This window comes from Corynebacterium sp. LK26 (assembly GCF_014335085.1).
Classification (GTDB): domain Bacteria; phylum Actinomycetota; class Actinomycetes; order Mycobacteriales; family Mycobacteriaceae; genus Corynebacterium; species Corynebacterium jeikeium_D.
Genome location: NZ_PDHB01000018.1, coordinates 230,685 through 288,355 on the forward strand (window position 1 = coordinate 230,685; position 57,671 = coordinate 288,355).

At 59.2% G+C, this 57,671-nt stretch carries 47 protein-coding genes and 1 tRNA gene (2 of these 48 cut by a window edge); 30 read left to right on the forward strand and 18 right to left on the reverse strand.

What is annotated here, in order from left to right; translation table 11 throughout:
* Together lgt and pyk are read left to right on the forward strand one after the other, a co-directional pair.
* Positions 1–110, forward strand: partial view of a prolipoprotein diacylglyceryl transferase gene (lgt, locus tag CRD13_RS10615; protein ID WP_049170326.1) — the final stretch only. The gene continues 814 nt to the left of window position 1, outside the view; 110 of the gene's 924 nt are visible here — the last part of the coding sequence; its start codon lies beyond the left edge, outside the window; the stop codon is at positions 108–110.
* 33 nt (positions 111–143) lie between these two features.
* Positions 144–1,559 (forward strand): pyruvate kinase, encoded by a 1,416-nt coding sequence (gene pyk, locus CRD13_RS10620; RefSeq protein WP_016422938.1) that lies wholly within the window; start codon positions 144–146, stop codon positions 1,557–1,559.
* 139 nt (positions 1,560–1,698) lie between these two features.
* Here pyk and CRD13_RS10625 read toward each other — a convergent pair whose 3' ends face one another.
* Positions 1,699–2,976, reverse strand: a complete 1,278-nt coding sequence (locus CRD13_RS10625) for an amidohydrolase (protein WP_049193967.1) — start codon at positions 2,974–2,976, stop codon at positions 1,699–1,701.
* A 43-nt stretch (positions 2,977–3,019) separates the two neighbouring features.
* Positions 3,020–4,369, reverse strand: coding sequence for a DUF4921 family protein (locus tag CRD13_RS10630; protein WP_187401584.1), 1,350 nt, complete (start codon positions 4,367–4,369; stop codon positions 3,020–3,022).
* 110 nt (positions 4,370–4,479) lie between these two features.
* Between CRD13_RS10630 and CRD13_RS10635 the strand changes: the two genes are divergently transcribed.
* From CRD13_RS10635 to CRD13_RS10645, 3 genes are all read left to right on the forward strand, one after another.
* On the forward strand, positions 4,480–4,863 hold the full coding sequence (locus CRD13_RS10635) for a hypothetical protein (RefSeq protein ID WP_042388759.1): 384 nt from the start codon (positions 4,480–4,482) through the stop codon (positions 4,861–4,863).
* Positions 4,864–5,118: 255 nt separating this feature from the next.
* On the forward strand, positions 5,119–6,462 hold the full coding sequence (gene gdhA, locus CRD13_RS10640) for an NADP-specific glutamate dehydrogenase (protein WP_016422934.1): 1,344 nt from the start codon (positions 5,119–5,121) through the stop codon (positions 6,460–6,462).
* An 85-nt stretch (positions 6,463–6,547) separates the two neighbouring features.
* Entirely contained in the window at positions 6,548–7,309 is a 762-nt protein-coding gene (locus tag CRD13_RS10645) for a sulfite exporter TauE/SafE family protein (RefSeq protein ID WP_042388756.1), read from the forward strand.
* Between the two features lie 8 nt (positions 7,310–7,317).
* On the opposite strand, the gene ehuA is transcribed toward CRD13_RS10645, so the two are convergent.
* The 4 genes from ehuA to CRD13_RS10665 form a co-directional block, all read right to left on the reverse strand.
* Positions 7,318–8,091, reverse strand: a complete 774-nt coding sequence (ehuA, locus tag CRD13_RS10650) for an ectoine/hydroxyectoine ABC transporter ATP-binding protein EhuA (RefSeq protein WP_016422932.1) — start codon at positions 8,089–8,091, stop codon at positions 7,318–7,320.
* Positions 8,092–9,009: an amino acid ABC transporter permease gene (locus CRD13_RS10655; RefSeq protein WP_369707174.1), complete on the reverse strand. Its 918-nt coding sequence runs from the start codon at positions 9,007–9,009 to the stop codon at positions 8,092–8,094.
* A gap of 63 nt (positions 9,010–9,072) precedes the next feature.
* On the reverse strand, positions 9,073–9,966 hold the full coding sequence (locus CRD13_RS10660) for an ABC transporter substrate-binding protein (RefSeq protein ID WP_016422930.1): 894 nt from the start codon (positions 9,964–9,966) through the stop codon (positions 9,073–9,075).
* 126 nt (positions 9,967–10,092) lie between these two features.
* Complete coding sequence (locus tag CRD13_RS10665; protein ID WP_187401585.1) at positions 10,093–11,412, reverse strand: NADP-dependent malic enzyme; 1,320 nt, start codon at positions 11,410–11,412, stop codon at positions 10,093–10,095.
* Positions 11,413–12,171: 759 nt separating this feature from the next.
* Between CRD13_RS10665 and CRD13_RS10670 the strand changes: the two genes are divergently transcribed.
* Complete coding sequence (locus tag CRD13_RS10670) at positions 12,172–12,930, forward strand: Ltp family lipoprotein (RefSeq protein WP_187401586.1); 759 nt, start codon at positions 12,172–12,174, stop codon at positions 12,928–12,930.
* Between the two features lie 148 nt (positions 12,931–13,078).
* Entirely contained in the window at positions 13,079–13,288 is a 210-nt protein-coding gene (locus CRD13_RS10675) for a hypothetical protein (RefSeq protein ID WP_049190013.1), read from the forward strand.
* 367 nt (positions 13,289–13,655) lie between these two features.
* On the opposite strand, the gene CRD13_RS10680 is transcribed toward CRD13_RS10675, so the two are convergent.
* From CRD13_RS10680 to CRD13_RS10690, 3 genes are all read right to left on the reverse strand, one after another.
* Positions 13,656–13,729: transfer RNA gene (locus tag CRD13_RS10680), tRNA-Leu, on the reverse strand.
* A 50-nt stretch (positions 13,730–13,779) separates the two neighbouring features.
* Positions 13,780–14,757, reverse strand: a complete 978-nt coding sequence (locus CRD13_RS10685) for a DUF368 domain-containing protein (RefSeq protein ID WP_187401587.1) — start codon at positions 14,755–14,757, stop codon at positions 13,780–13,782.
* Between the two features lie 209 nt (positions 14,758–14,966).
* A complete protein-coding gene (locus tag CRD13_RS10690; RefSeq protein ID WP_016422925.1) occupies positions 14,967–15,557 on the reverse strand; it encodes a TetR/AcrR family transcriptional regulator in 591 nt (196 codons plus the stop codon).
* 444 nt (positions 15,558–16,001) lie between these two features.
* Between CRD13_RS10690 and polA the strand changes: the two genes are divergently transcribed.
* The 4 genes from polA to coaE all read left to right on the forward strand — a co-directional run bounded on the left by polA (position 16,002) and on the right by coaE (position 22,538).
* Positions 16,002–18,647 carry a DNA polymerase I gene (polA, locus tag CRD13_RS10695; protein WP_147719393.1) on the forward strand — a complete coding sequence of 882 codons (2,646 nt, stop codon included), beginning with the start codon at positions 16,002–16,004 and terminating at the stop codon, positions 18,645–18,647.
* 282 nt (positions 18,648–18,929) lie between these two features.
* A complete protein-coding gene (gene rpsA, locus CRD13_RS10700; RefSeq protein ID WP_005510285.1) occupies positions 18,930–20,393 on the forward strand; it encodes a 30S ribosomal protein S1 in 1,464 nt (487 codons plus the stop codon).
* Positions 20,394–20,771: 378 nt separating this feature from the next.
* Entirely contained in the window at positions 20,772–21,863 is a 1,092-nt protein-coding gene (locus CRD13_RS10705; RefSeq protein ID WP_255467853.1) for a glutathione S-transferase family protein, read from the forward strand.
* A 33-nt stretch (positions 21,864–21,896) separates the two neighbouring features.
* Entirely contained in the window at positions 21,897–22,538 is a 642-nt protein-coding gene (gene coaE / locus CRD13_RS10710; protein ID WP_069359775.1) for a dephospho-CoA kinase, read from the forward strand.
* On the opposite strand, the gene CRD13_RS10715 is transcribed toward coaE, so the two are convergent.
* From CRD13_RS10715 to CRD13_RS10725, 3 genes are all read right to left on the reverse strand, one after another.
* Positions 22,471–23,685, reverse strand: coding sequence for an aminotransferase class I/II-fold pyridoxal phosphate-dependent enzyme (locus CRD13_RS10715; RefSeq protein ID WP_069359776.1), 1,215 nt, complete (start codon positions 23,683–23,685; stop codon positions 22,471–22,473). The genes coaE and CRD13_RS10715 overlap by 68 nt on opposite strands.
* A 104-nt stretch (positions 23,686–23,789) precedes the next feature.
* Positions 23,790–24,479, reverse strand: a complete 690-nt coding sequence (locus CRD13_RS11085; RefSeq protein ID WP_255467855.1) for a hypothetical protein — start codon at positions 24,477–24,479, stop codon at positions 23,790–23,792.
* 94 nt (positions 24,480–24,573) lie between these two features.
* Positions 24,574–25,458, reverse strand: a complete 885-nt coding sequence (locus tag CRD13_RS10725) for a type IV toxin-antitoxin system AbiEi family antitoxin domain-containing protein (RefSeq protein ID WP_187401589.1) — start codon at positions 25,456–25,458, stop codon at positions 24,574–24,576.
* Positions 25,459–25,855: 397 nt separating this feature from the next.
* On the opposite strand from CRD13_RS10725, the gene uvrB reads away from it, so the two are divergent.
* Positions 25,856–27,988 carry an excinuclease ABC subunit UvrB gene (uvrB, locus tag CRD13_RS10730; RefSeq protein ID WP_187401590.1) on the forward strand — a complete coding sequence of 711 codons (2,133 nt, stop codon included), beginning with the start codon at positions 25,856–25,858 and terminating at the stop codon, positions 27,986–27,988.
* Positions 27,989–28,122: 134 nt separating this feature from the next.
* Entirely contained in the window at positions 28,123–28,563 is a 441-nt protein-coding gene (locus CRD13_RS10735) for a universal stress protein (RefSeq protein ID WP_187401591.1), read from the forward strand.
* A gap of 418 nt (positions 28,564–28,981) precedes the next feature.
* Here CRD13_RS10735 and CRD13_RS10740 read toward each other — a convergent pair whose 3' ends face one another.
* The 4 genes from CRD13_RS10740 to CRD13_RS10755 form a co-directional block, all read right to left on the reverse strand.
* Positions 28,982–30,190, reverse strand: coding sequence for a hypothetical protein (locus tag CRD13_RS10740; protein ID WP_187401592.1), 1,209 nt, complete (start codon positions 30,188–30,190; stop codon positions 28,982–28,984).
* A gap of 910 nt (positions 30,191–31,100) precedes the next feature.
* Positions 31,101–33,599: an AAA family ATPase gene (locus CRD13_RS10745; RefSeq protein ID WP_187401593.1), complete on the reverse strand. Its 2,499-nt coding sequence runs from the start codon at positions 33,597–33,599 to the stop codon at positions 31,101–31,103.
* Between the two features lie 133 nt (positions 33,600–33,732).
* Positions 33,733–34,602 (reverse strand): DoxX family protein, encoded by an 870-nt coding sequence (locus CRD13_RS10750; RefSeq protein WP_187401594.1) that lies wholly within the window; start codon positions 34,600–34,602, stop codon positions 33,733–33,735.
* Positions 34,603–34,791: 189 nt separating this feature from the next.
* Positions 34,792–35,499: an MBL fold metallo-hydrolase gene (locus CRD13_RS10755; protein ID WP_187401595.1), complete on the reverse strand. Its 708-nt coding sequence runs from the start codon at positions 35,497–35,499 to the stop codon at positions 34,792–34,794.
* Positions 35,500–35,638: 139 nt separating this feature from the next.
* Between CRD13_RS10755 and uvrA the strand changes: the two genes are divergently transcribed.
* A complete protein-coding gene (gene uvrA / locus CRD13_RS10760) occupies positions 35,639–38,491 on the forward strand; it encodes an excinuclease ABC subunit UvrA (protein WP_187401596.1) in 2,853 nt (950 codons plus the stop codon).
* Position 38,492: 1 nt separating this feature from the next.
* Here the strand turns inward: uvrA and CRD13_RS10765 are convergent, their stop codons facing one another.
* Both CRD13_RS10765 and CRD13_RS10770 read right to left on the reverse strand, forming a co-directional pair.
* Positions 38,493–40,508, reverse strand: a complete 2,016-nt coding sequence (locus CRD13_RS10765) for a DUF2339 domain-containing protein (protein WP_222866719.1) — start codon at positions 40,506–40,508, stop codon at positions 38,493–38,495.
* Between the two features lie 80 nt (positions 40,509–40,588).
* Positions 40,589–40,921 (reverse strand): hypothetical protein, encoded by a 333-nt coding sequence (locus tag CRD13_RS10770; protein ID WP_187401607.1) that lies wholly within the window; start codon positions 40,919–40,921, stop codon positions 40,589–40,591.
* A gap of 413 nt (positions 40,922–41,334) precedes the next feature.
* Here CRD13_RS10770 and infC point away from each other — a divergent pair, with 413 nt between their 5' ends.
* The 16 genes from infC to CRD13_RS10850 form a co-directional block, all read left to right on the forward strand.
* Positions 41,335–41,886: a translation initiation factor IF-3 gene (gene infC, locus CRD13_RS10775; protein ID WP_172954614.1), complete on the forward strand. Its 552-nt coding sequence runs from the start codon at positions 41,335–41,337 to the stop codon at positions 41,884–41,886.
* 76 nt (positions 41,887–41,962) lie between these two features.
* A complete protein-coding gene (rpmI, locus tag CRD13_RS10780; protein WP_005511726.1) occupies positions 41,963–42,157 on the forward strand; it encodes a 50S ribosomal protein L35 in 195 nt (64 codons plus the stop codon).
* Between the two features lie 78 nt (positions 42,158–42,235).
* Positions 42,236–42,619, forward strand: a complete 384-nt coding sequence (rplT, locus tag CRD13_RS10785; protein ID WP_016422904.1) for a 50S ribosomal protein L20 — start codon at positions 42,236–42,238, stop codon at positions 42,617–42,619.
* 184 nt (positions 42,620–42,803) lie between these two features.
* Complete coding sequence (locus CRD13_RS10790; protein WP_187401597.1) at positions 42,804–43,634, forward strand: RNA methyltransferase; 831 nt, start codon at positions 42,804–42,806, stop codon at positions 43,632–43,634.
* A 98-nt stretch (positions 43,635–43,732) separates the two neighbouring features.
* Positions 43,733–44,782 carry a phenylalanine--tRNA ligase subunit alpha gene (gene pheS, locus CRD13_RS10795; protein ID WP_070429629.1) on the forward strand — a complete coding sequence of 350 codons (1,050 nt, stop codon included), beginning with the start codon at positions 43,733–43,735 and terminating at the stop codon, positions 44,780–44,782.
* 32 nt (positions 44,783–44,814) lie between these two features.
* Entirely contained in the window at positions 44,815–47,307 is a 2,493-nt protein-coding gene (pheT, locus tag CRD13_RS10800; protein ID WP_187401598.1) for a phenylalanine--tRNA ligase subunit beta, read from the forward strand.
* 27 nt (positions 47,308–47,334) lie between these two features.
* The gene (locus tag CRD13_RS10805) at positions 47,335–48,174 is read left to right on the forward strand and encodes a trypsin-like serine protease (RefSeq protein WP_187401599.1); all 840 of its coding nucleotides are present in this window, start codon (positions 47,335–47,337) and stop codon (positions 48,172–48,174) included.
* 149 nt (positions 48,175–48,323) lie between these two features.
* The gene (gene argC / locus CRD13_RS10810) at positions 48,324–49,364 is read left to right on the forward strand and encodes an N-acetyl-gamma-glutamyl-phosphate reductase (protein ID WP_172620236.1); all 1,041 of its coding nucleotides are present in this window, start codon (positions 48,324–48,326) and stop codon (positions 49,362–49,364) included.
* Complete coding sequence (gene argJ / locus CRD13_RS10815; RefSeq protein WP_016422898.1) at positions 49,361–50,569, forward strand: bifunctional glutamate N-acetyltransferase/amino-acid acetyltransferase ArgJ; 1,209 nt, start codon at positions 49,361–49,363, stop codon at positions 50,567–50,569. Before argC ends, argJ begins: the two co-directional genes overlap by 4 nt.
* A gap of 21 nt (positions 50,570–50,590) precedes the next feature.
* Entirely contained in the window at positions 50,591–51,484 is an 894-nt protein-coding gene (argB, locus tag CRD13_RS10820; protein ID WP_049193940.1) for an acetylglutamate kinase, read from the forward strand.
* 56 nt (positions 51,485–51,540) lie between these two features.
* Positions 51,541–52,746, forward strand: coding sequence for an acetylornithine transaminase (locus tag CRD13_RS10825; protein ID WP_070603181.1), 1,206 nt, complete (start codon positions 51,541–51,543; stop codon positions 52,744–52,746).
* Positions 52,747–52,752: 6 nt separating this feature from the next.
* Positions 52,753–53,694 carry an ornithine carbamoyltransferase gene (gene argF, locus CRD13_RS10830; protein WP_187401600.1) on the forward strand — a complete coding sequence of 314 codons (942 nt, stop codon included), beginning with the start codon at positions 52,753–52,755 and terminating at the stop codon, positions 53,692–53,694.
* 4 nt (positions 53,695–53,698) lie between these two features.
* A complete protein-coding gene (locus tag CRD13_RS10835) occupies positions 53,699–54,181 on the forward strand; it encodes an arginine repressor (RefSeq protein ID WP_070437612.1) in 483 nt (160 codons plus the stop codon).
* Between the two features lie 49 nt (positions 54,182–54,230).
* Positions 54,231–55,430 carry an argininosuccinate synthase gene (locus tag CRD13_RS10840; protein ID WP_016422894.1) on the forward strand — a complete coding sequence of 400 codons (1,200 nt, stop codon included), beginning with the start codon at positions 54,231–54,233 and terminating at the stop codon, positions 55,428–55,430.
* Between the two features lie 45 nt (positions 55,431–55,475).
* Positions 55,476–56,915, forward strand: coding sequence for an argininosuccinate lyase (argH, locus tag CRD13_RS10845; protein WP_016422893.1), 1,440 nt, complete (start codon positions 55,476–55,478; stop codon positions 56,913–56,915).
* 524 nt (positions 56,916–57,439) lie between these two features.
* Positions 57,440–57,671: the start of a hypothetical protein gene (locus CRD13_RS10850; RefSeq protein ID WP_147719399.1), read on the forward strand. 920 nt of this gene lie beyond the right edge of the window; 232 of the gene's 1,152 nt are visible here — the first part of the coding sequence; it begins with the start codon at positions 57,440–57,442; its stop codon lies off the right edge, out of view.

Here is a 57,671-nt window from a genome sequence, read left to right on the forward strand (position 1 = left end):
TTTTCTGCGCTGTCATTGCTTTGTGGATTCTGCGGGCCAAGAGCCGCGAAACCGCAGCTGAAGTCAGGGGAGAGCGCGAGGCTGCTGAAGCTCACAGTGCTTCCAACTGACGCATAGCCCGTTAAGGGACTAGGCTGGAGGCCGTGCTTAGACGAACGAAGATTGTATGTACCCTCGGTCCAGCAGTTGCTTCGCTGGAGGGGATTACCGGGCTGGTCAACGCCGGCATGGATGTTGCCCGCCTGAATTTCTCTCACGGTGAGCATGAGGACCACGCTCAGAACTACCACTGGGTGCGTGAAGCATCCGACGCTACGGGACATGCCGTCGGTATTCTCGCCGACTTGCAGGGACCAAAGATTCGCCTCGGTCGTTTTAAGGAAGGCTCGACGTATTGGGCTGACGGCGAGATTGTCCGCATCACCGTCGACGATGTCGAAGGCACGCACGACCGCGTCTCCACCACGTACAAGAATCTCGCTGACGATGCCCGTCCGGGCGATCGCCTGCTTGTCGACGATGGCAAGGTGGGCCTGGAGTGCATCGAGGTAGATGGCAACGATGTGGTGTGCCGTGTCATCGAGGGCGGTCCGGTCTCGAACAACAAGGGTGTTTCCCTGCCGGGGATGAACATCTCGGTGCCGGCTCTGTCAGAGAAGGATATCGCCGACCTGCGCTTCGCTCTGAAGCTGGGAGTCGACTTCATCGCGCTGTCCTTCGTCCGTTCGCCTTCCGACGTCGAACTGGTCCATGCGGTCATGGATGAGGTTGGCCGTCGTGTCCCGATTATCGCCAAGCTGGAGAAGCCAGAGGCAGTCGAGTCTCTCGAGGCCATCATCCTGGCTTTCGATGCCGTGATGGTCGCCCGTGGTGACCTTGGTGTTGAGGTGCCGTTGGAAGATGTTCCGCTGGTTCAGAAGCGCGCTATTCAGATTGCCCGCGAGAACGCCAAGCCGGTCATCGTCGCCACCCAGATGCTCGACTCCATGATTTCGAACTCGCGCCCGACTCGTGCGGAGGCCTCCGACGTGGCCAACGCTGTGCTCGATGGCGCAGATGCCGTGATGCTCTCGGGTGAGACCTCGGTTGGTAAGTACCCGCAGTCCACGGTTAAGACCATGGCTCGCATCGTCACCGCCGCTGAGCGCGAGGGGGAAGTTCCTGCGCTGACCCACATGCCTCGCACGAAGCGTGGTGTGATTTCCTACGCAGCTCGCGATATCGGTGAGCGCTTGAATGCCCGCGCTATGGTTGCTTTCACCACCTCGGGTGATACCGCTCGCCGTGTGGCACGCTTGCACTCTCGCCTGCCGCTGCTGGTATTCACTCCGAATCAGCAGGTTCGTTCGCAGCTTGCGCTGACGTGGGGTGCGGAGACCTTCTTGGTGCGCGAGGTTAACAGCACGGATGAGATCATGCAGGTCATCGATGAGCAGCTCTTGACCATGGAAAACTACAACGCTGGCGACACGCTGGTCGTTGTTGCTGGTACCCCTCCAGGAAATGAGGGCAATACCAACATGATTCACGTCCACGTTATTGGCGAGGACGCACGCTAGCTCTCTGGCGCGTTTGAAAAAGCCGGTAAGTCCTTTTGGGGCTTACCGGCTTTTTGTAAGAGCCTTTCGACCTGGGCTGTCGGGCTGTTTGGTGGGATCTTTGCGCTGTGCGCGGTGGCAAGCGGCCGGCACGCAGCTCTTACTTTGCCAAGTAGGACAGTACGGCGGCAGCGGCGGCAGAAGTCGCGGAGGTAGCCGTCGGCTCGAAGTCCGGCAGGAATGTCGGCATGTGATTCGACGGTACGTCTTCGACCACGCGGTCGGCAGCAACGGCGGCTTCCCACGTATCCCGAGGTGTGGCGCCAACGGTCCAGTAGACATATGGGCAGTTCAGTCCACGCGGCAGGTCTGAGAAGTCCTCCGATGCGGTCCACGGCACAGCATCGGTGGAATCGTCGCCGAGCACAGCGTCCATGACCGGGCGAATCGTGGCAAACGCCTCCGGATCATTGTCAGTGACTTCGCCGTGATCGGAGTACTCAATCACAGGCTCAACCTCAGTGCCGGAAGCCAGGCATTCGCCACGAACAACGCGCTCAATGCCCGCAATGAGCTTCGCGCGCACATCGTTGGAGTAGTAGCGAATATTCAGCACAATCTTGGCCTGACCGGGGATTGTGTTATTCGAATTGCCGGACTGCAGCGTGCCGACGGACAAAACACCAAACTCGTGGGGAGGAATCTCGCGCCCCACAATTCCTTGCAAGCGCAGAACGATTGCGGCAGCCAAGTACGTCGGGTCAATGGCGTTGTGCGGCATAGATCCATGTGCGGAGCGACCTGTCAGCGTGATGCTAATGGTGTCACAGCCAGCAAGTGCCGGGCCGGGCATGGTCATTACCTGACCTGCGGGGCCGGGAACAATGTGCTGGCCGAAGCACACATCTGGGGTGGGGATGAGGTCTGCCAGGCCGTCGTCAATCATAGCCTGTGCACCACAGGCCAGTTCCTCGGCGGGCTGGAACAGGGCAATGAAAGTACCCGACCACTCAGACTTAGTTGCTGCCATCAGGCTAGCCAGACCAAGACCGGCCGTCATGTGCATGTCATGGCCACAGGCGTGCATGACGGCGGTGGCAGAACCATCGCGGGCGGTACCGGTGGCAGAGGAAGCGAAGTCCACACCGGTTTCCTCGAACACCGGAAGCGCATCGATATCAGCGCGGAACAGCACGGTAGGGCCGGGGCCATTTTCCATGACACCAACGAGGCCGTGACCACCGATTCCCTCATACACCGTGTAAGTGCCCATGTCGCGAAGAGCACCGGCCAGATACGCGGCAGTTTTCTCCTCCGCCTGAGATAGCTCCGGGTGCTGGTGCAGGTAACGGTAGATTTCCCACTGCCTGTCCAATGGCACTCGATGAGTGGCGATGAGGTCGCGAATGCGGCTCAGTCGTGCTTCATTGTTGCTCACCTGGATTAAGACTCCTAACTTCTCTCTACTCTGTGCCAGAGAACTACAGTCGCGACCCGTCTTCGACGAGCGGGTTGTACTTCAGCGAGTTTGGCTGGCACTGGCACTCGGTCGCAATGTGAATGCTGTCCGAAATCTTTCCGGTCTCCCGTAAACGGTACATCTCCGGGACAACGCGGTCGCGCAGATCCCATGGGGAGATGGTGTTCAGATAAATCTTGGTGCCACCTTCAAAACCGGCCAAATTTGAGGTGCGCCACTTAATCATTACGCGCCACGGCATGCGGGCATCCAAATCGACAGGGCGGTGGTGCCATTCCTCGTTACACGGAATGGTGGGCCCGGCAGCGGCATGACATGCGTGAATCAGGTCCGACATTGCGTCGATCTCAGCCCGGGTTTGCAGCCACGGTTCGCAGACATCTGACTTCGAGAAAATCTCCAGCGTCGGGTAGCGGTGTCCGAATCCTGCGAAAGCCACCGCGTGCTCGTTTTCCGCGATAACCAGGTTGTGGCGGGCCGCATAGTCCACTGCGTATTCGTTGTAGATATTCGGGTTCTTGCGCACCGCCTGCACTTCGCGCTTGAGCTGCTCGCCGTGCTCATCGATGGCCACAAGCTGCTTGTGCAAGTGATCGAAGCTTGCGCCTGCCGGTTTTAGCCAGTTTTGGAAAGCGGCCACATAACGCACGTAGCGGTTACGTCGGTACAGGTCAGCAATCGACTCGACGGTAAACGCAATGAGTGCGCGGTGCTCGGCAACACTCAATGTGCCAGAAGAAGCCAGCTGATTATCGTGAGTAGCGCCGTCGACAAAGTGGCGACGGGCAACAATCACATCGTGGCCGCCGGCGAAATAGCTTGGGGCGCGGCGCAGCAATTCCTCGTCGGAAAGCGCGTTGATTTCCTCTTCACTGCGTCCAGCGGCGCGGTATCGCGTGCGAATGATGTTGAGCACGTGCTCGCGGCCCTTCGGGTCATCGAGGTAGGCCTCCATACGTTGCTGAGTTTCGCGGTCGGGCTCGAAGCCATAGTTTTCCGACCAATAGTCATAGGAGACGATCTCGAACAGGTTGGGCACGCGACGGAACTCCGCAGTGGTGTCGAAGAGCTGGTCGGGCAGTACTCCGGTCACCGTGCTGTAGCCGCCGAATACCGATTCGTCGAGGACAACACGGGCCTTCTCAGGCGGGGTTTGCAGCAGGTTGTTCCAGCCAAAGGAGTCGCGGGATCCAAAATCCTCCTCGCTCAATGGCTGCGGATCCGTGTGCTTAATTCCCAACGGCCGATTGCCACGACCTGGGACTGTCCACACCTGGGTACCGGAAAAAGGATTGACTTGCTTCACCGTGCCGTCGGCAAGCGTGATGAGGGGATTGCTGAAAGCCTGCATAAGTCCAACACTACGTCTTTGCTGCCGGTCGGCGCGCCAACGTAGGGGGACAGGGCTTGACGACGGTTAGCTATTGTCTGGCCGTCTCGCGTGGCTTAGCCTGTGAAGTTATGTCGAAGATTGTTTTTCACTGCCTGGTGAAGCCGACCGAATCGGAGGCGCTGGCCGAGGCATTTCGTACCAAGTTGAGTGAGTTTGACCGCGCCGGGCGAATTAGTGACGTGGATGTTTCGGTGGCGTCGGCGGACACGGACGCGCAGTTGGTGGAGCAGTGGGAGCGTGAGAACCCGAAGGAGCCGTTGGGGGATAGGAAGGTATTCCGTTATCTCTTGAGCTTCGATCAGCACGGCGGTTCTCTCAATGAACTCGCTATGGACCTCTCTGAGCTACTGACTCCGCGTGCAGAATTGCCCCCGGACCCAGTGCTGCGTGAGTTCGACGAAATGCTCGAATCTGTTGCGACGTATCCCTGGAATGTTGCCGTATTTAGGTAATATCCTACCTAATTCGTGAAAAGTGTAAGCCTCCACAGAGTCAGTGATTGGCTTGGCCAACGGGTGTAGCGCGAATCGCTACGAGTTTTCCCAGCAATATGCCGTTGTATAATTATGTCCGCTTCAATATCTACAGTTGCCCAGTCCTTGTGCACACAACCTGTGCCACCGAGTTACGGCAACCGGAAAGTGGTTTACAACCGCTGACGGTTTGTTCTTCGTGGGCGCCATAATGGTTTCGCAGAGAGGTTTATTTTGAATATCGAGCAGAAGGTTTCGGGACTCTATGACCAGATTCTCACCCGAAACGCCGGTGAGCCGGAGTTCCACCAGGCAGTGGCAGAAGTTCTGGAGTCGCTGAAGGTCGTCCTGGAAAAGGACCCACACTACGGTGACTACGGCTTGGTTCAGCGTCTGTGTGAGCCGGAGCGTCAGATCATTTTCCGCGTGCCGTGGGTCGATGACCAGGGGAAGGTCCAGGTCAACCGTGGCTTCCGTGTTCAATTCAACTCTGTGCTGGGCCCGTACAAGGGTGGTCTGCGCTTCCACCCGAGCGTGAACCTCGGCATCATTAAGTTCCTGGGCTTCGAGCAGATCTTCAAGAACTCCCTGACCGGCCTGCCGATCGGTGGCGGCAAGGGTGGCTCCGACTTTGATCCGAAGGGCAAGTCCGAGCTAGAAATCATGCGCTTCTGCCAGTCGTTCATGACTGAGCTGCACCGCCACATCGGTGAGTACCGTGACGTCCCGGCCGGTGACATCGGCGTCGGCGGCCGCGAGATTGGCTACCTGTTCGGTCAGTACCGCCGTATGGCCAACCAGCACGAGTCCGGCGTTCTCACCGGTAAGGGCCTGACCTGGGGCGGTTCCCTGGTTCGTACCGAGGCCACCGGTTACGGCTGTGTCTACTTCACTGAAGAGATGATGAAGGCCAACGGTGCTGACATCAACGGTGCCAAGGTCATCGTTTCCGGTTCCGGTAACGTCGCCATCTACGCCATTAAGAAGGCTCAGGAGCTCGGCGCTACCGTCGTCGGTTTCTCTGACTCTTCCGGTTACGTCTCCACCCCGAACGGTGTCGACGTCGAGCTGCTGAAGGAAATCAAGGAAGTTCGTCGTGCTCGCGTCTCCGAGTACGTCGCTGAGGCTGAGGGCGCTGAGTTCCACGAGGGTGGCAACATCTGGGAGCTCAAGGCTGATGTCGCACTGCCGTGTGCAACTCAGAATGAGCTCAATGGCGAGTCCGCCAAGCTGCTGGTCGACAACGGCTGCCGCTTCGTTGCTGAGGGCGCAAACATGCCGTCCACTCCGGAGGCTATCGAGGTCTTCAAGGCCAACGGTGTCCACTTTGCGCCGGGCAAGGCTGCCAATGCCGGTGGTGTTGCTACCTCCGCTCTGGAGATGCAGCAGAACGCTACCCGCGATTCCTGGTCCTTCTCCTACACCGATGAGCGCCTGAAGCGCATCATGACCAACATCTTCAAGAACTGCGAAACCACCGCCGCTGAGTACGATCACGAGGGTAACTACGTGCTCGGTGCCAACATCGCAGGCTTCAAGAAGGTCGCTAACGCAATGCTGGCTCAGGGCGTCATCTAGTCTGCTAACGTTTCCGCTTTACGACGGATCCTCGGCGACCCCGCCCGTCGAAAAGCCAAAAAGCCCACGCTGTAAACTCCCTCCTATGGAGTTATCAGTGTGGGCTTTTGTCTTTATCGTGGCAACGATTTTCATCGGGGCTCTGATGCAGCGAATAGCCGGTATGGGACTCGGACTGTTGGGAGGTCCGGTCCTCTCACTGGTTGCAGGTCCCGTAGCAGGAATTTTGATTATTAACGTGCTCGCATCGGTCAATGCGATCATGCAGACCATCTCGGTGCGAGAGAACGTCGATTGGAAGAAGTTCTGGCTGATTGGCCCGGTGATGGCCTTAGGTGCGCTGCCAGGCGCCTGGGTGGTTCACAACACGCCCAGCGGGCCACTCCAGGTTCTGGTCGGCGGGCTCGTGCTACTCGCGCTGCTAGTGACATCCTTTATGCCTCAGCGCATGCGTGTCGACGGCCCACAATACGCCGTTGCCTCAGGCGTGGCCGGCGGTTTTATGAATACCCTGGCCGGCATTGCGGGCCCAGCCATTACCGTTTACGCACAGGCTTCCCGTTGGCCAGCGCAGACATTTGCAGCCACCCTGCAACCGCTCTTCTTTGTTTCCGGCGCGTTGTCCTTGCTGTTCAAGGAAATCAGCGGTGACGTATCTGTCTTCGCCACCACACCGGTTATCCTCTGGCCGCTGTGTTTGGTTGCCATGATTGTGGGTATATTTTTGGGCACTCGCGTTTCCCGACGAGTGCCCATTGTGCAAGCCCGAAAGCTCGCGGTCATTCTGGCGACTACCGGCGCGGCAGTCACTATGTTTCGCGGAATCTCCGCAACTTTTGGCGCTTAGGCTTGCTGTTACTTCAACAGCGAAGACAGGAAGTTGCGGGTGCGCTCGTGCTGCGGATTACCCAGCACCTCATCCGGGGTGCCTTTCTCCACGACCACGCCGTCAGCCATAAACACGACCTGGTCGGCGACTTCGCGGGCAAAGCCCATCTCGTGCGTCACGACGACCATGGTCATGCCCTTATCGGCCAGACCACGCATGACGTTGAGAACCTCACCGACGAGCTCGGGGTCAAGAGCGGAAGTCGGCTCATCGAAGAGCATTAGCTTCGGCTCCATGGCCAGGGCTCGAGCAATGGCAACACGCTGCTGCTGACCGCCCGAGAGCTGAACAGGGTAGGCATCGGCCTTGTGAGCCAGACCAACAGTCTCCAGCAGCTCCATGGCACGCTTTTCAGCCTGCTCCTGAGAGACGCCCTTTACCAGCACTGGTGCCTCGGTGATATTTCCCAGCACCGTGCGGTGCGGGAACAGGTTGAAGTTCTGGAACACCATGCCGATATCGCGACGCTGACGGGCAGCTTCTGCGGCGGAAATTTCGTAGAGGCTGCCGTTCTTTTCGCGGTAGCCAATCAGGGAACCGTCGACGTAGAGACGGCCGGCATTGACCTTCTCCAGGTGGTTGATGCAGCGCAGCAGTGTGGACTTACCGGAGCCCGAAGGCCCAATGAGGCAGGTAACCGTACCGCGTGGAACTTCCAGGTCGATGCCCTTGAGGACCTCGAGACGGCCGAAGTTCTTCCGAACCTTTTGCGCCTCAACCATCAAATCTTTGGTAGTCATTTACTGCGGATCCTCTCGGTAGAAGTGCTCTTCGTCCTTATCGACAACGCGAGCATTTGCAAGCGGCACACCTTCGGCGTCGGCAAGCGCGGCCAGCTGGCGGGCGGTGAGCTGACGGGTAGCGCCGCGGGCGAAGTAGCGCTCAAGGTAGAACTGTCCGACCATCAGAATTGATGTGATGACCAAGTACCAGGTGGCGGCGACAAGCAGCATCGGCACCGGCAGGAACAGCGCATTGGCGATGTCCGTGGAGCGGCCGTAGAGTTCCAGCGAGAACGGCACTGCGATGACCAGCGAAGTGGTCTTCAGCAGGGAGATGAACTCGTTGCCCGTCGGCGGGATGATGATGCGCATAGCCTGTGGCAAGATGGTGCGGCGGACAGTCTGCCACCAGCTCATACCCAGTGCCTTCGATGCTTCGGTCTGGCCCTCCGGGACAGCCTGGATGCCGGCACGGACAATTTCAGCCATGTATGCGGACTCATTCAAGCCGAGACCGACGAACGCTAACACAAAGGTATTGGACAGGACAGTGCTGAGATCAACCTCGGCAACGCCCAGGTCAATCGTCGAGTAGATAGTGCCGAGGAGGCCCCAAAAGACCAGCTGCACGTAGACCGGAGTTCCTCGGAAAACCCACAGGTAGAACCAAGCAACAGTGGACAGCACGGGGTTGTCCGACATTCGGAGTACGGCGACGATGGCACCGCCGACGATACCGATGAGCATGGCCAGGACCGTTAGTGCAATGGTCCAGCCAGCGGCAGCGGCGATTCGTGTGTCGAACAGGTACTGGAAGTAAACATCCCAGTGGTAGGCCTCGTTGCGGGCGGCACCGATGATGAACCACAGGAAGAGCACAAGCAGCACTGCTGCGGTGATCCAGCGACCCGGGTGCGGCAGCGGTTTGGCCTTAATTTCTTCGTTGAGTTCCGCCTGTGTGGCCTCGTAGCGGGCGCCAGACGCAGATGAGTCGCTCACTTAAAGTTCCTCTCCGTTAATAGTGGCGCGTTCCAAAGCACCGTCTTCCAAACCCCATGTGGTCAGGATTTGCTTGTACTGGCCGTTGTCGATGAGGTACTGCAGCGCCTGCTGGAGTACTGGGCCGAGTTCTGAATCCTTCGGAATAGCGAAGCCGAACGGGGCACCATCGTAGATATCTCCGGCAAGTTCGAGTTTGCCCTCAGAACGATTGACCGCGTAGGCACTGACTGGTGAGTCAGCTGCCAGCGCGTCAGCACGCCCCAGCACCACGGTGGTAGCTGCGGTACCAGCATCCTGGTAGGCCAATTTGTTAATTGGTGGCAAACCGCGATCCAGACAATCCTGATTCTTTACCGGCAGGTCCTCCATGTCAGCGACGGTATTGCGCTGAACAGCGACAGTTTTGCCACAGTAGTTGTCGGAGCTGGCGTCGCTGCCCGGGCGACGTGCCCACTGCAGGCCGGTATCCAGGTAGTCGACGAAGTCGTAGGTCTTGCGGCGCTCCTCATTTGAGGTGAAGCCGGAAGCGCCAACATCAACTGCGCCGGCCGACAGGGCCGGCAGAATCAGTGCGAAATCCTGTTCTTGGATTTCCAGCCGCAAATCCAGGACGCTGGCCATGGCCCGCATAAGGTCAATGTCGAAGCCGATGATGGAACCGGCGGAATCCTTAAACTCTGCTGGGGCGAATGTTGGGTTGGTGCCGATGCGCAATACTTCGCGCTTACGAAGATCTGCTGGGACCTGTTTCGCCAGTTCGGGGACCGCTGCCGGTTTGATCTCTGACCAGCCCTCGGGGTTACCGCTTTCGTCATTGGTGACGCAGCCTGTAAGCCCTAAGAACAAGGTCGCAGTCAGCGTGGCAGCCGCCAATGCGATGGGTCTTTTCATATCTGAATATGTTACCTAGGCACAGGAATACCTTAAATTCGGTACCCCTATTCAGCTGCGCTTCAGGCGGGTGCAGGAAAACCGCACACTTTTCAGACTTCCCGGGGAATAGTCAGCGCCGGTTTTCTAGTTCGCTTCAGCTGCAGCAAAGCCATTGCCAGTGACGTCGAGCGGGCCGACCGCGCCGGAGGCCGGGTCGCTCAGCGCAGCATCGCGGACAGCCTTCGCCACGGCCGGCATGACGCGCGAATCCAGCGCCGACGGGATAATGCGGTCGGCACTCAGGTCTTCTACGCCAACATTTGCAATGGCCTGAGTAGCAGCCAGCTTCATGGCCTCGGTGATCCGTTTGGCACCCGCCTCCAGTGCGCCACGGAACAGACCCGGGAAGGCCAGCACATTATTAATCTGGTTCGGATGATCCGAGCGGCCAGTGGCCACGACGGCTCCGTACTTGCGGGCGACTTCCATCGGAATCTCCGGAATCGGGTTGGCCAGCGAGAACAGAATCGGGTCAGCGGCCATTTGGCTAATCGCATCCTCGCCGATACGGCCGGCAGAGACGCCGATGAACACGTTAGCGTCGACAAGCGCATCGTTGATCGCGCCGGTGATACCGCGCGGGTTAGTCATGCCGGCGACCCACTGCTTGATGTCGCTCAGTGGCTCGCGGTCTGGGTGGATGATGCCGCGCGAATCGACGACGACGATGTCGGACATGCCAGCGGACAGCAGCATCTTCGTCGCAGCGACACCAGCGGCACCAGCGCCGGAGATGACCACGCGGAGATCCTGGAAGCTGCGACCTGTCAGCTTGCAGGCGTTGATCAGGCCGGCGGCGATGACGATGGCGGTGCCGTGCTGGTCGTCGTGGAAGATGGGGATGTCGAGCTCTTGGTCGAGACGCTGCTCGATCTCGAAGCAGCGAGGCGCGGAGATGTCTTCGAGGTTCACTCCGCCAAACGACGGCGCCAGCGCCTTGACCGTCTGGATGATTTCCTCTGTATTGAGGGTATCCAGGACGATTGGCACAGCGGAGATGCCGGCGAACTGCTCGAAGAGCTGGGCTTTTCCTTCCATCACCGGTAGCGCGGCCTTGGGCCCGATGTCGCCAAGGCCAAGCACGGCGGTGCCGTCGGAAACCACTGCGACGTTCTGGCCGGTCCAGGTGTAGGTGCGGGCCAGAGCCGGATCTTCGTGGATGGCCTCACAGACGCGAGCGACACCTGGGGTGTAGCCGATGGAGAGGTCGCGAATTGTCTCGAGCTTCATGGTGGAGTGGGAGCGGAGCTTGCCGCCTCGGTGTGCCTCAAAGATTTCCGCATCGGTGATGGTCGACGGATCTGTGGGGGCGGTGTCCTCCGGTACTGCGTGAAGTGGCGTCTTAGCGGAGTTCGCGTTCGCAGTGTGGGCGGAGGAGCTAGAGGGGGAATTCGCAGCAGGCATGATGACAGTCCAAAACGTGTTGAGTACTGAGTACTTTGTACTTTGAGAAAACTCGACCGCGGCGTGAGCTGCTGGTGGGCAGTGCGTAAAGCCGGGAGCAAAGCTTGGCAGGTGATACGTAGTGGTGTGCGTAAAAACTAAACCAGTCTTGCTATGCGGGATTGGTATCTCATTATATGGACAGTGGGGTGGAAAATAAAATCTTTGCGGTTGGGGGAGCGGGGATTTGGGAAGTGTCGTGGGGCTGGCGGCCGCGGGCGTGATGCCGGAACCCCGGCTTTTGCCGAGTTCGACGAGTCCTGCCATGGCGTCATCTATGTCAAGAGCTACGCTGCTGTGTTGTTTGCGATGAAGGTGTGCACCGGGGCTTGCTCGGAAGCATCTTTGTTAGGAAGTGCCTTCGGTGGGGCGTCTATGTGCTGTCGGGTTCCATATGGGCGGCTGTCGTTGGAGGGGGCTCCACGCCTTGGCCGCTTTTGGCCTTCTATTGGTTTGGAAAATGTTGGCGATATTATTTGCCGATATTGAGTAAGCGCTGGCCGGGGTTGAAGGTTAGTTTTTAAAGAGATTAACCAGTTCCAAGCCCTGTTCTATGGGGTAGAGGCCTGGTTTTTTCTTACCTTCAGTGGTGCCTTATGGTTCGCGAATCGAAAATATTTGTGTAGTGCGGAAAGTTGAATCCGGAGTTCCTGGGATAGTTCCAACTGACGACAGAGAGCTGTTCGTTTATTGCAACTTCTACGCAGGAGGCTTCTTACGATGTCCGATTCCACTTTCCCCCAGAACCCGCAGAGCCCACAGAACCCGTATGGCTCCCAGAATCCGTATGTATCCCAGGATCCGCAGGATCCGCTGGGGCAGCAGTACTACCAGCACAACCCGCAGGATCCGCTCGGCCAGCAGCCCTACCCGCAGGGGCCGTCGGCAGCGGGGCAGATGCCTCCGGCTCCGAAAGAAAAGAAGAAGGGTGGATGCTTCAAATGGGGTGGTATTGCCGCGGGCGCTGTCGTGGTCCTAGCTGTGGCGGCCAGCTTGACTGGTGGCGGTGACACTGACTCGGGTGCCGATTCTGAAGCTGCGTCTCTCTTTGGCTCGGAGACTGCCGTTGCGGCTGATTCTGGGACTGTTGAGAATGCCGATTTCGCTGAGTCTTCCGAGGCAGGTGTAGATGAGCAGCAAGGTCAGACGGGGGCGCAGCAAAAGCAGGATGAGAAGGTCCCGACCGAATACAAGAATGCTCTCCGCAAGGCAGAGATTTACGCGAATCGCATGCACATGTCGAAGGCCGGTATTTTTGATCAGCTGACCTCGGAGTATGGCGAGAAATTCTCACCGGAGGCAGCCCAGTATGCGATGGACAATCTCGAAGCGGACTGGAATAAGAACGCACTGGAAAAGGCGAGAATCTACCAGGATTCGATGGCAATGTCCCCGGATGCGGTTTACGAGCAGCTGACGTCGGAATACGGCGAGCAGTTTACTCCGGAGGAAGCTCAGTACGCGGTGGATAACCTGTAGCAGCGGGCTTCGTTTGTTGATGACGCCAATTGGCCAGAGTCCAGTTGGATGCCTGCTGCAAAAGGACGGCTTCCGCTTCACCAGAATGCATTTGCTGCACACTGAACGGCTGCTGGTGAAGCGGAAACCGTCTCGGCAGTTTTAATGCGTGACCGGGCAGTTGAGCGAGTGTCTGCAGCACAACTTCGGCGCGGTACAATTCGTGCCGTTTATCAACCGCGCCCGCATCGGCGACCGCGGCGGCAAATCAGAAGTAACCGCGACACTGCGCCGCTACGCAGTCGCAGCACCTATCTTGCAGAAGACATCGCTGAGTTTCGAGTCTCCATCACAGAAGAGCAGCGGCAAGCTTTGTTGAGCGGGATTTCCGAGTACTCCGATGGCGATGAAGAAGTTTTCAGAGCGTATGCTCGCCTGTTGAAATCATCGGACTCAAAAGCCATGGAGTAGCCACATTCGCGGGGTGCGAGTCCCCGCCATGGCACTGCCCCGTTCACTCAATCGGTAGTGGCGGGGTTTTCTTATGCCCAAAAACAGATTCACCCAGGAGTTAACGCAGGATTCAGCAGGCAATACGTGGCTCTTTTTTGGCTCATTTTTGGCGCAAAATACCCGTGAAAGTACGTGAAAGTGCGTGAAAAAGAGTGAAAGATAGTGAATACTAACCCAACCAAAAACCCGCCCCCACCAGGCTAAAAGTCAGGTGAAGGCGGGTTTTAAAATCGTGCCCCCGGTGAGACTCGAACTCACACTGGACGGGTTTTGAATCCGTTGCCTCTGCCAATTGGGCTACAGGGGCGCAAAGCCGTCGATAAGCGAAAATGCTCTATCGAAGCGACTTTGACTAGTTTAGTCCATCGACCCCGAATTAGAAAAACGGCGCTGCGCATAAGCGACGACGCTGACGATTGCGGCGCCGAGAATGAACAGTCCGAGGGCGAGTCCCCAGTCGGAGCCGATGCCCTGGAGCTCGTTGTTTTCGGTCTGCCACGGCCAGAGAGCGCGCAGCGAACCGAGCATGAGGCCGGACATGGCGACCAACGTGAGCGCCTGGTGCGTACTCAGCAGCCATTCGAGGAAGCGGATGAACAGGACGATGCCAATCAGCGCGCCGACGAAGAACGTGCCGATGTAGGCGAAGTCACGGTCGTGAATTGCGCCCATGGTCGGTGCGTAGAGTCCGATGACCAGCAGGAAGAAAGAGCCCGAAACGCCCGGCAGAACCAGTGCGCACACGGCAATCGAAGCGGCGATGAGCACGAGCCAGAGAGGCGGCTGCGTCGGTGCGGCCTGGGGGAGGGAGGTCAGCGCGAACAGGGCGATGCTGAAGAACAGGAAGACGACGATGGCCTTGCCGCGCATGCCCGGCTGACGCAGAGCGCCTGGCGGTAGCTCGTTCAGCGGCATGGTGATTGAGGCGGCGATCATGCCCATGAACAGTGCTCGAGAAGCGACTGGTTGGTTGGTGACGAAGTTCTCCATGACGCCTGCCATGGAGAAGACCACGGCAACCATGCCGATAGCCACCGGAATCAGCAGCCACCAGTCGATTCTGCGAAGGTCCTCCTTGAAGGTGCCCTTCGAAGTTGCCCGCGGCAGGTCGGTGATGCGCTTTGCCGATTCAATCAGGCGTCCGTAGATGCCCGTGATCAGCGCAAGGGTGCCGCCGGAGACCCCCGGAATCGTCTCGGCGAGACCAATGAGGCCACCGCGAACTGCGTTGGCGATGACACCCAGCGGGGTCGGCTTCGGGATTTCAGAGTAGGGGCTCGTGGTCGGCAGCGTGGTCGACTCTGCGCCAGGAGCGCTCGTATTTTCAGTAGACATCGCAGGCCATTGTATGTCTTCCACCTGAGAAGAAGCGTATTTCCGTGTGTGTATTAGTAGCTTCGGGGTGCGATTAAGGACACAAAATAAAAAAGCAGCGCCTGGGGCGGCGCTGCTGATTCAGTGAGTTACGCAGGAGTAGTCGGGGGCAGTGGGTGGTGGCAGTGGGCAGTGGGCAGTGGAGCTGGTTCCTTAGCCGTGCTCGGTTCTTAGCCGTGCTCGATAATCTGCTGCAGGCAGTTACCCAGGGCCTCAACCGAAATCCTCGGCGCGTTGGCCTCATCGATCAGACCAGTATCAGAAAGAACTAGGTATCCGACGCAGAGGGAAATAGCCATCTGGCTGCGGTGCACAGCAGCATCGTGGCTAACGTCTTCCGGTCCGTCCTCTTCGACGCGGCGAATCAAGTCATCTGCAACAGCTTCATTGAACCGCTCGGCGATGACTTTTGCAGTTTCCTCGGAGTCGAGGGATCCGACAATCAGCGGAATCATGGACTGTCCGGCCATTCCTTGACCAGTCAAAATAGCGCTGGCCATCCGCTGGCCAAGTTCATTGAAGGGAGCTCGGCTGAGCGTGCCTTTGAACTGGCTGAAGTCAATCAGTTCGGCCATGAGACCTTCTTTGGAGCCGAAGTACTTGATGATGAGCGGCGCGCTGACGCCCGCATCGCTGGCAATTTCCTTCAGCGGCACGCTTCGCAACGGCTTGCGCGCGAAGTGCCGAGCTGCAGCCGCGATGATGCGCTCGCGGGTGGACTGGGCACTCCGTTGGAAATCGGTCGAATCGAACTCACTCATGCTGAAGAGTCTAAAGCCATGAAAGCGTAACTACGCCAATTGATTTCAGAGTCATGCGCAGGACGTGGTGATATGTTTTCGCGGCCACCTCAAAGAGGGGGTAATTTCTAGGTGCCTCATTTGGGGCAGGTTCCGTGCATGCTGTTGAACAATCGCTGGAAAATATGGAAAAACTCCAGGAAAATAAGGCGAATATTAAAGTTGGATTACAGCATTTCGAAAACTGAAACCAAGCGCCAACCGACGCTCGGGAGGCTCACTCTTGCGAATCACTGTTCAGGTGGACTAAGGGGCTGCTGAACCCGTTTCAAAATGCAGCCTGATTACCGTAATTATTGTTCACTGAAGCTGACCGGCCAACAGCTCATCCTCCGCAGCTCGCGATTCCTCAGCGCGCATCTCAGTTTTCCTACGCTGTTCAATATTTTCCTACACTGGGATGTCATGAAGAAGACCCTCATGCTTATCGACGGTCATTCCATGGCCTTCCGCGCGTTCTTTGCCCTTCCGGTGGATAATTTCTCAACCACCGGTGGTCAGACAACGAACGCGGTGTACGGCTTCCTTTCTATGCTGTCCAATATCCTCAGCGAGGAAAAGCCCACGCACGTGGCGGTCGCCTTCGATGTCGCCCGCGAGACCTTCCGCAACGAGATCTTCCCGGAGTATAAGGCTCAGCGTGAGAAGACTCCTGAGGAATTCCGTGGTCAGGTGCCGCTTATTCAGCAGGTGCTGAAAGAGATGGGCATCGTCACGCTGGAAAAGGACAACTACGAGGCCGACGACATTATCGCGACGTTGGCTACCCAGGCCAAGCCTGAGGGCTTCGAAACGCTCATCGTCACCGGGGATCGCGACTCGTTCCAGTTGGTCAACGACACCACCACGGTGCTTTATCCAATGCGCGGCGTCACCACGCTGCATCGCTTCACGCCTGCTGCTATCGAGAAGAAGTACGGTCTGACGCCGACTCAGTACCCGGACTTCGCGGCTCTCCGCGGCGACCCCTCCGACAACCTCCCGGGCATTCCGGGTGTCGGGGAGAAGACAGCGACGAAGTGGATCGTTCAGTACGGCACGCTGGCAAACCTCATCGACCACGCTGACGAAATCCGCGGCAAAGTCGGCGATAACTTCCGCGAGCGCGTCGCAAACGTCCAGCTGAACCGCGACATCACCGAAATGGTCAAGGACCTGCCCTTGCCGTATGGTCCGAACGAGCTCGAGCTCCGTCCCGCCGACGCCCAGGGCATCATCGACTTCTTCGACCGCCTTGAATTCGGCGACAACCTTCGCGAACGCGTCTTCCGCACCCTTTCCATCGAAGGCGCGGGCGTCACCGCCTCCACCAGCGACAGCGCGACAAAGCTCGAGGCTGTTTCGCTTGACGACGGCGCCCTGGCTGCCTGGCTCGATAATCTGCACGAGCCGGCCGCGTTGCAGGTCGGGGAGCACACCCTGATGATTGGCTCCGCAGATGAGAAGGGCAAGACCTCCGGCCAGGCTGTTTCTCTCGACTTGGGTGATCTTTCCGCCGAAGATGCCGACGCACTGCGCGAGTGGCTCGCTGGCGACCATCCGAAGCTGGTGCATGACTCTAAAACGGCCATGCATGCACTCTGGAACTACGACTTCGAGCTGGCCGGGGTCATCCACGACACCTTCCTGGCTGCGTATCTGCTGCGCCCAAGCCAGCGCAGCTACAGCTTGGACAACGTCGTCCAGCGTCACCTGGGCCAGACTCTTTCGCAGGCCGAGGGCCAGATGACCCTGCTCGATGGCCCGGCCGAAGACGCTTCCCATGTCGCCGCCGTCATCGACCTGGCTGAGCGATTGGCTGTCGAACTCGACGAGGCCGGGCTCTACAGTGTGTACGCCGACCTGGAAGTCCCGCTCGCCCCAGTGCTGGGTCGGATGGAGCGTGCCGGTATCGCTGTCGATGTTGATGCGCTCGAGGAGCTCCGAAAGCAGGCGCAGGCGGCTACCGATGAGGCGGAGAGTGAGGCTCGCAACCTCGTCGATAAGCCTGAGCTGAATCTCGGATCGCCGAAGCAGTTGCAAGAGGTCCTGTTTGACCAGCTGGGAATGCCCAAGACAAAGAAGACGAAGACGGGCTATTCCACGGCGGCGAAGGAAATTGAGGGGCTGGCGAAGGTCAACCCGCATCCGTTCCTGGATTACCTGTTGAAGTTCCGCGAGTCGCAGAAGATGAAGTCGACCGTGGAGGGGCTGATTAAGGCTGTCGCTGATGATGGCCGTATTCATACGACTTTTAATCAGGCGGTCGCGGCGACGGGGCGTCTGTCGTCGACGGAGCCGAATCTGCAGAACATCCCGGTGCGCACGGAGTTCGGGCGACGGATTCGTGAGGCGTTCGTGGTCGGCGATGGCTATGAGCAGCTGATCACCGCGGACTACTCGCAGATTGAGATGCGCGTGATGGCGCACCTATCGCAGGATCCGGGGCTGATTGAGGCCTACCGCCAGGGCGAGGACCTGCATAACTACGTCGGCTCGAAGGTCTTCGGCGTCGGCATCGATGAGGTTACGCCTGAGCTGCGTCGTCGTGTAAAGGCGATGAGCTACGGATTGGCTTATGGTTTGAGCGCTTTTGGTCTGGCTCAGCAGCTCGACATTCCGCAGCGCGAGGCGAAGAAGCTCATGGAGGACTACTTCGAGCGCTTCGGTGGTGTGCGCGATTATCTGCACAAGGTTGTTGAGCGGGCGCGCAAGGACGGCTTTACGGCCACGATGTTCGATCGTCGTCGCTACCTGCCGGAACTCAACGCCGACAACCGCATCGCTCGCGATAACGCGGAACGTGCGGCATTGAACTCGCCGATTCAGGGGTCGGCGGCAGACATTATTAAGATTGCGATGCTCCGGGTCGACGATGCTTTACGACGGGGCGGGCTGCGCTCGCGTGTCCTCCTGCAGGTTCATGACGAACTGGTTGTGGAAGTTGCAGATGGGGAAGAGGGAGCCATCAAGGAGCTGTTGCATCGCGAGATGGACTCGGCGGCTGAATTGTTGGTTCCGTTGGATGTTTCTATCGGTGCTGGTGTGAACTGGGATACTGCTGCGCATTAGTGGTGCGAAGGTCGGGCCGTAGTGCTGGTCGGCGGACTTGATGCGGGCTTGCCGCGGATGTGTTGCGGACTTGAATGTCGCAGCTCAAATCGGTATTGTTCGCTAGGTATGCATTAGCGTGCCGACTTTGCAGCCTCGAGCTCCAGGGACATCGGGTTAACTAATTGCCAATGGCGAGATTCGCCGAAAGCGGATTTGGCCCGGTTGTCCAGGTGTTTCTTTGAGGGGCAAGGCCGAAATTGTCCGTTTTTCGATTTCTATCCGCTTCGGAGCACATCTTATATGTCCACTTCTAACGTCCCTCAGGTTGCCATCAACGACATTGGCACCGCTGAGGATTTCCTGGCCGCTGTCGACTCGACGATGAAGTACTTCAACGATGGTGACATCGTTGAGGGCACCGTCGTTAAGGTTGACCGCGACGAGGTTCTTCTCGACATCGGCTACAAGACTGAAGGTGTCATTCCTTCCCGCGAACTGTCCATCAAGCACGATGTCGACCCTGACGAAGTGGTCGAAGTTGGCGATGAGATCGACGCGCTGGTCCTGACCAAGGAAGACAAGGAAGGCCGCCTCATCCTGTCCAAGAAGCGCGCTCAGTACGAGCGTGCTTGGGGCACCATCGAGCAGCTCAAGGAGAACGACGAGCCGGTTACCGGTACCGTCATCGAGGTCGTCAAGGGCGGCCTGATCCTCGACATCGGCCTGCGCGGCTTCCTGCCGGCTTCCCTCGTCGAGATGCGTCGTGTCCGCGACCTCCAGCCGTACATCGGCCAGGAGATCGAGGCCAAGATCATCGAGCTCGACAAGAACCGCAACAACGTCGTTCTGTCCCGCCGTGCATGGCTCGAGCAGACCCAGTCTGAGGTCCGCTCTGAGTTCCTGCACCAGCTGCAGAAGGGCCAGGTCCGCAAGGGTGTCGTTTCCTCCATCGTCAACTTCGGCGCATTCGTCGATCTCGGCGGTGTTGACGGCCTGGTTCACGTTTCCGAGCTGTCCTGGAAGCACATCGACCACCCGTCCGAGGTTGTCCAGGTTGGCGACGAGGTCACCGTCGAGGTTCTCGAGGTCGACCTGAACCGCGAGCGCGTTTCCCTGTCCCTGAAGGCTACTCAGGAAGACCCGTGGCGCGTCTTCGCCCGCACTCACGCAATCGGTCAGATTGTACCGGGCAAGGTCACCAAGCTGGTTCCGTTCGGTGCGTTCGTCCGCGTCGAGGAGGGCATCGAGGGCCTGGTTCACATCTCCGAGCTGGCTTCCCGCCACATCGATGTTCCGGACCAGATCGTCTCCGTCGACGAGCAGGTCATGGTCAAGGTCATCGACATCGACCTCGAGCGTCGTCGCATCTCCCTGTCCCTCAAGCAGGCTGACGAGGACTTCACCGAAGAGTTCGACCCGACCAAGTACGGCATGGGCGACTCCTACGACGAGCAGGGCAACTACATCTTCCCGGAGGGCTTCGACCCGGAGACCAACGAGTGGATGGAGGGCTTCGAGACCCAGCGCGCAGAGTGGGAGGCTCGCTACGCAGAGGCAGAGCGTCACCACCAGCTGCACGCTGCCCAGATCGAGCGTCACCGCGCTGCAGCTGCCGAGGCTGCAGAGACCGCTTCGAACTACTCCTCCGAGTCCGGCGAGGCAGCCCCGGCTGCTCCGGCCGCACCGGCTGCAGACAACGCAGGCGGCACCCTGGCTTCCGACGAGCAGCTCGCTGCTCTGCGCGAGAAGCTGGCTGGCAACTAAGCTAGGCCGCTAAGGGCTTACACGTCCCTTTGAGAAATCGCCCCGGCGAGGTTTTCCTCGCTGGGGCTTTTTCGTGCCTTCTTTGCTTTACGACGGGCACCTGCTCGGCCTTGTTCTTATATCGGCGGCTTGAGGGCTTGCTGCATCCTTGGTCCGGGTGATGGGGCTTTGGGCCATAAAGGTGGCGCCGCTGTTGTCTAGGGCGGGCTTACGCTTCACCAGAAGTAGTTTGCTGCACAGTAACCGGCTACTGGCGAAGCGCAAGCCGTCCTAATGGCCCTAATGACTCTAATGCCCCGGTGGTCCTGTCGATTTTGGTGGCTCTGGCGGTCTTTACTGCCGTTGACAGCCTATCTTTCTGCCCATATGATTGGTGACATGACAACAAAGAATCAGGCTAATCACGTAGAGGATTCCTCCCACTCCACAGGCGGTGTGTACTCGCAGGAGGGTAAGGACTTTAACCGCGACACCCGCTATATCAACGACCGCATTGTTAAGAACGGTCGCGAGGTAGGCGACGGAATTAAGACGTGGCCCGTTGAAGCCGGTCACTACCGCCTCATCGCGGCTCGCGCGTGCCCATGGGCACACCGCACGCTTATTGTTCGCAGGTTGCTCGGCTTGGAAGATGCAATTTCAGTCGGAATTCCAGGGCCAGTGCACGATGCCCGCTCCTGGACATTCGACAAAGGCCCAGGTGGCCGCGATGAAGTACTCGGCTACGAGCGCCTGCAGGAGGCATTCCTCAAGCGTTTCCCGGACTACCAGCGTGGCATTACTGTTCCGGCCATCGTCGAGATCGAGTCGGGCGAGGTCGTGACCAATGACTTTCCCTGGATCACCTTGGACTTCATTACCGAGTGGACCGAGTTCCACCGCGAAGGCGCCCCGGATCTTTACCCGGTGGAGATGCGCGAGGAAATGGATGAGCTTATGCAGTTCATCTACACCGAGATCAACAACGGCGTCTACCGCTGTGGTTTCGCAGGCTCGCAGGACTCCTACGACAAGGCTTACGACCGGCTGTTCAATGCCCTAGACAAGGTTTCTGAGCGCTTGGAGACCCGCCGTTACCTCATGGGCGACCACATCACTGAGGCCGACATTCGCCTTTACACAACCCTCATCCGCTTCGATGCCGTCTACCACGGCCACTTCAAGTGCAACCGGAGCAAGATCTCCGAGATGCCGGTTCTATACAACTACCTGCGTGATCTCTTCCAGACTCCGGGCTTCGGCGACACCACTGACCTCGTCGATATCAAGCGCCATTACTACGAGGTCCACCGCGACCTCAATCCTTTAGGGATTGTCCCGAAGGGGCCGGAGCTCTCTGACCTGCTCCAGCCGCACGGCCGTGAGGCCCTTGGTGGCAGCCCATTCGGTAACGGCACCGCCCCGGCCCCAGTCAACCCAGATCCCGTTGAAGAGGGTCACCGCATCGAGGATCTCGTCGTAAAGCACTAACGTGCGGGGGCGTGTCCACGTACCCTTAGAGACATGCTCAAAGTAGGACTAACCGGTGGCATGGGCAGTGGGAAATCTACGGTCGCCCGTAGGTTTGCCGAGCTCGGTGCTGTCATCATCGACGCTGATCAGATCGCTCGCGATGTCGTCGAACCCGGGGAACCGGCGCTGGCCGAACTCGCCGAAGCTTTCGGCGAGGGCATTTTGCTTGACGACGGCTCCCTCAACCGCGGCGAACTTGCGAAGCGGGCCTTCGTATCCGCGGAGAAGACGGAGCTGCTGAACTCCATCACCCATCCGCGTATTGAGCAGCGCACCGAAGAGCAGTTCAACGCGGCAGGTGACGCCATCATTGTTTTTGACTCTCCGCTGTTGATTGAAATGGGGCAGTCGGAAGCACAGGACCTCGTCGTAGTTGTGCATACCCCGGTGGAGGTCCGTCTCGACCGTCTGGTGGAAAGCCGCGGTGTAGACCGAGAGGATGCGAAGCAGCGCATCGCTAAGCAAATCAGCGATGACAAGCGCCTGCAGTTCGCCGACGTGGTTCTGGAAAACTCAGGCACCGAGGAGGACCTCGTGCGCCAGGTCGACCGGATTTGGGAGCGGATTATTCAGCCGCTGAATCAGATTCGCCAGCTGCAGGCCGGGCAGCAAGATAATCCCGCAGCCGGATGATAGCCTCCTCAATCACCTCGGCGCGCTTGCAGAAAGCGAACCGCACCAGGTAGCGGTACTTTTCTGACTCTGGGTCATCCACAAAAGCGGTGACGGGGATGGCTGCGACGCGGCATTCCTTGACCAGGCGGGTGCAGGTCTCCAGGGCGTCGCCAAGCCCCCAGCTCGAGACATCGGCGACGACAAAATACCCTGCCTGCGGCGTGAAGACGTCGGCGCCAAGGCCCTCCAACCCATCGGCGAGGAGCCGCATGTTGCCCTCGAGCTGACCCGCCAGCTCGTCCACCCATGGGGCACATTCCTGCAGGCCACGGGCGACTGCGGGCTGAAGGGGAGTGGCGCCGACATAGCTCAAGAACTGCTTGGCCTTGACGACGCCATCGAGTAGTTCGGTCGGGGCCAGCGCCCAGCCGATCTTCCATCCGGTGACGTTGAATGTTTTTGCGGCACTGGACACGACAATGGTCCGCTCGCGCATGCCGGGCAGAGCGCTGATGGAAGAGTGTGACAATCCGTTGAAGTACAGGCGTTCGTAGACTTCGTCGGCAAGCACGAGTAGATTGTTTGCGATGGCGACATCGGCGATGGCCTGCAAGTCCTCCTCCGTGAGGACGGTGCCGGTGGGGTTGTGCGGCGAATTGATGATAATCATGGCCGTTTTAGCGGTGACGGCATCGGCAAGCGCGCTGCGGTCGAGCGACCAGGAGCGTGCCGTGCCGGAAGCTGCGGGGATGAGCGGCACCGCGGTATATGTGCAGTTAGCCAGTGCGATGACGGCTTTGTACGAGTCGTAGTACGGCTCGATGACGATGACGTGGCTGCCGGGTTCGAGATGCCCCAAGGCGGTGGCGGCAATCGCCTCCGTGGCGCCGACCGTGACGAGGCATTCGGTGTCGGCGTCGTAGACCTGCCCCGTGCGGCGGGCGCGATCGGCGACGATGGCATCACGGAGCACCTTCATACCGCGGCCGGGGCCGTACTGGTTGTTTCCTCCAGCTATCTGATGTCGCGCCTCCGCGAGCACCTCGTCCGGCCCATCCCAATCCGGGAAGCCCTGCCCAAGATTGATTGCCTCGTGCTCGGTAGCGAGGCGGGACATGGTGGCGAAGATGGTCTCGCCGAAGGGGCGCAAGCGGGAAACAGTCATGGTTTCACTGTAGGCGGGAGTTTGCGGGCTTGTTGCGATTCCCCATCGGCGAATCGCGGCTGGCGGCCAGCAGTTGCACCGACTGCCGACCGCCACCTGGTGCGCTAGTACATGTAAATCTTCGCGTTGTTGCCGCCGGTGCACACGACAACGTCGTCTTGTGTGCTGCAGCTGAGGTCGTAGGTCTTCCCGGTCGCGGGACTCTTGGCCTTGATGTTTGGCTGCAGGTGGTCGCGGATATTGTCCTCCGAGGCGTTAAGCCCCTCGGTCTGCTGGTTGAAAACGGCCTTCGCAAAGTCGCAGCTGGTATTCGGGCCCGCCGCGATGAGGTTGAGGCCGTACCCATCGCCGTAGATGCAGGTGGTTGCCTGTTCGCCGGCCGCCATGAAGGTAGATCCCGGCGAGGGGTTGTTGTAGATTTCAGCGGTCATGTCCTGACGAAGCCGGCTCCCGTCGCCGTTGTCGCCTCTTTCGTTTGACGACGTCGACGCGCCACCAGTCTCCGCCGTCGATGTATCGCCTCCCTGGTCCGGTGCAGAACCGGTTGGGTTTGGCGTGTTGCCCGAACTCTTGTCAGACACGCCATCCTCGGTCTGAGTAACGGTAGTGGTTTCAACCGGAGCAGCAGATTCGGGCGCTGCTTCAGTTTCCTGTGTTGAGCAGGCGGTGAAAGCCAATGCGGTGGTAGCGAGGATGCCGGCCACAAGGGCTCGGTGTGAGGTTGCTTTTCGAGTGGTGGAACCTGGGCGAGTCGTAGCGGGCGTGTGGACTGGTGTGCGGCGCGAAGTGTTCATAGGCGCCAGGCTAGTTGCTGTGCGGGCAGTTTTCATTACAAAATAAATAACAATTGGGCAAGTGGATGGCTGTTTATCTCGCGATATCGGCTGTTTATCGCTGCTTATTGGCGTAGCCAACCGTTGGATTCCACTCCCAAACTTTCTGGCAGGCAGGCCATCCTGGTTTATAGTCCACGCGGGGACGGCGCTTTTGTACCCATCGGATTGCCTGCTCGATCTCGTCGAGGACACTGTCGAGATTCCAATTGATGCATGAGTCCGTGAACCGCAGGACTATCCAGCCGTGCAGCGTGCCGGAGTTGGTCTTCCAGCGATCTGTGATGAACGAGTCCTCGTTGGCGTGGTACTTCTCTGAGTCAACTTCGATGGCTATTTTCCACTGGTCAAGCAGGATGTCGAAGCAGTAGGGGCCGATGAGTTGGTTCATTCGTATGCGGTACCCACGCTTGATTAGTGGGCGGGCCAGCTTGCGTTCGAGTTCGCTGCATGAGCCAATCGGCGTGGTGGCGATGGTTTCACGCAGCCAGGCGGGAACTTTCCGCATCCGGCTGAGGTCGTGGTTGAGTCGCTTCTCGCCGCCCCGGCCGGCGTAGTGTGTTTCCAGGATTCTGCGTGCGAAGTCTTTTGAAGCTCGTGCTGCCCAGAGTGCTTCGACAACTGGTATGCCATCGATTCTGGTGCAGGCCGGCAGGCGGCTGTGCCTAATGGAGAAGGTCTCGGCCTGAACTGATCCCGCGCCCTCTGCCTGGATAGGAAGTGTCAGGGGAAGTCTCAAGTGGATTTGAGCTGCGCTTTTACCGCTTAGCGCAATGCTTTTGTAATGCCCCGTGATTGCTCGGGCGACTGAGGCGGGAGAGTGGTCGTCAATGTAGAGGCCCCGTACCAATTTAGTTAGCCTGCCTTGTTGTAGGAGGGCTCTGGTCTTTTTCTCTCCGATGCCGAGTGCACGCAACTCGGCCGTGGTGAAACTTCCCATGGTCGGGACTCTAAGCTTTTTCGGCCCAGGGGATTTTCTGTGAGAGAGGCTCCACGTCCAATCTGTGGACAACTTTCAGGGTGTGGATAACCCAGGCCTCCCGCAGCCTTGCAGCCTTGCAGCCTCGCAGCCGCAGCCGCGGACCATCGATAAGACGGCTTGCGCTTCACCAGGAGTCAGTCCATGCGCACTAAGGGCCAGCTGGTGAAGCGGAACCCGCCTTTGCTGGCCTGGCAGCGACTTTATGCCAGCCTTGTCCAAATCTGTACCGATTTTAATGTTGGTCCGGAACTCGACAGCCGCTCCTAGGCTCTGGACCCTAGCCCTGGACAGCCCAAAGCCCCAGGAAGTAACGTAACCAGCCGCTTTCAAGACAGCCTTCGCTACGCTGGGAACTATGGCATTTGCAGCAGAGCAACCCGTCCTCGCACACTCGGAGTTCCGGCCCGTCGGTGAAGTCGAGCGCGCTGAGGGAAACTTCGAGGTCATCAGCGAGTTCGAGCCCTCGGGCGACCAGCCGCAGGCAATCGCGGAACTGTCGGAGCGCCTAGATAGAGGCGAGCGCGAGGTAGTCCTGATGGGTGCCACGGGCACCGGTAAGTCAGCCACCGCAGCGTGGTTGATCGAAAAGGTGCAGCGGCCAACCCTCGTCATGGCACCGAACAAGACGCTTGCGGCCCAGCTGGCCAATGAGCTCCGCAGCCTGCTGCCAAACAACGCGGTCGAGTACTTCGTTTCGTACTACGACTACTACCAACCCGAGGCCTACATCGCGCAGACCGATACATATATTGAAAAGGATTCCTCCATCAACGAGGACGTGGAGCGCCTGCGCCACTCGGCTACTTCAGCGCTGCTGTCGCGTCGCGACGTAGTCGTCGTCAGCTCTGTTTCTTGCATCTATGGCCTGGGTACCCCGCAGTCATACCTCGACCGTTCGGTGTGGCTGAAGGAGGGCGAGGAAGTCGACCGCGACCAGTTCCTGCGCCTTTTGGTGGACATTCAGTACGCCCGCAATGACATTGCCTTTACCCGCGGCACCTTCCGAGTAAAAGGTGACGTGGTCGACATCATCCCGGCCTACGAAGAAAAGGCCGTGCGGGTGGAGTTCTTCGGCGACGAGATTGATTCGCTGTACTACCTCAATCCAGTCACGGGCGACGTCATCGACCAAGTCCCTGATCTGCGCATCTTCCCAGCTACGCACTATGTCGCAGGCCCGGAGCGGATGGAACGGGCCGTCGCGGACATCAAGGCCGAACTCGCCGAACGCCTGGCGGATCTGGAAAACCGGGGCAAGTTGCTGGAAGCACAGCGTCTGCGCATGCGCACGGAGTACGACCTCGAAATGATTGAACAGGTCGGCTTCTGCTCCGGCATTGAGAACTACTCGCGCCACATCGATGGTCGCGCGCCGGGCTCGGCCCCCGCGACGCTCATTGACTATTTCCCGGAGGACTTCCTCACCATCATCGATGAGTCGCACGTCACCGTGCCGCAGATTGGCGGCATGTTCGAGGGCGATGCCTCCCGTAAGCGCAACCTCGTCGACTTCGGTTTCCGCCTGCCATCGGCGTTGGATAACCGCCCGCTGACGTTCGACGAATTCGATGCCAGAGTGGGCCAGGTCGTGTTCATGTCCGCAACGCCGGGTGACTATGAGCTCGAAAAGACCGGTGGCGAGTATGTGGAGCAGGTTATTCGTCCGACTGGGCTGGTGGACCCCAAGATCGTCGTTAAGCCTACTGAGGGGCAGATCGATGATTTGATCGGCGAGATCCGAAAGCGCACCGAGCGTGACGAACGCGTTCTCGTCACCACCCTGACGAAGAAGATGGCGGAGGATCTGACCGACTACCTGCTCGAAAATGGTGTGCAGGTGCGGTACATGCACTCGGATGTTGATACGCTCAAGCGCGTTGAGTTGCTGCGGCAGTTGCGTCTCGGCGAGTACGACGTGCTGGTCGGTATTAACCTGCTGCGCGAGGGGCTGGACTTGCCCGAGGTTTCGCTGGTGGCAATCCTCGACGCCGACAAGGAGGGGTTCCTGCGTTCGGAGCGCTCGTTGATTCAGACGATTGGTCGTGCCGCGCGAAACGTCTCCGGCGAGGTGCACATGTACGCCGACAAGATCACCGATTCCATGCGGTTCGCCATCGACGAGACGGAGCGCCGCCGCGAAAAGCAGATTGCTTACAACACTGAGCATGGCATCGATCCGCAGCCGCTGCGCAAAAAGATCGCGGACATCTTGGATCAGGTCTACGACAACGCTGACACCGATTACGAAGGCAAGACCGGTGCGGCCGCTGATGCGCTGCTCTCGCGTGCCGACGGCTCGGGCGCGGCCGATGGCGCTAGCGGTAAGCAGATGCCGAGGGCGGAGCTCGAGGCGCTTATCGCGGATTTGTCGGAGCAGATGGCCGCGGCTGCGCGAGAGTTGAAGTTCGAGCTCGCGGGGCGCTTGCGCGATGAGATTTTCGACCTCAAGAAGGAACTTAAGAGCATGATTGAGGCCGGTGTCGAGTAGTTTTTTGCTACTGTTGTGGGAAGTAAAACAGTGTATGCGCGAAAGTGTCTCTGGCCAGTGGGTTCGGGACAATTAAAGCGTGTACGCACGATGAACTGTTTTAATGCAACTTCCACAGTGAAGGGATAGTTTTCATGAGTGATTACAAGACCATTGTTGTCGGCACGGATGGTTCTAAGTCGTCGCTGCTCGCGGTAGAGCGCGCTGCTTCGATTGCCGCTGCTTTCGATGCGGCCCTGGTTATCGGCTGCGCTTACTACGAAACCCAAGAGGATGCGTCCAAGACCCTGCGCCAGGATTCGGTCCAGGTCCTCGGCGACGACCCGGCTCAGAAGAACTTGGCTGCTGCCAAAGAGGCCGCAGAGGCTGTCGGCGCGACCAAGGTTGAGACCGAGGTTCGCTCCGGCTCCCCGGTTGAGGCTCTGATGTCCCTGGTCACTGACCGCCGCGCGGATCTGCTGGTGGTTGGTAACCGCGGTATTAACTCGCTGACTGGTCGTCTGCTGGGCTCCGTGCCGGCTGATGTTGCTCGTCAGTCGGACTGTGACGTCATGATTGTTCACACTGTGAGCTAATAAAACCGTGAGCTAACAAAACAGTGAGCTAACAATTTAGCTTTCGCTTTAAACCGGCACTTCTGGGTTGGGGTGCCGGTTTTCCTATTGTCGGCCAGGACGCGGGTGGAGTCTCGGGGCGGTGAGGAGCTGAGAGGCTAGGCCCAATCCAGCTCGGGCAGATACTTCATAGAGGGGAAAGCAGAGTGGGCGAAGGTCGGGAGCCCAGGGGATTACGTTGAGACTCACTTGGGCAAGAAGATGAGCGCGAAATGGAAACACGCGGCACCGATGTTTGTCGTGAAAACCTGTCGATTACTATCCATGCGCGGAGCTGACCTGTCGCCTCGCACGTGAGGGGATTTCTGTATGCAGGAACACGCCACATATTTGGTCGGTGCCGCGCCAACTACGGCGTCTCAGCATGCCCCGCGCCGGGCTAATTCACTCGCTGCCAGCCGCCACACGACTTACTAATGAAAGCCCCGTCGGACGGTAGTATCTCAACGGTAATCGTTTGACCAAAGTTGACGAAATTGTTGTCGATGATGTTGCCGGCTCCATCGTTACGCTCGTAGTAGCAATCAGAAACAGTCGCTCCCTTTGTTTCCCATAGACCCGGCTGAACGACACGGATTCCCTTTTCAGGCTGCTGCTTAACGATGTAGTTTCCGTCAATTAAATCTGTTTGTTTTGCGTCACCCGACAAAGCTTCATCGACGAGGTGTTGCTGATCCGGGCAAAGAATTGGAACCATCAGCTGAACACGTCGAGCGTTTTCATCATCTGGAGTCGAAAGTCTTTCAAGGTCGGCTAAATCCCAAGCCGTTTTCTCTCCGCTGCGCATTGCCTCGCACATCTTGACATCAACGTCGTACGTGTCTGTGCTTCCGCTGCGTACTTCGATACCAGCATTAGTCATGGTCTTCAGATACTTGTCCTGCTTCGGATTCCCCGTTGAGGTGGGAGCAGCTGGACTTGCTTCCTTCTCCTCTCTCGCGACCGGGTAAACCGTTTTTCCCTCGGCTGGCTCACAGCGAGCCAGGAGCTGGTCGTTGATAGTCAGCTCGACTGATTTCAGGGAGTCACTCTCGGTGATAATCCCCTTCGGAAGGGGCAACGACAATAGCCCGCGAGAGCCACCAATACGGTAAGGAATCGAGTCGGTTACGTCTTCCTTCGTTCCTCCTTTAGAGAGCGTAACTTTTACGTCCTGTTCATCGTCGCCCGAATCCTCATGCTCATAGTCCAATACAACTCCGTTTTGAGTCTCGACGGTCATCACAGCATGAGGATCGAAGGAATCCACACCATGCGAATCATTGGGGGCCATATGGAATTCGAACTCATCGCCATCCTGGCCAGAATCCAGGAGTTCAGCGCCGATGAGAGCCATATCGAACTCCTTGGTCGAGACAATGGTGTTGTTGCTGAAATCGTGTTGAACACCGGTGATGATATTTGTCCTGCACGAAAGTCCAGTTACTTCCGGAGCATACGATTGCTGGCTCTCATTCCAGTCCTCAGGCTGGGTTGGAAGATTCGGGTCAGTTGAGTCGTACTCGAATTTATCGAAAGGAGAACAGCCTGCCAAAAAGGCTAGCGCAAGGAGAGAAGCAGCCAACGCAGCATGGGGTTTAGGTGTCATAAGGTTAATGCTATCAAGCGCTTCACTTAGTAGTGTTTCAGCCAAAACAAATTAGGAGGAATCAGTTCTTAAGGCGCGACGAGTTTTGAGCGATAAACTCTGAAGTGTTACGTAATCCACTCACAGGCATTGCAGTTGTGCCCCCCCCCGTAAGCTCTAGTAATCAGCGGCGCGGTGAGCACGAGCTTTATTCCTTTGTGAATTCCTTGTTATCACGGAAGCGATTCTTTCTGTTCAGGGTTCGCGGATGATTGATTGCCCGCTCGAACTTCAAAAAGCTTCCGAGAATGCTCAGGAGCTGATTCGTGTTCGAATTATTGCTGACACTGGATGCCATTCTTTTCCGCTACGACGAGAGCAATACTAGCGCACAACTAGGTCAGCAAATATCCAGGTCTGAGGGCTCAAACGGGGCAGTTCCTCCATAGGAAGCCAATTGATTACTGGGAAAGCTAGATCCTTCACCGATAGATAGCAGGACTCTCGTGCTGCGGTCTTGACGCAAATCCAAGATCGTGGAGACGGGGAAATCTTCCACTAAATTATCGTCCTGGTAAGCGATAGCATTGCGTTGGGATTTCAGTGCTTCGATGTTGGTTGCCAGTTCTTTTTAGATGGCGATAGCCGATGTGGCAACCATGCTGGCTAGCTACGGCATCGGGTGGTGCACCGATGGAGGTAGTGGGCTGCTGGTAAACGACGTGAATATGCCAGTCGCAGATGTTTCTGCATTTGTGGCGCACGCCCACGATACAAGAACACCTGGAGATTCTTACGGTGTTTCTATTAGCTGTAATCGAATGGTCTGGTGCCGGACGCCACTCCTGATTACTGAAATATACAGGGCGATTAAGTTCTACCTCGCCCGGTGGTCATCCCGCATAACTGGAGTTAACCGCAACTTGATGGCCTAGGCCCAATCCAGCTCCGGCAGATGCTCAGGGCGCTGCTTATCGACGACCACGAGTCCCTGGGTCGCACGAGTCAGTGCAACATACAGGTCCTGTAGCCCCTGCGGCGATTGCGCCACAATCTGGTCGGGTGCGACGACGATGACCTCGTCGAATTCCAGACCTTTTGAGGTCGTAATGTCGTAGACCGCGCAGTTGGTGAGCTTGCTGGCGCGAGTAGCAGGTGTGGCATCGGTGCTAGTCGCGTCGGCTGCATTAGCAGCATCAGCACCGTTGTCACCACCACCAGCGATAAACTCCCGCACCTCCGCGCGCGTGGCTTCGAGCAACTCTGCCGGGGCGATGACCGCGATCAGGCGATCAGGCTGCGCCACCCGCTCCACATGCGCCAGCGCCTCCGCCACAGTGGGGGCCTGAACAGGCTTGCGGCCAGTGGCGCGAATAGACTGCGGCGCCTCCAGCTCCGGATCAATCTGGGCCAGGACACTAGCGGCAACTTCCATAATCTCAGCTGGGGTGCGGTAGTTGACTGTCAGCTCGTGGAGATGCCACCTCGAGCCGATGATTGGTTCCAGCACATCGTCCCAGGTCGCGGCACCTGCGGGGGAGCCCGTTTGGGCCACATCTCCGACGAGGGTCATCCAACCGTTGGGGCTGCGGCGGCGCAGCATTCGCCAGGCCATTGCGGAGAGTTCCTGCGCCTCGTCGACGATGACATGGCCGTAGGCCCACAGGCGATCCGCCGCGGCTCGCTCGGCGGTGGATCGCAGGTCGCGCTCACGGTGGCGTTCGGCCAGTGCCTCGGCATCGATGACGTCATACGCTGACAAGATTTCGGCCTCGAAGCCGTCGTCAAGGTCTTGGGACGCAGAACTGGACAGGGTATCCAACGCACCCTGCGCATCCTCGACACGAGCCTGCCAATCCTCTTCATCGGCCTCCGCTTCGCCAGCCGGGCCGAGGAGCTCTGCCAGCTCGTCGAGAAGCGGGGCGTCGGAAGGCATCCAGTCGGTGCCTTCCGGCCGGTAGAGAGCCTCGCGCGTCAGCTCGTCGTAATCGCTGGCAGCGTAGGCGATGGCCTCGCGGGAACTCAGCAGTTCCGACAGCACCTGCTCGGGCGTAAGCGCAGGCCACAGCTCGTCGAGGATGTCAGCGACTGCCCCGGATTCGTCAATTTCGTCGCGCAGGTCGGCAACGTCTGTCACGGACAGCAGGTTCTCGCCGCCGAGCGGGTCGGCGCCAATGACCTCGGCCATCTGTGCGGCCAGCAGTTCCACCACGTGATCTCGGAAAATCGGCCGGGCCAGATTGTGGGGTTTACGAGTCCGCCGCGCACGCGTCCGTGCAGCTTTCACCATCTCCGGCGTGATGGTCAGGGTGATGTTGTCGTTCCGGACCTCAAGCGGTTCCGCGGGCAGCTCCTGGTAGGCCCGCACGGCTTCGCGCAGGATAGTGAGCATCTCAATCGAGCCCTTAACTTCCTGCGCAACCAGGGGTTCGGGGTTGTGTCCGTCGATAAGCGCGTCGGAAGCGCGCACGCCGGGGTAGAGATCGGCGATGGTGGTCAGCACCACGCCGGTTTCGCCGAGGCTCGGCAGCACGCGCGAGATGTAGTCGAGGAATGTCGTGTTCGGGCCGATGATGAGGACGCCGGTTTTCGCCAGCTGATCGCGGTAGGTGTAGAGCAGCCATGCGACGCGATGCAGCGCCACCGCCGTCTTGCCCGTGCCGGGCCCGCCCTGGACAACCAAGGTGCCGCGAGTGGAGTCGCGAATGATGAGGTCCTGTTCGCGCTGAATGGTCTCCACAATGCCGCGCATATGGCCGGTGCGCGCTTGATTCATGACTTCGCGCAGCACCGATTCGCCACCGACACCCGCCTCAACTTCGGTTTCGGGTGCGCTGTCGGCTTCCTCGCCGGAGAGCCATTCGTCGTCAATGCTGCGAACTTTGCGGCCGTGCGTGCGCAGGTGCCGACGCAGGCTGACGCCCTCGGGATGGGCGGTCGTGGCCAGGTAGAACGGACGCGCACCATCGGCACGCCAGTCCATAATGACTGTACGGTAGTCGTCGTCTTCATCGGACAGGCCGATTCGCCCGATGTATCGCTTATCGACGCTCGCCCCCGGCCCTTCCGCTGCCAAAGGATTGTCGGGGTCTGGGTCATCGATATCGATTCGACCAAAGACCAGACCAATCTCGGCTGAGCGGTAGCGGTCCAGGTTAGCCTGTAGTCGGTGGTATTCCACCTCGCGTTCAACACGGGCTTGCGGGTCCGGGTCGTCGATGAGCATGACCTGGCGCAGGTACTCCTGGTCGCGCTCGCGTGCCCGGTCGAGGAAGCTGAACGCGCGGTCGACGTAGGCCTGTTCTGCAGCGAGGATGCTTTCTTCTTCTCGCTGTGGTGCTGAACTTGCTTGGTCCGGCAGACCTGCCTGGCCAGTGCGGCCAATGCGGCCTGTCTGGTCCTGCCCGGGCTCGGATGCGCGCGACGCCAACCTGGTCTCCTCAACGAATCGCAAAATTAGTGCTAACTGATGTGCTGAATGAATATAAAAATATGAAAACGCTCCCGCACGCGTAGTGGCGTGGGGAGCGTTTAAGTATACCGCTTTAACTGCGGCAGCAAACTTACTGCAGGCGCTTCTGCGCCTTCTTTGCGGACTTCTTGGCCTCCTTGGAAGCCTTGGCTGCGCGCTTGCGCAGTTCCTTGCGCTGCTTGCGAGTGTCCTTCTTGAGATCCTTGCCCAGGTCCTCGGCGTAGTCGCGCGCGTCCTCAGCGAGCTCGGTAGCCTTGGCAATCCAGTCGTCCTTGTTGTCCTCGACGTAGCTCTTAGCGGTGTCGAAGGCGTCGGTGAGCTGCTCGCGCCAGCCGTCCTTGTTGTCCTCGACGTATTCACGAGCGCCATCGGTGGCCTCAGAAGCGCGGTCGCGGAGCAGGCCGGCCTTTTCGCGGACGTTCTCGCCGGCGGAAGCGAAGGCTGCGCTGATTTCCTCAGTGCGCTGCTCGGTTTCAGACTTGGTCGGCAGGGCAGCCTGAACCTTCTTGTTCAGCTGCTTGCCTGCCTTCTCAGCGCGCCAAGCGACACCCGGCTTGCCGTCGGTGTCAGCAGTAGCCAGGAAGAGGCCACCCAGCAGGCCAATGTTGGTGAGGAAGCCAGTACGGCGAGCCGCCTTCTCCTTCGAATCCTGGGTTTCCCAGAATGCGTGGCGAGCGAGCATCGTCGGAACTTGTGCAGCGACCAGAGCGGTGGCGGACAGGCGTGGGGCCTTACCCAGAGCGTAGAGGGAACCCGCAGCAACCTTGGTGCCAGCGACGACCTGGACAACCAGCTTCTCGCTATTTGGCACGTACTTGTTGTACTGGTTCGGGGTTACGGAGCGGACGCGGGCAATCAGGTCGCGTGCGCCCTCTTCATGATCCTTCTGGTTCATCAGCGTGTCGACACCGTCGGCAACGAAAACCGAGGCCAGCATTGGTCGGGCAAACTTGCGAATCATCTAAATTCCATCTCCTTTGTCGTCCAGGTGAAACCGTGTTTTTGGCCATCTGGTCGCTGTAATTCACTATTAATCCTACGCAGCCCTGCCTATTTATGTCGCGGGAATGACAAGTTTTTCAGAAGCTGCGGCACCATCCAGCACTGCCAACGACGCTCATCCAGCACTGCCAACGACGCTCATCCAGCGCTACCAACCGCGCTGGCGCCAGTTCTCCACCTCGGGGCTCTCGACACCAACAGTGGTGTCCTTGCCGTGGCCGGGGTGAATCACCGAGTCGGCGGGGTAGACGTGGAAGACGCGGCTCTCGACATCGTCGATAAGCTGCGTGAAATCCTCGGGCGAGTACGTTTTGCCGACACCGCCTGGGAAGATGCTGTCACCGACGAAGAGGTGGTGTGACGGGGTGTCGTCGGAAAGCGCGCCGGCTTCTTTGGCGGACAGGTCGAGGCAGAGACCGCCTTTGGTGTGTCCGCGCAGGATGAACGTGGGCAGCGTGATGTCCTCGCCGAACGTGATGGTCTCGCCGCCGTCGAGCTGCTGGTCGGCGGGCTTGGGAATGTCGGCAGCGTCGAGGCTGGACGTGATGTGGCGGGCCGGGAATGACTGCAGGAGCTCGCCGAGCGCCTGAACGTGATCGCCGTGGGAGTGCGTGGTGACAATCGTGCGGACCTGCGCGCCGACGTGCTCAACCAGGCGGATTAGGTGGTCGGCGTCGGTGGCGGCGTCGATAAGTAGGGAATTGTCGGGCTCGCGGGAGTCGACCAAAAGGTAGACGTTGTTGTCCATCGGTCCGACGGAGGTCTTATAAATCGTGACATTGCCGTAGTCAATGCGCTCAACGCCGCGCGTGCTCGGCGAGTTGGAGTAGGGGCTGATTGTAATGTCGTCGTTCATGCGCCCCAGGGTAATGAGGTGCCGGTCGCTGCGCTAGGAACGCCGCTCAACGTCGAGTTCCTGAACACATGTGCGAAAAATTGGCTATGGCCTGTAGACTGGTCGGCAGTAAATCGTCGACGAATTGAGGTTTCCCACTGTGGCTGAACGTCTAGTGGTCAGAGGCGCCCGTGAGCATAATCTGCAGGGTGTTGACATCGATTTGCCCAGAGACAAGATGGTGGTTTTCACCGGTCTGTCGGGTTCGGGTAAATCGTCACTGGCATTTGACACAATTTTCGCCGAGGGCCAGCGCCGCTATGTGGAGTCGCTGAGCTCCTATGCGCGCATGTTCCTGGGGCAGATGGAAAAGCCCGATGTGGAGATGATTGAGGGGCTTTCGCCGGCGGTGTCGATTGACCAGAAGTCGACGAACCGCAACCCGCGCTCTACGGTCGGCACGATTACAGAAGTGTATGACTACCTGCGTCTTCTCTTTGCGCGTACAGGTACGCCGCACTGTCCGACCTGTGGGGAAGTAATCTCCTCGCAGACCCCGCAGCAGATTGTCGATCAGGTCATGGAGATGCCGGAGGGCACCAAATTCCAGGTCCTGGCACCTGTCGTGCGCACGCGCAAGGGTGAGTTCGTCGACCTGTTTGAACGCCTCGCATCCGAGGGATACGCGCGTGTCATCGTCGATGGTGAAATGCACCGTCTGACGGATCCGCCGAAGCTGAAGAAGCAGGTCAAGCATGACATTGACGTGGTCATTGACCGTCTCCAGGTGAAGGAGTCGCAGCAGCGCAGGCTCACCGATTCCGTCGAAACGGCGCTTCTGCTTGCCGACGGCGTCGTGGTCATCGACGCCGTCGGGCTAGAGGCGGACGACCCGCGTCGAACTCAGCGGTTCTCGGAGAAGATGGCCTGCCCGAATGGGCACCGTATTGCTATCGATGAGTTGGAGCCACGGTCGTTTTCCTTTAACTCGCCGTATGGTGCGTGCCCGGAGTGTGACGGTATCGGCACCAAGCTGGAGGTGGACACGGACCTGGTGATTCCAGATCCGTCGCTGCCGACGATTGAGGCGATTGCGCCATGGCGGCAGACGCTGAACAAGAAGTACTTTGAAAAACTGGTCGAGGGGCTCGCCACCGAGATGAGCTTCGACCCGACCACGCCTTTTGAGGAACTTACAGCGCCGCAGCGCAAGGCCCTGCTGCATGGTTCCAGCCACAAGGTCACGGTGCGTTACCGCAATCGGTATGGCCGCACTCGCCAGTACACCGCACCTTTCGAAGGCGTGATGCCGTACCTGCACCGCAAGCTGTCACAGGCGGAGAGCGACTCTCAGAAGGAGCGTTTCCAGGGGTACATGCGTGAGGTGCCGTGCCCGGCATGTAGCGGTACTCGTTTGCGTCCGGAGATTCTTTCGGTGACGTTGGATTCGGCGGAGTTCGGGCAGAAGAATATTGCCGAGCTGACAGAGCTATCGGTTCACGATGGCTCAGCATTCCTGAATTCGCTGACTCTGGGCAAGCGCGAGGAAATGATTGCCGGGCGTGTTCTGCGTGAGGTGCAGGCTCGTCTGAAGTTCCTGCTTGACGTTGGCCTGGATTATCTGTCCCTGTCTCGTTCGGCAGGCACGCTGTCCGGTGGTGAAGCGCAGCGAATTCGTCTGGCCACACAGATTGGTTCGGGGCTCGCTGGCGTGCTCTACGTCTTGGATGAGCCCTCGATTGGTCTTCACCAGCGTGATAACAACCGTCTAATCAAGACTCTGAAAAACCTGCGCGACCTGGGCAATACCCTGATTGTGGTCGAGCATGATGAGGACACGATTCGCGAGGCCGATTGGCTGGTCGACATTGGGCCAAAGGCCGGTGAATACGGTGGACAAATCGTCTACCAGGGTGAACCGTCTGGCATCGTTGACTGCGAGGAATCACTGACAGGTGCGTATCTCTCGGGTCGTCGGGTATTGGCGGTGCCGGAGAACCGTCGTGCGATTGATAAGTCGCGCATGGTGACGGTCAAGGGCGCTCGCGAAAACAACCTGAAGAAGATTGACGTGAAGTTCCCCCTCGGCGTGTTGACCTGCGTTACGGGTGTTTCCGGGTCCGGCAAGTCCACCTTGGTCAACGAAATCCTGGCCAAGGTGATGAGCAACGAGCTCAACGGCGCTCGTCAGGTGCCGGGTCGACACAGCCGCGTGGAGGGGTTGGATCAGCTGGACAAGCTGGTGCAAGTTGATCAGTCGCCGATTGGTCGCACCCCGCGTTCCAACCCAGCGACGTACACCGGTGTGTTCGACAAGATCCGCAACCTCTTCGCCGAGACGCAAGAGGCCAAGGTTCGTGGCTATAAGCCCGGTCGATTCAGCTTCAACGTCAAGGGCGGCCGCTGTGAGGCGTGTAAGGGCGACGGCACCATCAAGATTGAGATGAACTTCCTGCCGGACGTCTATGTGCCTTGCGAGGTTTGCCACGGCGCGCGCTACAACCGCGAAACGCTGGAGGTTCGTTACAAGGGCAAGACCATCGCTGAGGTTCTGGACATGCCCATCTCCGAGGCAGCGGAGTTCTTCGAGCCGATTCAGTCGATTGCGCGTTATCTCAATACGCTTGTCGACGTCGGCCTGGGCTATGTCCGTCTCGGGCAGGCGGCAACCACACTCTCGGGCGGTGAGGCTCAGCGTGTAAAGCTGGCCAGTGAGCTGCAGAAGCGCTCCAATGGCCGGACGGTCTACATCTTGGATGAGCCGACCACGGGGCTGCATTTTGAGGACATCCGCAAGCTCATGTTGGTGTTGCAGGGCCTGGTGGACAAGGGCAACACCGTCATTGTCATTGAGCACAATTTGGATGTCATCAAGTCTGCGGATTGGATCATCGACATGGGGCCGGAAGGCGGCTCCGGCGGTGGCACCGTGGTTGTAGAGGGCACGCCGGAGGATGTCGCGAACTGTTCCGGCTCCCACACCGGGCAGTACCTGAAGCCGCTGCTTAAGTAGCTTAGGTAGTCGGGTCGTTTCCGTCGGAGATCTCAGGACCGTCGGTGCGGGTGATGCCTTCCATTCTGTCAGCAGCGGGGTCGGCATCTGCTGCGCCGCTCGCGCCGGCAGCGTCAGTATTGCTGGCGGTGCCGTCACGGTCCGGTGCCGCCGGCTCCTCGGCACTCTTCTGCTTCGCCCCGGAGACCGCCATGGCCAGCAGAATCAGGCCACAGCCGAGGAACGCCAAGGCGCGGATAACGCCATCGAGCGTTGCCATGTCGTAGAAGATCAGCTTGACGATAGACAGCGCCGCAATCGTTAAACCCGCTGCCAGTCGCGCCGGAATGTGGTGGAACCTCTTCGATAGCACCAGCATGCCGGCAATCGTGGCCCAGAAAATACTCAACAACATGTGTGCAGCGTTGAAGCTCACGCCAATAGTCGTGAGCAGCACGATAAATGGCATACCCAGTGCAGCCAGGCCAATCAGTGCAAAAGCTGGCGGTAGCTGCGACCTCGCTGCCGTCACGGCCAGGCCGACGTCGGCGCACAGCAGGAACAATAGCGAAAGCATTTCTGCCCACGTTGCCGAGTAGTCGTCCGCAGCACCGGCATTCAATGCTGCGGGCAGGATGTAGAGGTGTACTACCGTTGCGCCGAGCAGCCAGGTCAGTGCCGCAATCTTTGTATATGGTGCCACGGCATCCCGGGTTGGTTCAGGAGCCTGTAGTCGTGCGCCAATCGCGCCGTGCTTCGATGCTGTGGCCAGCGCCCAGACAAAGAGCGCGGCACCGATAGAGATTGGGATGAGACCCCAAGAGTGGGGTCCAGTATCGGCTCCTGAGCTCCTTTCCGGGCCTGCCACCGCGAGCGCTAGCCAGGGCAGAATTGCCGTGGCTAAGGCCATTGGGGCGAGATAGCGGAAGATGGCACGGTTCCAAAGGAATACTGCAGCAATTGCGATGAACAGCACGAATCCGCCGTAGAGCAGCAACCAGAGGCTGGAGGTGGACTGTGTGGCGTTGACCGTTGGGACTGCAGCTACAACCGGAGTCGAGAAGGCAACTACTGACGTGATGGTGACCAGATCGTCTTCCCAGGTGCTGGTTTCCGAAGGCTCGTCGTCAAGCTCGGGAGTGAGTTGGCGAGCCAACGCCAGCGGGCCGAACTGGGCAAACGCGAAAAGGGCAATGGTGAGTGCGGCGATTGCGGGCATCACCAGTGCATTGTTGGTCGTGATTACGCCGATGAGAACGTTTGCGCCGAGCAGGAATGCGACTACGTACTTCCGGAAGGGGACGTTCAGGAGGCAGACGATAGCGGCGATGACCATCAGTTGAAGGGTGATTTGCGCGAGCGAGGAGCTCAGCGGGCGGGCGTGGAAGTTGAGGCCGATCGTCGCCCACAGCATTAATCCGGTGTTGATTGTGATTGTCCACGCCGCGGTTGCACTCGACTTCGTCCACCGCGCGCCGTATAGACCGACTGCGGCGAAAGGCAACATGATGACCAGCGTCGCTGCCACCGGAATCCAGTCGAGGAGGTAGGACATCGACATCGTTGTCAGGTGCGCAGCGGCTAGTGATGTCGCAATCAGCGCCGTCACACCAGCAGGCGGTGCTTGACGACGGTGCGCTCGCACAGCCGCGACCGCGAGCACGGCGGCCAACAAGTAAGCCAGGATCACACGACCGGCTGGTCCAATCAGGCCGGATTGGATTGCGACCGCGACGAAAAACGCGATACCGGCAGCGGTGATGAGACCACCGAAGATGGCGATGATTCTGATGATTGCCTTCTCGTTGCGCCACCAGGGCTCGCGAGGTTCGCGCGGTGCCTCTGGCAGCTTCGGTGGCGAGGTGGAGTCTGTGGGAGAAGACTGTGGCGAGGGAGAAGACTGTGGCGACTTCGAATCCCGCCGCCATTGGTGGGCAGAGGGGAAGCCGAACATCGGCTGCGCAGTTGCGTCGCTCTGTGGCAGGGGAGCTGGTTGGTTCCGCCAGTCAGCTTGCGTTGGCGGTGGTGGCACCTGCATCTGCTGAGACTGCTGGGGATACTGCGGTGTGGTCAGTGTCTGCTCAGCCTGCGGTTCCCAACGGGGAGGCGGTGTCTGCTCTAGTGGTGGACGGGGCGCTGGCGGTGGTTGCGGATTGTGTCGATGTGCCCCCCTTGAGGTGCCGACGCAAACTCCGTTCCCGTAGTTTGAGGCGCGCTCGGTGCAGTCGGCGCTTGCCCGCTTGCCTGCGAAAGGCGCACCTGCCAAGTTCGGGTGAGCCGAGCCAGCCGAAGCGAGCTGGCCTCCAAATCTGCCAGAGCATGGGAAAGCTCTGAGACGGAGTCGCCGGTCAGGACAAAATCTCGGGTCGGGGGCTTGCCGTATCGGGCGGAATGCTGATTAGGGTTGGAGTTCTCGGTTTTAGGGCCAAAGCCGTTGGAGCCAGTATTCATGGTGACGACTTTAATCGTGTTTGACCTAAAAACTATGGAGAGAATCTACCAATCTGATTACAATTCCGATTGCGCTTTTTAACGCTCGGTAGTGCGCCGGGGGCTGATGGTGAATAACCTGGCGTAAGAGTCGGTTTTGGTATGCGAGAACGCTTGTGTTAACATCTCGTCTACGACCGCCAGAATGTGATGCTTCTTGCTGCCTTCGGGGAGCATTTAGTTGCATTCGGCAGCGAAGAGGATTTAAGTCCCACCCTGGGTGCGCCAAAGAATTACGGTAGCGCCGGGGTCCACCCTAATCGGTGATGTCACATCGCACGATTGGAAGGCGTCCTTATACAGTGTGTAGTAATCCGCTGTAGACGCGTGGCTTTTCTTCCTTTCCCGCTTGCTATCGCGGTTTGAAACGAAGATTGTTCAGGTTCAACCTAGGAGGCCACATCAGCGCTGAAGCTCGTATTAACGAGGATATTCGAGTACCGGAAGTCCGCCTTGTAGGACCGAATGGTGAGCAGGTGGGCGTTGTCCGCACCGGTGACGCACTCAAGCTCGCTTACGAAGCAGACCTTGACCTGGTTGAGGTTGCTCCGCGAGCAAAGCCGCCGGTCGCCAAGATTATGGACTACGGCAAGTTCAAGTACGAACAAGCCCAGAAGGCACGCGAGGCTCGAAAGAACCAGCAGCAGACTGTGGTCAAGGAGCAGAAGTTCCGTCCGAAGATTGATGACCACGACTACGAAACCAAGAAGAACAACGTTGTTCGTTTCTTGGAGAAGGGTTCGAAGGTCAAGGTCACGATTATGTTCCGTGGCCGTGAACAGTCTCGTCCAGAACTGGGATTCCGCCTGTTGGAGCGTCTGGCCGCCGATGTCGAAGAGTACGGCATTGTCGAGTCTCGCCCGAAGCAGGACGGTCGCAACATGACTATGGTCCTGGGGCCGGTTCGGAATAAGGGTAAGAAGTAACCGACCTGACCAGAAATGGTTGTAAACGAGATTTTTGCGCCACGAGCGTCAAAGATCGGTAGGGGAGAGTTTTAACATGAAGCAGAAGACCCACAAGGGCACCGCAAAGCGCATCAAGGTTACCGGTTCCGGCAAGCTGCGCCGCGAGCAGGCTAACCGCCGCCACCTCCTGGAGGGCAAGCCGTCCACTCGTACCCGTCGCCTGAAGGGCACCACGGACGTTGCTAAGTCGGACGTCAAGCGCGTCAAGCGTCTGCTGGGCAAGGCTTAATTTTTCAAGCCTCGTCCCAGGGGCAATCGCCCTCTTAATTTCACTAGTTCTTAAAGACAACGAAAAGGAAGTATCACCGTGGCACGTGTGAAGCGGTCTGTTAACGCTAAGAAGAAGCGTCGCGAAGTTCTCGATTCCGCAAAGGGCTACCGTGGTCAGCGCTCCCGCCTGTACCGCAAGGCCAAGGAGCAGATGCTCCACTCCAAGACCTACGAGTTCCGCGATCGCCGCCACCGTAAGGGTCAGTTCCGTCGTCTGTGGATTCAGCGCATCAACGCTGCTGCCCGCGCTAACGACATCACCTACAACCGCTTCGTCCAGGGCCTGAACCTGGCTGGCGTTGAGGTTGACCGTAAGAACCTGGCTGAGATGGCTGTCAACGACCCGCAGGCATTCGCTGCTCTGGTCAAGGTCGCTAAGGACGCTCTGCCGGAGGACGTCAACGCTCCTGCTGCTAAGTAAAGCAGCTACGAGGTAACTCGTACGTAGCGTCGGCAAGCGCCTGCTTACTGGCAGTGCGCCTGCCAACATCTTTGAAAAACCACCGTCGATTGGGTTAACGAATAACCTCGGCGGTGGTTTTTCGTATCCGCACTGGCTTGCTGGCGGTTATGAATCCCGAGCCGCATCACTAGGATTAATCACTATGAACTCTGCGCTGTACTTCAACGACGAGCCGTTTACTCCTCGCACTCCGCGAGTCTCGGCGGCTATTCAGCTCCACCGTGCGGCCAAGCGGAAGAAGGCCGGTCGCTTCCTCATCGAAGGCTTCAATTCCGTCGATGCAGCTATCCGCGCAGAGGCTGTCGTGGAAATCTTCGTCACCGCTGCCGCCGCCGAGCAGTTCCGAGAGCTGCTCACGGGGTATCTCGAATCTGGGACGCAGCGTAAGTCTGTTTCGCTTATCGACGACTCCGCCGCCCGCTCTTTGAGCGAAACTGTCACCACCACCGGACTCTTCGCCGTCTGCGACACAGGTGCGGTGTCCACTTCGTTGGAAGAGGCCATTGAGGTTGGAAAGCAGTCCGGCTGTTTGGTGATTCCGGTGGAGTGCAATGACCCGGGTAATGTCGGCACGATTGTGCGTATGACTGATGCTCTCGGAGCTGGCGCGGTTATCCTTGCTGGCGATTCGGTTGACCCTTTGAACTCGAAGGCCGTGCGTTCCTCTGCGGGGTCTGTTTTCCATACACCGGTCGCACGCGAGCGCGATATCGATGTCGTTGTGGAGAGAGTCAGGGAAGCGGGCTTTGCCACCCTCGCCACGGCGATGGATGGCGCTCTCACACTCGGCGTTGATGCGCTTCCCGACGGTCCCGTCGCCTGGCTTTTTGGCAACGAAGCACATGGCCTGTCGGAGGAGATTACGGCCTCGGCGGGGGCGAGTGTGGCCATCCCGATTAAGGGCGAGGCGGAGTCGTTGAACCTCGCCACCGCAGCGGCCATGTGCCTGTGGGAGACGGTTCGGGGTAAGTAGGAAACCTCGATGGTGAGGCGCGTGCACGTGTGCAGTTATCCTCGACTATGATTGTTCCATCACAAGAACTGATAGTCCTATATAGAAGTGGTTGACACGTGAGCGATTCGCCAAATCCTATCGATCTTTCCGAGGACGCCCTCCAGGCGGCTGCGCAGAAGGCCACGGATGCCTTTGATGCTGCCGGCAACCTGGATGAGCTTTCTGCCGCCCGCCGTGAGCACTTGGGGGATGAAGGCTACATTCCGCAGGCTCGCCGCGCGCTGGGCTCCATTCCGAAGGCTGAGCGCAAGGATGCTGGTCGTCGCGTAAATGTTGTTCGCGGAGCCGTCGAAAAGCACTATGCTGAGCGACTTGCGGTGCTGGAGGAAGAGGAAAACGCGCGTCGTCTGGTCGCGGAGCGTATCGACGTGTCGGTGGACACCACGCGAGGCCAGCGTGGCGGTATGCACCCAATTACCATCCTGTCCGAGCAGATTGGTGACATCTTTGTGGGCATGGGCTGGGAAGTCGCCGAGGGCCCAGAGGTCGAAGCCGAGTACTTCAACTTTGACGCGCTGAATTTCCTGCCGGATCACCCGGCTCGTACTCTGCAGGATACTTTCCACATTGCGCCGGAAGGATCCAAGCAGGTGCTGCGTACGCACACCTCGCCGGTCCAGGTTCGCACTCTGCAGTCACGTGACCTGCCGATTTACGTTATCTGCCCGGGCCGTACCTTCCGCACCGATGAGCTCGACGCCACCCACACCCCGGTCTTCCACCAGGTGGAGGGACTCGCTGTGGACAAGGGGCTGACCATGGGGCACCTGCGCGGCACGCTGGATCACATGGCAAAGGCGCTGTTCGGTCCGGAGACCAAGACCCGCATGCGCACCAACTACTTCCCGTTCACTGAACCGTCCGCTGAGGTTGACGTCTGGTTCCCGAATAAGAAGGGCGGCGCAGGCTGGATCGAGTGGGGTGGCTGCGGCATGGTCAACCCGAACGTGCTGCGGGCCTCTGGCATTGACCCGGAGGTGTACTCGGGCTTCGCGTTCGGCATGGGCCTGGAGCGCACCCTGCAGTTCCGCAATGGCCTGACTGACATGCGCGACATGGTCGAAGGCGACGTCCGCTTCACGCAGCCGTTCGGTATCCGCGGCTAATTCACTGACCTACAGATAGGAGTTTTACTTACATGTTCATTCCACAGTCGTGGGTCACTGAAATCGTTCGCGGCCCAGAGAACACCATCAACCCGGACTGGTCCGTTACCCCGGACGAGTTGGATGAGGGCTTTGTCCGCGTTGGTTTTGAAACCGAGGGGCACGAGCCGCTGGAGAAGGTCGAGGGGCCGCTGGTTTTCGGTCGCGTCGACCACATTGAGGAGCTCGAGGGCTTTAAGAAGCCAATTCGCTTCTGTCAGGTCAATGTCGGTGATGCCAATGGCACCGGCGAGCTGCAGGAGATCATCTGTGGTGCCCGCAACTTCGAAGAGGGCTCCATTGTTATCGTCGCGCTGCCGGGCTGCGTGCTGCCGGGTGGGTTCGAGATTTCCGCACGGAAGACTTACGGCAAGGTTTCCAACGGCATGCTCTGCTCCGAAGCTGAGCTGGGTATGACCGATTCCTCCGCCGGTATTCTGACGCTGCCGTCGGCCCCAGCTGAGCTGGGTTCGTGCGCTAAGGAATTCATCGGTCTCGATGACGAGAAGTTCGAGGTCAACATCACCCCGGACCGCGGTTACGCGCTGTCGGCCCGCGGTCTGGGCCGCGAGATCTGCTCCGCCTTCAACCTCGACTTCGCCGATCCAGCCAAGGTCAACGAGCTGCCGGTCGAAGGTGAGGTCCTGAACGTCACTATCGACGAGGACACCGACACCCGCCGCTTTGGTCTGCGCCGAGTCACCGGCATCGACCCGAACGCCGAGACCCCGTGGTGGATGCGTCGCCGCCTGCTGCTGGCTGGTCAGCGTCCGGTCAACGTGGCCACGGACGTCACCAACTATGTGATGCTACTGCTCGGTCAGCCGATGCACGCTTTCGACGGTTCCAAGATCGCTGGTGGCCTGCACATCCGCAACGCTAAGGCCGGCGAGACTCTGACCACTCTCGACCACGTGGACCGCAAGCTCGACCCGGCGGACGTTGTCATCTGCGACGACAACGGTATTCAGTCGCTAGCCGGCATCATGGGTGGTCTCACCTCCGAGATCGCCGACGACACCACCGATGTTGTCTTCGAGGCCGCCAACTGGTCGCCGCTGCACGTCTTCCGCAGTGGTCGCCGCCACAAGCTGAGCTCTGAGGCTTCACGACGTTTCGAGCGCGGCGTGGACACCGCTCTGGTCGAGCCGGCTTTGGATCTGGCCTGCCAGCTGCTCGCTGACATCGCCGGCGGCACTATCGACACTGGTCGCACCCTGCTCGGTGAGGTTGCCGCCATGCCGACTATTGACTTTGCCGTCAACCGCGCCAGCGAAGTTGCGGGCGTTGATTACCCGCGTGAGACCGTCATTGGACGCCTGCGCGAGGTCGGTTGCGAGGTCGTCGACAACGGTGACCGCCTGGCTGTCACTCCGCCGACCTGGCGCTCGGACCTGACCATGTCCGCTGACCTGGTTGAGGAAATCCTGCGTCTGGAAGGTCTGGAAGACATTCCGGTTATCCTCCCAATCGCCCCGGCCGGTCGCGGTCTGACTGAGCGTCAGCTGCGTCGCCGCTTCGTCGGTCACGCGCTGGCTCACAATGGCTACCTGGAGATTCTGCCGACACCGTTCATTGCCAACGATGTCTTCGACGTCTGGGGCCTGGACGCTGATGACCCGCGTCGTAACACCGTCAAGGTCATCAACCCGTTGGAGTCCGACCACGCTCAGCTGGGCACGACTCTACTGCCGTCCATGCTTGAATCGCTGAAGCGCAATGTTGCTCGCGGCCAGGTCGACCTGTCGCTCTACGGTGTGGAGCAGGTTTCCATCGAGCGCGGTAACGGTGTCTCGCCGATGCCGTCTACCGCGGGTCTGCCGAGCGAGGCCGAGCGCGCCGAGCTGCTGGAGTCGCTGCCGGAGCAGCCGCTGCACGTCGCCACTGTCGCCTGCGGTCGTATCCGCCTGGATAGCCCGTGGGGTGACGAGGCCGCGTACACCGTCGCGGACGCCATCGAAGCCGCGCGCATTGTTGCCCGCGCTGCCAATGTCGAGCTGGAGATCCGCAATGCTGAGGTGCTGCCGTGGCACCCGGGCCGCTGCGCTGAGCTGCTTGTCGACGGTCACGTCGTCGGCCACGCCGGTGAGCTGCACCCGAAGGTATGCAAGGATGCTGGTCTGCCGGAGCGCACCTGCGCGATGGAGATTAATCTCGATGCGTTGCCAGTTACTGAGCATCTGCCGGCGCCGGTACTCAGCCCGTTCCCGGCTGTCCACCAGGACGTCGCGCTTGTTGTCAGCGATGAGGTCTCCGCCGCAGAGGTGGAGAAGACTCTGGTGGAGGGTGCTGGTGAGCTCCTCGAATCCATTCGTATCTTCGATGTTTACCGTTCCGAGCAGATGGGCGAAGGCGTTCGCTCACTGGCGTACTCCCTGCGTTTCCGAGCGCCGGACCGTACGCTGAAGGAAGAGGAAGCTTCCGCAGCTCGCGAGGCGGCCATTGGGCTGGCCACTACCCGTCACGGCGCTCAGCTGCGCGGCTAAAAGGGGAGACCCCGGGGAGAGATACCCATGATTGGCAACTTGCGGCACCGCGACAACAGGCTGGATAGCGCAGAGGCGCGAGAGCAGCGCGTTGGGGCGTGCGCGGTGAGCAGCGCGAAGCCTGCGACGACTGTGGCGGCAGCTGCTGTCACGGCAGGTCTATTGCTCACCGGCGTGCCGAGTGCGGCTGCGCTGGTTGGCGGGGAGGTTGCTGCGCCTAGTGTGGCGGCGGACTCCGTGGTGGCGATCATGGTCCAGACCAGTCCCCATACCGGAAACTTTTGCACAGGAACTGCAGTCGCCCCGCAGTGGGTAATGACCGCAGCCCACTGCGTGCGTGATGTCCCGCAGCAGGTTGGGGAAGTCGAGGTCGGATTCGGCCCGGATGCCCGGCGTGTTCCTATCGATAGCTGGGAAATTGCGCCCACCGGTGACGTAGCGCTTGTTCACCTTGCGGGCGACGCAGCTCTTCCGGGGTATCCCGCAATGGAACGTCGTCAAGCGTTTTCGGAGCAAGAAACGGCAGGCACGGTCTATGGGCGATCGCTGCTCGGCGATGTTGCGGATGGCACGCTGCCGTCGGCGACCGTCACCGCTTCGATGTGTCCAGTGAAGTATCAACAATGCGTGCGGGAAGACTCGGTGTTGGCGCGCATGGAGCGCCCCGCGGCGTTGCAGGTGGGCGATTCGGGCGGACCGCTTTTTATCGACGGCCAGCTAGCGGCGGTGTTCTCGGGCGCGGTGGCTTTTGATGGCAGCGTCGCACCGGAGGAGTCGGGTTACTATCTTTACACCACGACGTCATCGGTGGCGCAGTGGGCAGATGGCGTGATGAGCCAGGAGCCAAGCGTCGCGTTCGTTGAGTAATCTGCCGTGCTCGACGAACGCGATGTATGTACCGACGACGGCGTTATATTCATAAGTCACTCACGTCACATCGATAGAATCCCAGCACTTTGGCAACGAATTCTATGAATATCTTGCAACGCAGTGAATAAAAGTGTTGAATGTTTGGCATGAGTATTTCCGTTGCCATTGCCGGTGCGACCGGTTACGCAGGAGGAGAGATCCTCCGCCTCCTGTTGTCGCACCCGGCGTATCTTTCCGGCGAACTGACCATCGGCGCACTAACGGGAGCATCCAACGCGGGTGCCCGTGTGGGCGACATTATGCCTCATGTGGCACCTTTGGCTGATCGTCGTATTGAGCCGACTAATGGTGACACACTTGCCGGGCATGACGTGGTGTTCCTCGGCCTGCCCCACGGTCATTCGGCTGCGATTGCAGAGCAGTTGGGCGATGACACGGTGATTATTGACTGCGGCGCGGATTTCCGCCTGCAGGATGCCGATGAGTGGGAGCACTACTACGGCTCGGAGCACGCCGGTACCTGGACTTACGGTATTCCGGAGCTGCCGGGCAACAGGGAAGTAGTGGCTGCTTCCAAGCGTATTGCTGTGCCGGGTTGTTTCCCCACTGGCGGTACCATTACGGCACTGCCGGCAGTTGCAAAGGGTCTGGTCAAGCCGGATCTGTCCGTTGTTTCCGTCACCGGTACCTCCGGTGCGGGCAAGAAGGCAGCTGTGCCCCTGCTCGGGTCCGAGGTTATGGGCAATCTCCGCGCCTACAACACTGCGGGCAAGCACCGCCACACCGCAGAGTTCCTACAAAACCTCAAGCCGTACGCAGAGGCTCTCACCGTCAGCTTCACGCCGGTGCTCGCTCCGACGTCGCGCGGCATTCTCACCACCATCACCGCTCCGCTTGTCGACGGGGTGACGGAGGCAACCGCACGGGAGGCCTACCTCGAGTTCTACAAGGGTGAGCCGTTTGTGCAGGTGTTGGCCGAAGGGCTGCAGCCGCAGACGCAGTCGGTAATTGGCTCTAACTTGGTTCAGATTCAGGTTGAGGTAGATGAACGCGCCAAGCGTCTGGTGCTGACCTCGGCGATTGACAATCTGACAAAGGGCACCGGTGGTGCCGCAGTTCAGTGCATGAATTTGGTTACTGGACAGAATGAAACTGCAGGACTTCCATTGGTAGGAGTTGCCCCATGATGAAGGAAGAAAAAGAAGGTCTCGTCAACGTCGCTGGTGACGAAGGCGGCGTATGTGCACCTCAGGGGTTCGTGGCCAGTGGTGTCATTGCAGGCATCAAGGTCAGCGGAAACCCGGACATGGCGCTCATCGTAAACCAGGGGCCGGAGAAGACTGCTGCGGCTGTCTTTACTACCAACCGTGTCCAGGCTGCGCCGGTGACGGTATCCAAGAAGCACATCGCTGACGGCAAGCTGTCCGCTGTGGTGCTGAACTCGGGCAATGCCAACGCCTGCAATGGTCAGCCGGGTATTTCCGACGCCCTCGAAGTCTGTCAGAAGGTCGCAGATGAGCTCGGCGTCGATGTTACCGAGATTGGTACCTGCTCCACCGGCTTGATTGGTGACCGGCTGCCGATGGACATTGTTCTGGCAGGTGTGCCGAAGCTTTGTGAGAATCTGGGCAGCGATGCCGCCGCAGGTACGGCTGCAGCAGAAGCCATCTTGACCACTGACTTGGTGGCAAAGCAGGCCGTTGCGCATGGTGACGGATTCACTGTCGGCGCTATGGGCAAGGGTGTTGGCATGATTAGCCCGTCGATGGCCACGATGCTCGGTGTGATTACGACGGATGCGTCGGTAAGCGCAGAAATGGCGCACGAGGCTATTGCCAAGGCGAGCGAGGTTACGTTTAACCGCCTAGATATTGATGGCTCCACATCCACCAATGACACCGTCATCATTTTGGCCAACGGTGCCTCTGGTGTGAAGCCCTCGCAGGAGGAGCTCGACCAGGCAGTGCTCAGTGTGTGTGATTCCATCGCGCGCCAGATGCAGTCGGACGCCGAAGGCGTGACCAAGCGTGTGTCCGTGACCGTGCGTGGCACCGGTGGCGCGGAAGATGCTCTGGTAGCTGCTCGAATTATCGGCCGCGACAACCTCTTCAAGTGTGCGATGTTCGGTTCGGACCCGAACTGGGGTCGTGTGCTGGCGGCTGTCGGCACTGCACCGGTGGATATGGATCCGGAGCACATCACTGTTTCCTTCAACGGCCATGTAGTCTGTCGCGATACCGGTGGCACGCCAGATGCCCGTGAAGTGGATCTCTCCGGCAAGGACATCGCCGTTGAGGTTGACCTCGGTACTGGTAATCCGGAAGAGGCCACGATTCGTACGACTGACCTTTCCCACGACTACGTTCACATCAACTCGGCATATTCGTCGTAAAGGTTTTGAGGAGACTCTGCAATGGTTCACCAGTTGACCGAAGGGCTGTCCTTCGAACAGCGGGCACATGTGCTGGCGGAAGCACTGCCGTGGCTGCAGCACCACCGCGACAAGATTGTGGTGGTCAAGTACGGCGGTAACGCGATGACCGACCTGAAACTGAAGAAAGCCTTCGCGCAGGACATGGTTTTCCTGCGCACCGTGGGTGTGAAGCCGGTGGTTGTCCACGGTGGCGGCCCCCAGATTTCGTCGATGCTCAAGCGCCTGGGGCTGGAAGGAGAGTTCCGAGGCGGTTTCCGTGTCACGACTCCGGAGGTCATGGAAATTGTCCGCATGGTGCTCTTCGGGCAGGTCGGCCGCGAACTGGTGAACCTCATCAACGCCTACGGCCCCTATGCAGTGGGTACCTCTGGTGAGGATGGCGGCCTGTTCACTGGTACCCGACGCACGGTAAATGTCGGTGGCAAGGAGACAGATATCGGGCTGGTTGGCAATATCACCGAGGTGCACTCGGAAACGCTATTGGACCTGATTGATGCCGGACGTATTCCGGTGGTCTCTACGATTGCGCCGTCCGCTGATGGCAAAGAGGTCTACAACATCAACGCCGACACGGCAGCAGGTGCACTGGCGTCGGCAATTAACGCGAATCGTTTGGTGATTCTGACTAATGTCGAGGGTCTCTACACGGATTGGCCGAACCGCGATTCGCTGGTGTCGAAGATTTCCACTTCGCATCTGCGAGAAATCCTTCCGACGCTGGATTCCGGAATGATTCCGAAGATGGAGTCCTGCCTGAACGCAGTAGATCGGGGAGTGCCTGCAGCCCACGTTATCGACGGCCGCCAGCCACACTCGGTGCTGCTGGAGCTGATGACTTCCGGCGGTATCGGCACAATGGTAGAGCCCGGATAAGGCAGAAAAGACTGACAAGAATTTAGCTACACACGTTAGGCAGGTCGAAAGACGGCATGAGCGACTTCAAGCAGCAGTGGCAACACACGATGATGAACAATTACGGCACGCCGCGCATTGAGCTTGTGCAGGGTAAGGGCGCTATTGTCACGGATTCCGAGGGCAAGGAATACCTGGACCTGCTCGCCGGTATTGCAGTCAACGCGTTGGGTCACGCACATCCGGCCATCGTGGAAGCTGTGTCCAAGCAGATTTCCACGATGGGGCACGTGTCCAACATTTTCGCCTCTGAGCCACCGTTGGCACTGGGCGAGAAGCTCATTGAGCTCACTGGCTGGGACACTGATGACACCCGGATTATGTTCTGCAATTCCGGCACCGAGGCCAATGAGGCCGCGTTCAAGCTGGCGCGGTTGACTGGGCGCAATCGCATTATCGCTACCCACCACGGGTTCCACGGCCGTACCATGGGCGCACTTGCCATGACCGGTCAGCCGGACAAGCGCACCCCGTTCGAACCGATGCCGGGTGGAGTCGAGTTCGTGCCCTACGGTGACATTGACTTCCTCACCAAGACCATCGAATCCGATCCGTTGGGTGTCGCTGCGGTGATTCTGGAACCAATTCAGGGTGAGACCGGCGTGGTCGCACCGCCAGAGGGGTACCTCGCTGCCGTCCGCGAACTGACCAAGCGATTCGACGTCCTCATGATTGTCGACGAAGTACAGACCGGCATTGGTCGTACCGGCCAGTGGTTTGCCCACCAGCACGATGGCATCGTGCCGGATGTCATGACGCTGGCCAAGGGCCTCGGCGGCGGCCTGCCGCTCGGTGCTGTCATCGCCAACGGCCGCGCAGCGGAACTGTTCACTCCTGGTGCACACGGCACCACCTTTGGTGGCAATCCGGTCTGTGCCGCTGCCGGCCTGGCCGTCATCGAGACGCTGGAAGAGGAAAAGCTGCTCAACCGAGTCACTGAGAAGGGCAAGGTGCTGGCTCGCAAGCTTGCGTCGTTAAGCCATGTCGATCACGTGCGTGGTCGCGGTTTCATGCTTGGACTGGTGCTGTGCGAGAACCTGGCGAAGGAAGCGGTTAACGCCGGTTATGAGCGTGGTGTCATTCTGAACGCTCCGCAGGCGAATGTGCTGCGTATTGTGCCTCCGTTGAACCTCAGTGATGAGGAAGTCAACCGCGCCGTCGAGTTGATTGATGCCTGCCTGAACGACGCCGCCGAGGCTGTCGCTAACAAAGGAAGGAATTAGAAACTGATGCTCCGTCATTTTCTCGCCGATGATGACCTGACTCCACAGGAGCAGGCTGAGGTGCTGCAGTTGGCTGCAGAGCTGAAGACAGCGCCGTACTCCCGCCGGCCGTTTGAGGGGCCACAGTCGGTTGCGGTGCTGTTCGACAAAACGTCGACTCGTACCCGTTTCTCCTTCGACGCTGGCATTGCGGCTCTGGGCGGCAACGCGATTGTGGTCGAAACCGGTAACTCGCAGATGGGCAAGGGTGAGACCTACCAGGACACCGCTGCTGTGCTCAGCCGTTTTGTCTCGGCAATCGTCTGGCGTACCTACGCACAGTCAGGGCTGGAGGCCATGTCTGAGACCGCGACGGTGCCGATTGTCAACGCGCTTTCCGACGAGTTCCACCCGTGCCAGATTCTCGCTGACCTGCAGACCATCATCGAGCACAAATGCCCGGAAGAAGGCCAGGCGGGACTGCGTGGCAAGAAGGCTGTCTACTTTGGCGATGGTGCCAACAACATGGCCAACTCCTACCTAGTAGGCTTCGCCACCGCAGGGCTGGACGTCACCATCTGTGCACCGGAGAACTTCCAGCCGGAGCAGGTCTACGTCGACCGCGCCAAGAAGGTCGCGGAGCAGACCGGTGCGGCCGTGGCCGTAACCGCAGACGTCGATGAGGCCATTGCCGGTGCCGACGTTGTCATCACCGATACCTGGGTCAGCATGGGGCAGGAGAACGACGGCCTGGATCGTCGCACTCCGTTTCTGCCGTACCAGGTCAACGCTGAGCTGATGGCGAAGGCAAATGAGGATGCCATCTTCCTGCACTGCCTGCCGGCATACCGCGGCAACGAAGTTACTGCCGAGGTCATCGATGGCCCGCAGTCGGTAGTCTTTGACGAGGCGGAAAACCGCATGCACGCTCAGAAGGCGTTGCTGACCTGGCTGGTGGAGAGGCAGTAAGGTCATGACCGCAGCACAACCAGGTTCTCGCACAGCTCGGCAGACGCGCATCGCTGACCTGTTGGCGCAGCATCACGTGTCCAGTCAGGTTCAGCTCGTCGAGCTGCTTGCCGACGAAGGCATTGAGATTGCGCAGGCGACGTTGTCCAGAGACCTCGATGAGCTGGGCGCCCGAAAGATTCGCGACGGAGTCAACGGTTCGCGTTATTCCATCGTCGAAGATGCACTCGTTGTCTCCAGCGGGGCAGTGGCCAGGATGCGGCGCGTTTTAGACGAGCTGCTGGTCTCTATTGATCATTCGGGCACCATCGCGGTTGTGCGTACACCACCGGGAGCCGCACAGTATCTAGCCAGTGTGATTGACCGTGCGGGACTCAAAGAAATCGTTGGCACAATTGCGGGAGATGACACCGTAATGTGCCTGGCTAGAGAACCACTTTCCGGCGCTGACCTAGCCCAGCGTCTAGCCGCCGGAACGAACCAGTAAACTATTCCACGAAATGCTTTAAAGCACCGATTAAAGGAGCGCTTACCCTATGACCAACCGGGTTATTCTTGCTTACTCTGGTGGCCTCGACACCACCGTTGCTATTCCGTACCTCAAGGAAATGACCGACGGCGAGGTCGTCGCAGTTTCCATCGATGTCGGACAGGGCGGCGAGGACATGGAGTCCGTGCGTCAGCGCGCTCTGGACGCCGGCGCTGTCGAAGCTGTCGTTGTCGACGCTAAGGACGAGTTCGCCGAGGAGTACTGCCTGCCGACCATTAAGGCCAATGGTCTCTACATGAAGCAGTACCCGCTGGTTTCTGCACTGTCTCGCCCGCTAATTGTTAAGCACATGGCGAAGGCTGCAGAGGAGTTCGGTGGCACTCACGTCGCACACGGCTGCACCGGTAAGGGCAATGACCAGGTCCGTTTCGAGGTTGGTTTCGCCAACACCGCCCCGGATCTGAAGATTATTGCTCCGGCTCGTGACTTCGCTTGGACCCGTGACAAGGCTATTGCCTTCGCTGAGGAGAAGGGTCTGCCAATTGAGCAGTCCAAGTCCTCTCCGTTCTCCATTGACCAGAACCTCTTCGGTCGTGCCATTGAGACCGGCTACCTGGAGGACCTGTGGAACGCACCGACCAAGGATGTCTACGCGTACACCGAGGATCCGACCCTGAACTTCAGCTCCCCGGACGAGGTCATCATCTCCTTCGAGGACGGTAAGCCGACTGCCATCGACGGCAAGAAGGTTTCCGTGCTTGAGGCCATCGAAGAGATGAACCGCCGCGCTGGTGCTCAGGGCATCGGTCGTCTGGACATGGTTGAAGACCGCCTGGTCGGCATTAAGTCCCGCGAGATTTACGAGGCTCCGGGCGCAATTGCCATCATGACCGCACACGCAGCGCTCGAGGACGTCACCGTTGAGCGTGAGCTGGCTCGTTACAAGCGCCAGGTCGAGGGCGAGTGGGCCAACCTGGTCTACGACGGCCTGTGGTTCTCGCCGCTGAAGCGCGCGCTGGATGCCTTCATCGAGGAGTCCCAGAAGGGCGTTTCCGGTGACATCCGCATGGTCATGCACGCAGGTCACTGCAACGTCAACGGTCGTCGTTCGAACACCTCGCTGTACGACTTCAACCTGGCTACCTACGACGAGGGCGACACCTTCGACCAGACCCTGGCTCGCGGTTTTGTCGAGCTGCACGGCCTGTCCTCGAAGATGGCCGCAAAGCGCGACTTCAAACTGTAAAGATTCTCCAGAGCGACTAGAGCGAAAGGCCTATTGGAAAAGACAATGGTCGAAAAGCACGGTACCAACGAAGGCTCCCTGTGGGGCGGCCGCTTTGCCGGTGGCCCGTCCGAGGCGATGGCCGCATTGAGCAAGTCCACCCATTTTGACTGGGTGCTCGCGCCTTACGACGTTCTTGCGTCCAAGGCTCACGCCCGAGTGCTGCATGCCCGTGGGCTGCTCAGCGATGCCGACTTTGACACCATGATCGAAGGCCTTGATCAGCTCGGTCGCGACGTTGCCTCCGGCGAATTTGGTCCAGAGCCGACAGATGAGGACGTCCACGGTGCTATGGAGCGCGGTCTGATTGATCGCGTCGGCCCGGAGGTCGGCGGTCGCCTGCGCGCTGGTCGTTCCCGTAATGACCAGGTGGCAACTCTGTTCCGCATGTGGCTGCGCGATGCCGTGCGCGGCGTTGCACTGGATGTCACTGACCTGGTTGCCGCCCTGGTGGCTCAGTCCAAGGCACATCCGGATGCCATCATGCCGGGCAAGACCCACTCCCAGGCAGCGCAGCCGGTATTGCTGGCCCACCAGTTGCTGGCTCACGCGCATCCGCTGCTGCGCGATCTGGACCGCATCCGCGATCTCGACCGTCGACTGGCTGTGTCCCCGTACGGTTCCGGTGCGCTCGCGGGATCTTCGCTGCACCTGGATCCGGAGGCCATCGCGGAGGAGCTCGGCTTCGACTCTGCCACGGACAACTCCATTGACGGCACTTCTTCGCGTGACTTCGCCTCTGAGGCGGCTTTTGTCTTCGCCCAGATTGCTGTGGACATGTCTCGCCTGGCAGAGGAAATTATCTACTGGGCCACCCCGGAGTACGGCTACGTCACTCTGGCTGATGCCTGGTCGACTGGATCCTCCATCATGCCGCAGAAGAAGAACCCGGACGTGGCAGAGCTGACCCGCGGTAAGACCGGTCGCCTGATCGGTAACCTCGCTGGTCTTATGGCCACGCTGAAAGCGCAGCCGCTGGCCTACAACCGTGACCTCCAGGAGGACAAGGAGCCTTTGGTGGACTCGGTTGAGCAGCTAACCTTGCTGCTGCCGGCCCTGACCGGCCTGGTGGCAACGCTGACCTTCCACGAAGACCGTCTGCGCGAGCTCGCTCCGGCGGGCTACACCCTGGCCACGGACTTGGCTGAGTGGCTGGTCCGCGAGGGCGTACCGTTCCGCGACGCTCACGAGGCATCCGGCCAGTGTGTCCGCATCGCAGAGTCCAAGGGCGGTATCGGTCTGGACGAGCTTTCCGACGAGGACCTCGCCGGTGTCCACCCGGCACTGACTCCGAAGGTCCGTGAAGTGCTTACTATTGACGGCGCTGTCGCTTCCCGCGATACTCGCGGCGGCACTGCGGGTGTCCGTGTTGCAGAGCAGCTCGCTCGCGTCGACGAGAAGAACACTGAGCTAAAGCAGTGGGCTGAAAAGCCGGTTCGCGGCTAAAACTGGCAAAGCTGGCAACCTGCTAGCTCAGCTAACGCGGCTAATTAATCGGTGTGCGGTCAATCGACCGCACGCCGATTTTTTACAGCCCGGGGAGAAAGTAGAAAAACCAGCAACCCGACAACTGATGACCCGACAACTGGCAACCTCGGTAACTGGCAACCCGAAAAATTACGGGCTCCACGTGCGAATACGGGCTGCAAATGTGAAACTGTGTAAGTTTATGACACTTTCAGGCCATTTTTCAGGCCATTTTTGTCATAAACGTAGTCAGTAACTCGGCTCGACCCGCCGCCGCCAGTCATAAACGTAGTCAGTAACTCGGATTGACCCGCCGCCGTCAGTAACCCAGTAATGCCAGGGTGCCCCCGAAGTGACGCAGATTACTGATTATTTCTATATCTGTTGCCAGGTTTGGCCGGGTCTCTTACCATAATTTCATGGCGGAAAGTACGCGGTCGAGCGGTGGAAATCGCAGCTCACGAGATAAAAATAAAAATCAGAGTGGTAGCAAGAAAGGGTGCATGGGCCCGGGGGCAATTCTTGCAGTCATTTTGATTGTCATCGCGGCTGTTGCAGTCTATGTCGGTCGCGGCGGTAGTATCCCAGGTTTTTCTGGTGGCAGCTCCGGAGGAAACCGTGATTTCTTCGGTGGTGAAAAGACCGTCGTCAAGGCGATTGTTGGCTCTGAGAAGAAGCCCTTCTTCGAAGACAAAGAGGTCCAGAAGGCTCTTGCCTCTCACGGCTATGTGGTGG

What these genes read in the sequence shown, in the direction of transcription:
- CRD13_RS10840 (WP_016422894.1), top strand. Translation starts at nt 54,231, where the DNA reads ATGACCAACCGGGTTATTCTTGCTTACTCTGGTGGCCTCGACACCACC.
- ehuA (WP_016422932.1), bottom strand. Translation starts at nt 8,091, where the DNA reads ATGACTACCAAAGATTTGATGGTTGAGGCGCAAAAGGTTCGGAAGAAC.
- CRD13_RS10790 (WP_187401597.1), top strand. Translation starts at nt 42,804, where the DNA reads ATGAACTCTGCGCTGTACTTCAACGACGAGCCGTTTACTCCTCGCACT.
- pheT (WP_187401598.1), top strand. Translation starts at nt 44,815, where the DNA reads ATGTTCATTCCACAGTCGTGGGTCACTGAAATCGTTCGCGGCCCAGAG.
- CRD13_RS10645 (WP_042388756.1), top strand. Translation starts at nt 6,548, where the DNA reads ATGGAGTTATCAGTGTGGGCTTTTGTCTTTATCGTGGCAACGATTTTC.
- CRD13_RS10690 (WP_016422925.1), bottom strand. Translation starts at nt 15,557, where the DNA reads ATGAGTGAGTTCGATTCGACCGATTTCCAACGGAGTGCCCAGTCCACC.
- uvrB (WP_187401590.1), top strand. Translation starts at nt 25,856, where the DNA reads ATGGCATTTGCAGCAGAGCAACCCGTCCTCGCACACTCGGAGTTCCGG.
- CRD13_RS10635 (WP_042388759.1), top strand. Translation starts at nt 4,480, where the DNA reads ATGTCGAAGATTGTTTTTCACTGCCTGGTGAAGCCGACCGAATCGGAG.
- CRD13_RS10715 (WP_069359776.1), bottom strand. Translation starts at nt 23,685, where the DNA reads ATGACTGTTTCCCGCTTGCGCCCCTTCGGCGAGACCATCTTCGCCACC.
- argB (WP_049193940.1), top strand. Translation starts at nt 50,591, where the DNA reads ATGGTTCACCAGTTGACCGAAGGGCTGTCCTTCGAACAGCGGGCACAT.
- CRD13_RS10705 (WP_255467853.1), top strand. Translation starts at nt 20,772, where the DNA reads ATGACAACAAAGAATCAGGCTAATCACGTAGAGGATTCCTCCCACTCC.
- argF (WP_187401600.1), top strand. Translation starts at nt 52,753, where the DNA reads ATGCTCCGTCATTTTCTCGCCGATGATGACCTGACTCCACAGGAGCAG.
- CRD13_RS10660 (WP_016422930.1), bottom strand. Translation starts at nt 9,966, where the DNA reads ATGAAAAGACCCATCGCATTGGCGGCTGCCACGCTGACTGCGACCTTG.
- CRD13_RS10725 (WP_187401589.1), bottom strand. Translation starts at nt 25,458, where the DNA reads ATGGGAAGTTTCACCACGGCCGAGTTGCGTGCACTCGGCATCGGAGAG.
- CRD13_RS10685 (WP_187401587.1), bottom strand. Translation starts at nt 14,757, where the DNA reads ATGTCTACTGAAAATACGAGCGCTCCTGGCGCAGAGTCGACCACGCTG.
- CRD13_RS10765 (WP_222866719.1), bottom strand. Translation starts at nt 40,508, where the DNA reads ATGCAGGTGCCACCACCGCCAACGCAAGCTGACTGGCGGAACCAACCA.
- CRD13_RS10770 (WP_187401607.1), bottom strand. Translation starts at nt 40,921, where the DNA reads ATGAATACTGGCTCCAACGGCTTTGGCCCTAAAACCGAGAACTCCAAC.
- CRD13_RS10670 (WP_187401586.1), top strand. Translation starts at nt 12,172, where the DNA reads ATGTCCGATTCCACTTTCCCCCAGAACCCGCAGAGCCCACAGAACCCG.
- CRD13_RS10630 (WP_187401584.1), bottom strand. Translation starts at nt 4,369, where the DNA reads ATGCAGGCTTTCAGCAATCCCCTCATCACGCTTGCCGACGGCACGGTG.
- CRD13_RS10750 (WP_187401594.1), bottom strand. Translation starts at nt 34,602, where the DNA reads ATGATTCGCAAGTTTGCCCGACCAATGCTGGCCTCGGTTTTCGTTGCC.
- CRD13_RS11085 (WP_255467855.1), bottom strand. Translation starts at nt 24,479, where the DNA reads ATGAACACTTCGCGCCGCACACCAGTCCACACGCCCGCTACGACTCGC.
- CRD13_RS10755 (WP_187401595.1), bottom strand. Translation starts at nt 35,499, where the DNA reads ATGAACGACGACATTACAATCAGCCCCTACTCCAACTCGCCGAGCACG.
- CRD13_RS10740 (WP_187401592.1), bottom strand. Translation starts at nt 30,190, where the DNA reads ATGACACCTAAACCCCATGCTGCGTTGGCTGCTTCTCTCCTTGCGCTA.
- rpmI (WP_005511726.1), top strand. Translation starts at nt 41,963, where the DNA reads ATGAAGCAGAAGACCCACAAGGGCACCGCAAAGCGCATCAAGGTTACC.
- polA (WP_147719393.1), top strand. Translation starts at nt 16,002, where the DNA reads ATGAAGAAGACCCTCATGCTTATCGACGGTCATTCCATGGCCTTCCGC.
- coaE (WP_069359775.1), top strand. Translation starts at nt 21,897, where the DNA reads ATGCTCAAAGTAGGACTAACCGGTGGCATGGGCAGTGGGAAATCTACG.
- rpsA (WP_005510285.1), top strand. Translation starts at nt 18,930, where the DNA reads ATGTCCACTTCTAACGTCCCTCAGGTTGCCATCAACGACATTGGCACC.
- argJ (WP_016422898.1), top strand. Translation starts at nt 49,361, where the DNA reads ATGATGAAGGAAGAAAAAGAAGGTCTCGTCAACGTCGCTGGTGACGAA.
- CRD13_RS10805 (WP_187401599.1), top strand. Translation starts at nt 47,335, where the DNA reads ATGATTGGCAACTTGCGGCACCGCGACAACAGGCTGGATAGCGCAGAG.
- CRD13_RS10825 (WP_070603181.1), top strand. Translation starts at nt 51,541, where the DNA reads ATGAGCGACTTCAAGCAGCAGTGGCAACACACGATGATGAACAATTAC.
- CRD13_RS10835 (WP_070437612.1), top strand. Translation starts at nt 53,699, where the DNA reads ATGACCGCAGCACAACCAGGTTCTCGCACAGCTCGGCAGACGCGCATC.
- argH (WP_016422893.1), top strand. Translation starts at nt 55,476, where the DNA reads ATGGTCGAAAAGCACGGTACCAACGAAGGCTCCCTGTGGGGCGGCCGC.
- CRD13_RS10665 (WP_187401585.1), bottom strand. Translation starts at nt 11,412, where the DNA reads ATGCCTGCTGCGAATTCCCCCTCTAGCTCCTCCGCCCACACTGCGAAC.
- argC (WP_172620236.1), top strand. Translation starts at nt 48,324, where the DNA reads ATGAGTATTTCCGTTGCCATTGCCGGTGCGACCGGTTACGCAGGAGGA.
- CRD13_RS10735 (WP_187401591.1), top strand. Translation starts at nt 28,123, where the DNA reads ATGAGTGATTACAAGACCATTGTTGTCGGCACGGATGGTTCTAAGTCG.